Annotated in this window: 51 protein-coding genes (2 of these 51 cut by a window edge); 26 read left to right on the top strand and 25 right to left on the bottom strand. The window is 59.4% G+C overall.

Annotation, left to right across the window (positions count from 1 at the left end; all coding sequences use genetic code 11):
• The 8 genes from J1C59_RS01830 to pilM all read right to left on the bottom strand — a co-directional run.
• Positions 1–103, bottom strand: the beginning of a protein-coding gene (locus J1C59_RS01830) for an SPOR domain-containing protein (protein ID WP_128086473.1). It extends 941 nt beyond the left edge of the window; the window shows 103 of its 1,044 coding nt (coding positions 1–103); its start codon is at positions 101–103; its stop codon lies beyond the left edge, outside the window.
• A gap of 72 nt (positions 104–175) precedes the next feature.
• Positions 176–1,264: a 3-dehydroquinate synthase gene (aroB, locus tag J1C59_RS01825; RefSeq protein ID WP_128086472.1), complete on the bottom strand. Its 1,089-nt coding sequence runs from the start codon at positions 1,262–1,264 to the stop codon at positions 176–178.
• 38 nt (positions 1,265–1,302) lie between these two features.
• Entirely contained in the window at positions 1,303–1,824 is a 522-nt protein-coding gene (gene aroK / locus J1C59_RS01820; RefSeq protein ID WP_003852989.1) for a shikimate kinase AroK, read from the bottom strand.
• A 362-nt stretch (positions 1,825–2,186) separates the two neighbouring features.
• Complete coding sequence (gene hofQ, locus J1C59_RS01815) at positions 2,187–3,458, bottom strand: DNA uptake porin HofQ (RefSeq protein ID WP_128086470.1); 1,272 nt, start codon at positions 3,456–3,458, stop codon at positions 2,187–2,189.
• Positions 3,394–3,780 carry a DNA utilization family protein gene (locus J1C59_RS01810; protein ID WP_140917378.1) on the bottom strand — a complete coding sequence of 129 codons (387 nt, stop codon included), beginning with the start codon at positions 3,778–3,780 and terminating at the stop codon, positions 3,394–3,396. The genes hofQ and J1C59_RS01810 overlap by 65 nt, the downstream gene beginning before the upstream one ends.
• The gene (locus J1C59_RS01805) at positions 3,770–4,258 is read right to left on the bottom strand and encodes a HofO family protein (RefSeq protein WP_128086469.1); all 489 of its coding nucleotides are present in this window, start codon (positions 4,256–4,258) and stop codon (positions 3,770–3,772) included. Before J1C59_RS01805 ends, J1C59_RS01810 begins: the two co-directional genes overlap by 11 nt.
• Positions 4,251–4,796, bottom strand: coding sequence for a PilN domain-containing protein (locus J1C59_RS01800; protein ID WP_140917379.1), 546 nt, complete (start codon positions 4,794–4,796; stop codon positions 4,251–4,253). Before J1C59_RS01800 ends, J1C59_RS01805 begins: the two co-directional genes overlap by 8 nt.
• Positions 4,793–5,596, bottom strand: a complete 804-nt coding sequence (gene pilM, locus J1C59_RS01795) for a type IV pilus biogenesis protein PilM (protein ID WP_140917380.1) — start codon at positions 5,594–5,596, stop codon at positions 4,793–4,795. The genes J1C59_RS01800 and pilM overlap by 4 nt, the downstream gene beginning before the upstream one ends.
• 116 nt (positions 5,597–5,712) lie before the next feature.
• Here pilM and mrcA point away from each other — a divergent pair, with 116 nt between their 5' ends.
• The 4 genes from mrcA to J1C59_RS01775 all read left to right on the top strand — a co-directional run bounded on the left by mrcA (position 5,713) and on the right by J1C59_RS01775 (position 11,248).
• Positions 5,713–8,262, top strand: a complete 2,550-nt coding sequence (gene mrcA, locus J1C59_RS01790) for a peptidoglycan glycosyltransferase/peptidoglycan DD-transpeptidase MrcA (RefSeq protein ID WP_128085762.1) — start codon at positions 5,713–5,715, stop codon at positions 8,260–8,262.
• A gap of 542 nt (positions 8,263–8,804) precedes the next feature.
• Positions 8,805–9,215: a GNAT family N-acetyltransferase gene (locus J1C59_RS01785; RefSeq protein ID WP_128085761.1), complete on the top strand. Its 411-nt coding sequence runs from the start codon at positions 8,805–8,807 to the stop codon at positions 9,213–9,215.
• A gap of 24 nt (positions 9,216–9,239) precedes the next feature.
• Complete coding sequence (locus J1C59_RS01780; RefSeq protein WP_128085760.1) at positions 9,240–9,929, top strand: helix-turn-helix transcriptional regulator; 690 nt, start codon at positions 9,240–9,242, stop codon at positions 9,927–9,929.
• A gap of 20 nt (positions 9,930–9,949) precedes the next feature.
• A complete protein-coding gene (locus tag J1C59_RS01775) occupies positions 9,950–11,248 on the top strand; it encodes a cytosine permease (protein WP_128085759.1) in 1,299 nt (432 codons plus the stop codon).
• Positions 11,249–11,293: 45 nt separating this feature from the next.
• On the opposite strand, the gene nudE is transcribed toward J1C59_RS01775, so the two are convergent.
• The gene (gene nudE / locus J1C59_RS01770; RefSeq protein WP_140917381.1) at positions 11,294–11,857 is read right to left on the bottom strand and encodes an ADP compounds hydrolase NudE; all 564 of its coding nucleotides are present in this window, start codon (positions 11,855–11,857) and stop codon (positions 11,294–11,296) included.
• A gap of 392 nt (positions 11,858–12,249) precedes the next feature.
• On the opposite strand from nudE, the gene J1C59_RS01765 reads away from it, so the two are divergent.
• The 5 genes from J1C59_RS01765 (at position 12,250) to pckA (ending at position 18,407) form a co-directional block, all read left to right on the top strand.
• Entirely contained in the window at positions 12,250–14,385 is a 2,136-nt protein-coding gene (locus J1C59_RS01765; protein WP_128085758.1) for an intracellular growth attenuator family protein, read from the top strand.
• A gap of 57 nt (positions 14,386–14,442) precedes the next feature.
• Positions 14,443–15,090 carry a GMP/IMP nucleotidase gene (yrfG, locus tag J1C59_RS01760; protein WP_128085757.1) on the top strand — a complete coding sequence of 216 codons (648 nt, stop codon included), beginning with the start codon at positions 14,443–14,445 and terminating at the stop codon, positions 15,088–15,090.
• Positions 15,091–15,103: 13 nt separating this feature from the next.
• Positions 15,104–15,505, top strand: coding sequence for a ribosome-associated heat shock protein Hsp15 (gene hslR / locus J1C59_RS01755; protein ID WP_128085756.1), 402 nt, complete (start codon positions 15,104–15,106; stop codon positions 15,503–15,505).
• A 50-nt stretch (positions 15,506–15,555) separates the two neighbouring features.
• Positions 15,556–16,422 (top strand): Hsp33 family molecular chaperone HslO, encoded by an 867-nt coding sequence (gene hslO / locus J1C59_RS01750; protein ID WP_128085755.1) that lies wholly within the window; start codon positions 15,556–15,558, stop codon positions 16,420–16,422.
• Positions 16,423–16,787: 365 nt separating this feature from the next.
• On the top strand, positions 16,788–18,407 hold the full coding sequence (pckA, locus tag J1C59_RS01745) for a phosphoenolpyruvate carboxykinase (ATP) (RefSeq protein ID WP_128085754.1): 1,620 nt from the start codon (positions 16,788–16,790) through the stop codon (positions 18,405–18,407).
• A 39-nt stretch (positions 18,408–18,446) separates the two neighbouring features.
• Here pckA and envZ read toward each other — a convergent pair whose 3' ends face one another.
• Positions 18,447–19,814: a two-component system sensor histidine kinase EnvZ gene (envZ, locus tag J1C59_RS01740; RefSeq protein WP_128085753.1), complete on the bottom strand. Its 1,368-nt coding sequence runs from the start codon at positions 19,812–19,814 to the stop codon at positions 18,447–18,449.
• Positions 19,811–20,530 carry an osmolarity response regulator transcription factor OmpR gene (gene ompR, locus J1C59_RS01735; RefSeq protein WP_003853014.1) on the bottom strand — a complete coding sequence of 240 codons (720 nt, stop codon included), beginning with the start codon at positions 20,528–20,530 and terminating at the stop codon, positions 19,811–19,813. The genes envZ and ompR overlap by 4 nt, the downstream gene beginning before the upstream one ends.
• Positions 20,531–21,066: 536 nt before the next feature.
• Here ompR and yjbE point away from each other — a divergent pair.
• The 4 genes from yjbE (at position 21,067) to J1C59_RS01715 (ending at position 26,216) form a co-directional block, all read left to right on the top strand.
• Positions 21,067–21,315 carry an exopolysaccharide production protein YjbE gene (gene yjbE / locus J1C59_RS01730; protein WP_111140871.1) on the top strand — a complete coding sequence of 83 codons (249 nt, stop codon included), beginning with the start codon at positions 21,067–21,069 and terminating at the stop codon, positions 21,313–21,315.
• Between the two features lie 183 nt (positions 21,316–21,498).
• A complete protein-coding gene (gene greB / locus J1C59_RS01725; RefSeq protein WP_128085752.1) occupies positions 21,499–21,972 on the top strand; it encodes a transcription elongation factor GreB in 474 nt (157 codons plus the stop codon).
• Positions 21,973–22,075: 103 nt separating this feature from the next.
• Positions 22,076–24,403, top strand: coding sequence for a Tex family protein (locus J1C59_RS01720; RefSeq protein WP_128085751.1), 2,328 nt, complete (start codon positions 22,076–22,078; stop codon positions 24,401–24,403).
• A gap of 127 nt (positions 24,404–24,530) precedes the next feature.
• The gene (locus J1C59_RS01715; RefSeq protein WP_128085750.1) at positions 24,531–26,216 is read left to right on the top strand and encodes an alpha-amylase family glycosyl hydrolase; all 1,686 of its coding nucleotides are present in this window, start codon (positions 24,531–24,533) and stop codon (positions 26,214–26,216) included.
• Here J1C59_RS01715 and J1C59_RS01710 read toward each other — a convergent pair whose 3' ends face one another.
• Together J1C59_RS01710 and bioH are read right to left on the bottom strand one after the other, a co-directional pair.
• The gene (locus tag J1C59_RS01710; RefSeq protein ID WP_111140867.1) at positions 26,217–26,486 is read right to left on the bottom strand and encodes a YdgH/BhsA/McbA-like domain containing protein; all 270 of its coding nucleotides are present in this window, start codon (positions 26,484–26,486) and stop codon (positions 26,217–26,219) included. It abuts the gene before it with no gap.
• A gap of 170 nt (positions 26,487–26,656) precedes the next feature.
• The gene (bioH, locus tag J1C59_RS01705; RefSeq protein WP_128085749.1) at positions 26,657–27,433 is read right to left on the bottom strand and encodes a pimeloyl-ACP methyl ester esterase BioH; all 777 of its coding nucleotides are present in this window, start codon (positions 27,431–27,433) and stop codon (positions 26,657–26,659) included.
• A 34-nt stretch (positions 27,434–27,467) separates the two neighbouring features.
• Here bioH and gntX point away from each other — a divergent pair, with 34 nt between their 5' ends.
• Complete coding sequence (gntX, locus tag J1C59_RS01700; protein ID WP_128085748.1) at positions 27,468–28,148, top strand: DNA utilization protein GntX; 681 nt, start codon at positions 27,468–27,470, stop codon at positions 28,146–28,148.
• Positions 28,149–28,206: 58 nt separating this feature from the next.
• Complete coding sequence (gene nfuA / locus J1C59_RS01695) at positions 28,207–28,782, top strand: Fe-S biogenesis protein NfuA (RefSeq protein WP_009087718.1); 576 nt, start codon at positions 28,207–28,209, stop codon at positions 28,780–28,782.
• Between the two features lie 37 nt (positions 28,783–28,819).
• Here nfuA and malQ read toward each other — a convergent pair whose 3' ends face one another.
• The 5 genes from malQ to glpE form a co-directional block, all read right to left on the bottom strand.
• Positions 28,820–30,901: a 4-alpha-glucanotransferase gene (gene malQ / locus J1C59_RS01690; RefSeq protein ID WP_140917382.1), complete on the bottom strand. Its 2,082-nt coding sequence runs from the start codon at positions 30,899–30,901 to the stop codon at positions 28,820–28,822.
• Positions 30,902–30,910: 9 nt separating this feature from the next.
• Complete coding sequence (gene malP / locus J1C59_RS01685; protein ID WP_140917383.1) at positions 30,911–33,316, bottom strand: maltodextrin phosphorylase; 2,406 nt, start codon at positions 33,314–33,316, stop codon at positions 30,911–30,913.
• A gap of 155 nt (positions 33,317–33,471) precedes the next feature.
• Positions 33,472–34,230 carry a DeoR/GlpR family transcriptional regulator gene (locus J1C59_RS01680; protein WP_111140862.1) on the bottom strand — a complete coding sequence of 253 codons (759 nt, stop codon included), beginning with the start codon at positions 34,228–34,230 and terminating at the stop codon, positions 33,472–33,474.
• A gap of 31 nt (positions 34,231–34,261) precedes the next feature.
• Entirely contained in the window at positions 34,262–35,083 is an 822-nt protein-coding gene (gene glpG / locus J1C59_RS01675; protein ID WP_128086740.1) for a rhomboid family intramembrane serine protease GlpG, read from the bottom strand.
• A 29-nt stretch (positions 35,084–35,112) separates the two neighbouring features.
• Positions 35,113–35,439, bottom strand: coding sequence for a thiosulfate sulfurtransferase GlpE (gene glpE, locus J1C59_RS01670; protein ID WP_208721887.1), 327 nt, complete (start codon positions 35,437–35,439; stop codon positions 35,113–35,115).
• 227 nt (positions 35,440–35,666) lie between these two features.
• Between glpE and glpD the strand changes: the two genes are divergently transcribed.
• The 9 genes from glpD (at position 35,667) to mdcH (ending at position 44,490) form a co-directional block, all read left to right on the top strand.
• Positions 35,667–37,172 (top strand): glycerol-3-phosphate dehydrogenase, encoded by a 1,506-nt coding sequence (gene glpD, locus J1C59_RS01665; protein WP_128086737.1) that lies wholly within the window; start codon positions 35,667–35,669, stop codon positions 37,170–37,172.
• Positions 37,173–37,428: 256 nt separating this feature from the next.
• Entirely contained in the window at positions 37,429–39,084 is a 1,656-nt protein-coding gene (gene mdcA, locus J1C59_RS01660; RefSeq protein WP_128086736.1) for a malonate decarboxylase subunit alpha, read from the top strand.
• The gene (locus J1C59_RS01655) at positions 39,084–39,944 is read left to right on the top strand and encodes a triphosphoribosyl-dephospho-CoA synthase (RefSeq protein WP_140917384.1); all 861 of its coding nucleotides are present in this window, start codon (positions 39,084–39,086) and stop codon (positions 39,942–39,944) included. The genes mdcA and J1C59_RS01655 overlap by 1 nt, the downstream gene beginning before the upstream one ends.
• Before the next feature lie 8 nt (positions 39,945–39,952).
• Positions 39,953–40,252, top strand: coding sequence for a malonate decarboxylase acyl carrier protein (gene mdcC / locus J1C59_RS01650; protein WP_128086906.1), 300 nt, complete (start codon positions 39,953–39,955; stop codon positions 40,250–40,252).
• Positions 40,245–41,078, top strand: a complete 834-nt coding sequence (locus J1C59_RS01645; RefSeq protein WP_128086905.1) for a biotin-independent malonate decarboxylase subunit beta — start codon at positions 40,245–40,247, stop codon at positions 41,076–41,078. Before mdcC ends, J1C59_RS01645 begins: the two co-directional genes overlap by 8 nt.
• Positions 41,078–41,878, top strand: coding sequence for a biotin-independent malonate decarboxylase subunit gamma (gene mdcE / locus J1C59_RS01640; protein WP_128086904.1), 801 nt, complete (start codon positions 41,078–41,080; stop codon positions 41,876–41,878). Before J1C59_RS01645 ends, mdcE begins: the two co-directional genes overlap by 1 nt.
• A gap of 134 nt (positions 41,879–42,012) precedes the next feature.
• Positions 42,013–42,972: an AEC family transporter gene (locus tag J1C59_RS01635; RefSeq protein WP_128086903.1), complete on the top strand. Its 960-nt coding sequence runs from the start codon at positions 42,013–42,015 to the stop codon at positions 42,970–42,972.
• Between the two features lies 1 nt (position 42,973).
• Positions 42,974–43,591 (top strand): malonate decarboxylase holo-ACP synthase, encoded by a 618-nt coding sequence (locus J1C59_RS01630; protein WP_140917385.1) that lies wholly within the window; start codon positions 42,974–42,976, stop codon positions 43,589–43,591.
• Positions 43,588–44,490: a malonate decarboxylase subunit epsilon gene (gene mdcH, locus J1C59_RS01625; protein WP_128086860.1), complete on the top strand. Its 903-nt coding sequence runs from the start codon at positions 43,588–43,590 to the stop codon at positions 44,488–44,490. Before J1C59_RS01630 ends, mdcH begins: the two co-directional genes overlap by 4 nt.
• Here mdcH and J1C59_RS01620 read toward each other — a convergent pair.
• The 7 genes from J1C59_RS01620 to asd form a co-directional block, all read right to left on the bottom strand.
• On the bottom strand, positions 44,471–45,406 hold the full coding sequence (locus tag J1C59_RS01620; protein WP_128086861.1) for a LysR family transcriptional regulator: 936 nt from the start codon (positions 45,404–45,406) through the stop codon (positions 44,471–44,473). The two genes, mdcH and J1C59_RS01620, sit on opposite strands and share 20 nt — an antisense overlap.
• Positions 45,407–45,580: 174 nt before the next feature.
• Entirely contained in the window at positions 45,581–48,028 is a 2,448-nt protein-coding gene (glgP, locus tag J1C59_RS01615; protein WP_140917386.1) for a glycogen phosphorylase, read from the bottom strand.
• Positions 48,029–48,046: 18 nt separating this feature from the next.
• On the bottom strand, positions 48,047–49,480 hold the full coding sequence (glgA, locus tag J1C59_RS01610) for a glycogen synthase GlgA (protein WP_128086095.1): 1,434 nt from the start codon (positions 49,478–49,480) through the stop codon (positions 48,047–48,049).
• Positions 49,481–49,543: 63 nt separating this feature from the next.
• On the bottom strand, positions 49,544–50,836 hold the full coding sequence (glgC, locus tag J1C59_RS01605) for a glucose-1-phosphate adenylyltransferase (protein WP_111140383.1): 1,293 nt from the start codon (positions 50,834–50,836) through the stop codon (positions 49,544–49,546).
• 10 nt (positions 50,837–50,846) lie between these two features.
• Positions 50,847–52,829, bottom strand: a complete 1,983-nt coding sequence (gene glgX / locus J1C59_RS01600; protein WP_128086096.1) for a glycogen debranching protein GlgX — start codon at positions 52,827–52,829, stop codon at positions 50,847–50,849.
• Positions 52,826–55,009: a 1,4-alpha-glucan branching enzyme gene (glgB, locus tag J1C59_RS01595; protein ID WP_128086097.1), complete on the bottom strand. Its 2,184-nt coding sequence runs from the start codon at positions 55,007–55,009 to the stop codon at positions 52,826–52,828. The genes glgX and glgB overlap by 4 nt, the downstream gene beginning before the upstream one ends.
• 360 nt (positions 55,010–55,369) lie before the next feature.
• The gene (gene asd / locus J1C59_RS01590) at positions 55,370–56,479 is read right to left on the bottom strand and encodes an aspartate-semialdehyde dehydrogenase (protein WP_128086098.1); all 1,110 of its coding nucleotides are present in this window, start codon (positions 56,477–56,479) and stop codon (positions 55,370–55,372) included.
• A 219-nt stretch (positions 56,480–56,698) separates the two neighbouring features.
• Between asd and J1C59_RS01585 the strand changes: the two genes are divergently transcribed.
• Together J1C59_RS01585 and J1C59_RS01580 are read left to right on the top strand one after the other, a co-directional pair.
• Entirely contained in the window at positions 56,699–57,292 is a 594-nt protein-coding gene (locus tag J1C59_RS01585) for a YhgN family NAAT transporter (protein ID WP_111140387.1), read from the top strand.
• Between the two features lie 226 nt (positions 57,293–57,518).
• Positions 57,519–57,671 carry the start of a hypothetical protein gene (locus J1C59_RS01580; protein ID WP_242281353.1) on the top strand. The gene runs 327 nt beyond the window's last position, so the window shows 153 of its 480 coding nt (coding positions 1–153); its start codon is at positions 57,519–57,521; its stop codon lies beyond the right edge, outside the window.

Below are 57,671 nucleotides of genomic sequence, written 5' to 3'. Positions count from 1 at the left end.
GCGAAACCGGTAGTCTGGCTGCGGTAGACGACTTACGAGGGCGCGAGGGACGGCGGTCGCTGGCGTCAGGTTTTAACTCGTCTTCCGGTTTAAACTCATCCATTTTGCCTCCTCCGTAAAGCGGCATTCCGCACTGCGCACCCTGCGCGCCGCGTCACCACTCAACTGCTTAATCTCAGGGTTGCTGACAATCGTTAATTGCAGCCAGCACCATATCATGTGCCACGCCGCCACGCACTTCAGAGCGGCCAATCGACAGCGGCAGTATCAGCCGCAGTTCGCCCGCCAGAACTTTTTTATCGCGCATCATGTGCGGCAGGTACATCTCCGCACGCATCGCCTGCGGCCCGTGCACCGGTAAACCGGCGCGCCGTAACAGGGCGATAATGCGTTCGGTCTCTTCCGCACTGAACTGCCCCAGACGTTCCGCCGTGCGCGCCGCCATCACCATACCGGCAGCAATCGCTTCGCCATGCAGCCAGTTGCCATAGCCCATATGGGCTTCAATCGCATGACCAAAGGTATGGCCCAGATTGAGCAACGCCCGCTGACCGTTTTCACGCTCATCGGCTGCCACCACTTCCGCTTTCAGCTCACAGCAGCGACGGATGCAGTAGGCCAGCGCCTGGGTATCCAGCGCCAGCAGCGCATCCAGGTTCTGCTCCAGCCACTGGAAAAACGCGCCATCGAGGATGATGCCGTACTTGATCACTTCAGCCAGACCGGACGCCAGTTCGCGTGCAGGCAGCGTCTGCAGACAGGTTGTATCGATCACCACCGACGCGGGCTGATAAAACGCGCCGATCATGTTTTTGCCCAGCGGATGGTTAACGGCCGTTTTGCCGCCAACCGACGAGTCCACCTGCGACAGTAAGGAGGTCGGCACCTGAATAAAGCGGACACCACGCTGATAGCTGGCCGCAGCAAAACCGGTCAGATCGCCAATGACGCCGCCGCCTAAGGCGACAAGCGTCGTATCACGACCGTGCGGTTTTTGCAGAAGTGCGGTAAAGACCTGATCCATCACGGCCAGCGTTTTATACTGCTCGCCGTCGGGTAAGATCACCTGATCCACATTGACCCCTGCCGCTGTCAGCTGCGCTATCAGCGGGTCAAGATAGAGCGGAGCCAGCGTCTGGTTTGTCACCACCATGGCGTTTTCGCCCGCCTTCAGCGGCCAAAAAGAAGCCGGATCGTTAAACAGTCCGGCGGCGATAGTGATGGGGTAACTGCGTTCCCCCAGTGAGACGGTGATCTTCTCCATGATGCCCGATACCTGTTAAAAAGCCTTCGAACGTTGGATCAACTTTTTTCCAACATGTGGATAATCTGATTCGCCACCACTTTTGCACTCTGATCATCGGTGCGGATGGTGACATCGGCGATCTCTTCGTAAAGCGGATTACGTTCACCAGCCAGCGCTTCGAGCACTTCACGCGGCGGCGAATCCACCTGCAGCAACGGACGTTTTTTGTCACGCTGGGTGCGCGCCAGCTGCTTCTCGATGGTGGTTTCAAGATAAACCACAACACCGCGGGCGGAGAGACGATTACGCGTTTCCCGGGATTTGACGGAACCCCCGCCTGTCGCCAGGACGATGCCTTGCTTCTCGGTCAGTTCGTTAATGATTTTTTCTTCGCGATCGCGAAAGCCAGCTTCGCCTTCGACATCAAAAACCCAGCCCACATCCGCTCCGGTGCGTCGCTCAATTTCCTGATCGGAATCGAAGAACTCCATGTTGAGTTGCTGAGCCAACTGACGGCCAATAGTGCTTTTGCCGGCACCCATCGGCCCAACCAGAAAGATATTGCGTTTCTCTGCCATTTTGTCGGTATTACTAAGAATTCGTTAATGATACCCCGCGTTCAGCATTTGCTGGCGGGACAGGAACTGAGACCTCATGAGCGTTAGCAAGAGTCAGATGAAAAATTATCTCAACACTCAAGGCTGTTTGGCAACCGATTATATTGCCTTCAGCACATCCATTTCTGGATTGGCCTGTGTTCGCGAAACTGTAACGCGCCAGCGCTGCGTCTTTACAACGCGGCTTACAGAGGAGTTTACTAATCTGCTTGCCAGGATTTACCGGGCATAGACGGTTACACCGTATTGAAAATCGCTAAACCTTGTAAGCTAATTCCTCTCCGGCGTCAACGCGGATGGCCTTCAGGAACACATTTTCCGTTTTATCCACCCGTAAGCGCTGATTCCCTGACCAATCGTGGCGTAATGAAGATGACCAGCTCTCTTTTTTTGCGCTGTTCCGTCTGCTGGCGAAACAGCCCGCCAATCAGCGGCACCTTTCCCAGCAGCGGCACCTGATTCTGCCCGCGCGAACGCTGCTGCTGAAAGATACCCCCTAACGCCAGTGTTTGCCCGTCGCTGACCGTGACCTGAGTCTCAATTTCCTGTTTATCAATGGATAATATGTCGCTGTCGCCGGTCCGGATGGTGCGACCCGGCATATTCTGACTGATATGGATTTTCAGCTGAATGCGGCCACTGCCGGAGATAACGGGCGTGACCTCCATGCCCAACACCGCCTCTTTAAACTCGATGCTGGTCGCGCCGCTGTTCCCGGCCGAGACGGCATAGGGGATTTCGGTGCCCTGCTTAATCGAGGCGGTCTGCTGATGTGAGGTAAAGAGACGCGGGCTGGCGATGATTTCGATCTGGTTCTCCTGCTCCAGCGCACTGAGTTCCAGATCCAGCAGCGCGCCGCCGATGCGCGACAGCGCGATCCCCACGCTGACGCCCGGTGAACTCACCGCCAGTGGAATAGCGAGCCGGGGATGATGCAGGCTGTCAGTCACCGCTGCCTCATCCGCCTGCAGGCCCCACTTCACCCCCAGCTCCTGCAGATGCTCTTCGCTGATGGTCACAATGTGCGCCGCAAGCTCAATCTGATCCAGCGGCCGATCCAGCGCCCGTATCCAGCGCTCTGTCTCTTTTAATGCGGCCGCCGTATCGCGCAGCAGCAGTGCATTGGTGCGTTTGTCGATCGTCACGCTCCCGCGCGGGCTCATCAATGACTGCCGTTCGCGCAGCAGACTGGCGTGAACCTCGCTGGCACTGGCAGAGTACAACCGCACGCTACGTTGCTGCAGCGGGCGCTGCTGTAATGCCTCCTGCTGCTCGGCCTGACGCGCCAGTTGCTGCGCCTTCTGCCAGCTTGCCGGATAGACCATCAGGACATTGTCCTGTTCGATCAGCGTCAGGTTTGCCATGCGCGCCACCAGATCCAGCGCCTGATGCCAGGGCACCGTATCCAGCCGCAGCGACAGCGTTCCCTCTACCTCCGGCGCAATCATCAGGTTGATCTGCTGATAGTCCGCCAGCGCCTGCAGAATACGTGTGACCGGCGCATGGTCAAACGTCAGGCTGAGCGGCTCCTCATCGGCGGCGTAAACCGGCAGCAGGCTGCTCAGGGCCAGCAGCAGCAGGGCTATCCTTGTCATGCACTCCTCCTTTTAAATAGAGCCGGGTCTGTTGGGCCTCGCAGCTCTGCGGCACCACAAGGGTGATGCTGTGACGGCGAATATCAGCCGGCTGCCAGGGCGCAACGGGAAAGGGTTTGCCGCTGCGGGCCATCACGCTCTCACCCTGCGGGGTCAGCAGCCAGGCGCGATAGTGCGCCTCGCGTCCGACAATCCCCTGCAGCCGCCAGCCGGTCAGCGGTGCGACGGCTGCCCTGCAGATCGACGCCGCGACAGGCCGGAACGGATCCCGCGCCAGCGCGCCGCCAGCGCAGAGCAGCAGAATCAGCAGGCTATGGCGCATCGTCAGGTTCCAGCCAGAGCTGCGCCACCAGAAACGACTGTTGTGCGCGCAGCTGGAAGTGGTGCGGAAAAGGCGCGGCACCGTCGGCAAGCTCAGCGAACAGCGTCTGAAACGCGGGCCACTGCAGATGCAGCGTCAGCGTGCGTGAGGCCGCATCGGGCTGCCACGCCTCAAGCTGATGATGACGCGCCGCCAGAATCGCGTCGATGGCCCTGCCCGGTTCGGGCCTGGCGTGCTGCAGGGCCTGCAGTTGCGCCTGCAACTGCGCACCAGGGGGATGCTGCTGCCACTGCTGCTGGCGCTGCTGCAGGGTGCGGGTTAACTGCGCCAGCGCCTGCTGTTCCGCAATCAGCGCCTGCTGCCGGGGCCGTAACCCTGCGAAGCCGACGATCAGCAGCAGGCCGGCAGCGCCGATCGCGAGCAGCCCGTAGCGTGGAAGAGCGGCCATCTGCCACCAGCGATCCCACCACTCACTCATCGTTCCCCTCCCGCAAACGCAGCCGCAGCGAAAACTGATAGCGGCCATCAGGCTGACGCTTAACGCCGCCCTGCTTCACCTGGTCAAACAGGGCGACGGTTGTTAACCCCTGCCGGAACTGCCGGATCGCCACCATATCCTGCGCCCTCCCCTCCAGGGTCAGATGCTGGTCGCGCTTCTCCAGCCAGGTCAGCCACGCGCTGTCGGGCAACAGCGCGGGTAAAGCCAGCCAGAACCGCTGCCAGGCCGCCAGCTGCGCCCGCGCTCTGCGCTGCTTCGCCTGCTGCTTCTGCACCACCGCGAGCTGCGCCAGTAACGCGTTCTGCTCCGCCAGCTGCTTTGCCAGGTGATCCAGTGCCTGCTGCTGCGCGCCCGCAGCCTGCGCCACACCCTGACGCGCCTGCTCAATACGCCAGACCTGCTGCATGACCGCCAGCAACAGGCTGAGGGTGACCAGCACCAGTACTACGAGGCTCTGTCGCTGCTGCCGCCGCTGACGTCGCTGCCGCCAGGGCAGCAGATTGACCGCCTCGTTCACCGATCCTCTCCGCGCAGCGCCAGTCCGGCAGCCAGCGCAAACGCGCCCGGATTCTCCGGCAGAGGCGGCTGTTGATAGCGGAACAGACTAAAGGGGGAAAACAGGATGGCATCCGCAGGCAGTGGTGCTTCATCGGCTGCGCACCAGGCGACGGCGGGCGCGTCAGGGAAGGCCTGCAGAAGGGCATCGGGCGAGGCGAACTCTGCGCTATCAGCAGCGGTCTGCGCATCGCTCCAGAGCCAGCGCTCATCCTGATGCAGGGCCAGCACCGCGCCCGGCGGCCATGATGCCTGACGCACCAGCCGCCTGAGCGCGTCGGTCGTGAGTTCAAAAACCTGCGGCATTAACCCCGCCTGCAACAGGGGCGCGGTCCACTGATCGATGATCTCCAGTCGTGCCGCCGTCACGCAGAGCTGACCGCCCCGGGCATCCGGGCGATAATCCAGCGCCAGCGCGGCAGGCTCCAGCGGGAAGAGGCGGCGGGCGGCCGCCCGCACGAAGTGTCCCAGTGCCGGCTCCTTCAGGGGCTGCGCAGGCAGCGGGATCTGACGCTGCAGCACCAGCCGGGCGGGCAGTGCGACCCGCAGCGAGTAGCGACGCGGCAACCGCTGACGCCAGGCGCTTAAGGCCGCCACTAATTCAGGTGAAGATTGCAGCACGCCGTTTCTTAACGTATCTTGCGGCAGCCGCTGCTGCCACCAGTGGCGTAGCTGCCAGCCATCACGACGAGGCTGGAGGGCCAGGGCGCAAATCTGCCTATTCTGAATATCCAGCCCAATTTGCCAGGTATGAAAAGCCATCCGCGCGATCTCCTTATCGTCCGGGAAAATGGACATATCAAAGCGTCTGGCTTGCCTTTATACTACCGCGCGGTTGTTTATAAACTGCTCAAACGACAACAGATGGGAAATTCCAGGTGAAGTTCGTAAAGTATTTATTGATCCTTGCAGTGTGTTGCATCCTGTTGGGAGCTGGCTCGATTTATGGTTTATACAAATACATAGAGCCGCAGCTGCCTGACGTCAACACGCTGAAAGATGTGCGTCTGCAGACCCCTATGCAGGTTTACAGCGCCGATGGCGATCTGATCGCCCAGTATGGCGAGATGCGCCGTATTCCTTTGACGCTGCAGCAGGTTCCTCCGGTGATGGTAAAAGCGTTTATCGCCACCGAAGACAGCCGTTTTTATGAGCACCACGGCGTGGATCCGGTGGGGATTTTCCGTGCGGCCAGCATTGCGCTGGTCTCCGGTCATGCCTCCCAGGGTGCCAGTACCATTACGCAGCAGCTGGCCCGTAACTTCTTCCTGAGTCCGGAACGCACCCTGATGCGTAAAATAAAGGAAGCGTTTCTGGCGATCCGCATTGAGCAGCTGCTGAATAAAGATGAGATCCTTGAGCTTTACCTGAACAAGATCTATCTGGGCTACCGGGCTTACGGCATCGGGGCCGCCTCGCAGGTCTATTTTGGTAAGCCGGTTGACCAGCTGTCGCTGAGTGAAATGGCGATGATCGCCGGTCTGCCGAAAGCCCCTTCGACCTTTAACCCGCTTTACTCGCCGAGCCGTGCCCTGTCGCGCCGCAACGTCGTGCTGGCACGTATGCTGGATCAGCATTACATCACCCAGCAGCAGTATGACGAAGCCCGCAACACGCCGCTGGTCGCGAAGTATCACGGACCGGAAATCGCCTTCTCTGCGCCCTATCTCAGCGAGATGGTACGCCAGGAGATGGTGAAGCGTTACGGTGACAATGCCTATACCGACGGCTACAAGGTCTACACCACCGTGACCCGTCGCCTGCAGGAAGCCGCTCAGACATCAGTGCGCAACAACGTCATGGCCTACGATATGCGTCATGGCTATCGCGGTCCGACGCGCGTGCTGTGGAAAGTGGGCGAGCCTGCCTGGGATCAGACAAAGATTGAGAACACGCTGAAGACGCTGCCGGTCTATGGCCCGCTCCATCCGGCCGTGGTCACCGAAGCGCGCAGCGATGAAGCGACGGTGATGCTGAAAGATGGCAGCAACGTGTCGCTGGCGCTAGCCGGGGTTCGCTGGGCGCGTCCTTATAAGTCCGACACCGTGCAGGGGCCAACGCCGAAAAGCGTGACGCAGGTTCTGCAGGCCGGCCAGCAGATTTGGGTACGCAAAGTCGGTGACGACTGGTGGCTCGGCCAGGTGCCGGATGTCAACTCGGCGCTGGTTTCACTCGATCCTGATGATGGTGCAGTGCGCGCGCTGGTGGGCGGTTTTGCCTTTAACCAGAGCATGTTTAACCGTGCAACCCAGGCGCTGCGCCAGGTCGGTTCTAACATCAAGCCGTTCCTCTACACCGCGGCAATGGATCGCGGGTTAACGCTCGCCTCGATTCTTAACGATGTGCCGATCTCCCGCTGGGATGCCGGTGCCGGTGCGGACTGGCGTCCCAAGAACTCACCGCCAACCTATGATGGTCCGATTCGTCTGCGTCAGGGTCTGGGTCAGTCGAAAAACGTGGTGATGGTGCGTGCGATGCGTGCGATGGGCGTGGATTACGCCGCAGAGTATCTGCAGCGCTTTGGTTTCCCGGCGCAGAACATCATTCACACCGAGTCACTGGCGCTGGGCGCCGCCTCGTTCACTCCGTTACAGGTGGTACGCGGCTACTCCGTGATGGCGAACGGTGGCTTCCTGATCGATCCCTACTTCATCACGCGGATCGAGAACGAACAGGGCAACATCGTGTTCGAAGAGAAACCGAAGATCGCCTGTCCACAGTGCAATCTGCCGGTGATCTACGGTGAAACCAAGAAAGCGCTGGCGCTGAACGAAGAGAGCGTTGAAAACGTCGCGGCCTCAGACGCGAACCAGAATCAGGCGGTGCCTCAGCCTGCGCTGGAGCAGGTGCCGGCTCAGGCCCAGCAGGGCGGTCAGGCGTATGCGCCTCACGTTATCAACACCCCGCTCACCTTCCTGATCAAGAGCGCGCTGAACAGTAATATCTTCGGCGAACCGGGCTGGATGGGAACCGGCTGGCGTGCCGGCCGCGACCTTAAGCGTAATGATATCGGCGGTAAAACCGGTACCACCAACAGCTCGAAAGATGCCTGGTTCTCCGGTTACGGCCCGGGTGTGGTGACCTCGGTCTGGATCGGTTTCGACGATGCGCGCCGCGATCTGGGCCGCAGCACGCTCTCCGGTGCCATTCCCGATCAGATTTCGGGCTATGAAGGCGGCGCGAAGAGTGCGCAACCGGCGTGGGATGAGTTTATGAAGAGCGCGCTGGAAGGCGTTCCGGTGCAGCCGTTAACGCCACCGGAAGGCGTGGTGACGGTCACCATCGACCGCAGCACCGGTAAGCTGGCCAACGGTGGCGGTAATACCCGTCAGGAATATTTCATCAATGGCACCCAGCCGACCGAATATTCGGTGCATGATGTGGGCACCACCATCATGGATAATGGCGAGAGTCACGAGCTGTTCTGATGTAACCGCTGACGTGTGAAATAACCCAAGCCGATCGCTGTGACGATCGGCTTTTTTTTGCCTGGCGATTGCCGCGCGCAGCATCAGGAAAAGAGGAGCAAGTTTCCCATCGCTGCCCGCGTTTTTCCTGCCGACGGCGACGCATACCGGATAAGGGCTGGCTTTCTGCTGGCGGGATCGGTGGGGGTTCAGTGACAGGCGTCAGGCAGAAAAAGCAGAGATTCAGCAGCGTCACGCATAAAAAAATGCCGCCCACCTTCGTGACCGGCATTTTTTCAGCCTTATGTTATAAGGCAACGGGCGTCCTGCTTATTCGCGCATCTCACAAGCAAGTCAGGCGCATTTTATTATAGTGCTGAAAATCGCGTTTCCCTGGTGCCAGCGGATAAAACAGATTGCATGGCAACTCAATACGCCGGACCAGCATAATAGTTACCGCTTCGTATAACAGGGGGGATATTGGCTCTTGCGCCTCGCTTTTTATCGTGATAAGAAACCTGTCGAATTGCTCTTATTTAATTATTCGCGGAAACTGTTTATATATGGAAATTAAAATTGGCGATGTGCCTGACCAGAAAAGTGAAGAATATATTATTCAGCAGCTCTGGCAGCATAATAGTGGTTTCGCTGACATCAATATGAAAACATTGAATGTTATTTTGTATGATGATGAAAAAAATATTCAGGGTGGCCTGTTAGCGCATACCTGGTGCGGCACGCTCGATATCCACTATTTCTGGATAGCGGAAGCGCAGCGCATGCATGGCACAGGGCGTCAGATGATGCAGGCAGCGGAAGAGGAAGCGCGCAACCGGCACTGTCATATGGCAGTGGTAGATACACTGAGCTTCCAGGCTCGCGGTTTCTACGAGAAATTAGGTTATCGCGTGTATGGCGAACAGGAAGGCTATGCAGAGCGCTACGCGCGCTACTATCTGGCAAAACGATTATAATCTGAATCATTTCAGCGAGGTGCCATGGATAGCCCCTACCGTAGTATCGATGAATTTATCGCCCCATTCGCCACAACAATGGATCTGTTACCGACCCCGTGGGGATTTAAGGATGCGACTTCACAGCATCTTTATATGAATGAAGCGGCCAGAAAGTACACGGCGACGCCTGAAAATTATCGCTTAGAGGGAAAAAAGGATAATGAATTTCCTACCCCCTGGAGCGATTGTGCCGATCAGTTCTGCGAGCACGACCAGCAGGCTGAAGCGGCTAAAGGCAGTGTCGCCGTGATTGAAACGCATTACTGGTACGGTAATAACTACCTCTCCCCTTTTATCAGCGAAAAATACCCGGTGTTCGACCACAATAAGCAGCTGCTGGGCTGTATCTGGAATGCGCGCCCGGTCGATAATCTCTCCGCGATGCGCTTTATCGATCAAAAGAAGGCGTCCGTGCTGACCACGCGGCTGGCGCATCCGCTGTTTACCTCCGCCGAACTGGATGTCATCTTCCTGCTGCTGCGGCGGTTCAATGCCAAAGAGATTGCGCGTATCTATAACCTCAGCGTCAAAACCATCAGCAACCGCATCACGACGCTTTATCAGAAAGCCGGGGTGCATTCGCTTCAGCAATTTGAGAGCTACTGCTATGCAGAATCGCTGGAAAGTTATCTGCCGGAACGCTTTCTCAGCGCTGGCGTTATTTTTATTTAAACCGGTAAGGAAACCCTGTAGTGAGTAAATTTGACGATTATCCCCTGAGTCGCGTGCCTGAAAACAAACGACTTTCGCTGCTCAGCGTCGCGATTGTGCACATGGGGATGCTGACGGCGCTGGACCAGTTTATGCTCGGTGCGGTGCTGGGCAACGGAATGTCCACGGGGGAAGCCTTTACCGCGATTACCCTGGCGAGTCTGCTGTTCGGTGTGCTGACGTTTGCGCTCGGCTATGCCGGGATGCGCGAAGGCCTGCCCGGCAGCCTGCTGGCGCGCTGGTGCGGTTTTGGCCGTCACGGTTCGGTGCTGATTGGTCTGCTGGTGGCGGTCAGCCTGCTGGGCTGGTTCGGCATTCAGAATGCGGTCTTCGCCCGGTCGCTGAGCTATGCGCTGGACGGTAAACTCAGTTTCGCCGAAGCGGCGGCGCTGTCGGGGGGTGTCCTGACTCTGCTGGTGACCTTTGGCTTCCGGGCGCTGCGGTTTACCGCCCGCATTGCCGTTCCCCTCTTTATTGCGCTGGTGGGCTGGATTTTCTGGCACGCCTTCCACGGTCAGGCTGGCCCTGTTGCTCAACCCGCAGTGGCGGCCGACCCCATTACCGTCAGCGCGGCGATTACCATGGTGATTGGCGGCGCGATCCTGGCCAGCCTGATGACGCCGGATCTGACCCGTTTCTCACGCAACGGCAGGGATGTGTTCGCCATTACGCTGCTGACTATTCTGGCGGGTGAATATGGGATCAATGGCCTGGCGATTCTGGTCGCCAGAGAGCTACAGACCTCCGACATCATCGCCATCATTACGCAGACCACCAGCACCCTGGGGTTGTTCGCGGTGGTCTTTTCTACCCTGCGCGTCAACGATCTGAATCTCTACTCCTCCACGCTGGGCATCACTAATGCCATTGAGGGCGTGACGGGCTACAAGCCGCGCTATCAGGTGATTACGCTGCTGCTGGGGATACTCGGGACACTCTGTTCGATTCTGGGGATCCTCGACCGGTTCGTCGATTTCCTGGAGCTGCTGGGTGTGGTCTTCCCGCCGGTGCTGGGGGTAATGATTATTGATTACTACGTGCTGAAAACCAGCCGCCAGACGCTTGCGCTGGGCCGCGCAGAGAATGCCCTGCCGCCCGTTTCGGCGTCGATCGGCTGGCCGGCGCTGATCGCCAGCCTCGCAGGCGCGGCCACCGGCCTGTTTATCGAGCGCGGCGTACCGGTCTTCAACTCGTTAATCGTCGCCTGCCTGATTTATCTGGTCGCGGCGCCCCTGTTCCGGCGGTTATCGGCGCGGCAGGCAGGCGCGCTGACGGACTGATTCCGTGCTTTCTCTGCTGATTGCGCCGGCTGCCGGCTGGCGCAATCAGTAACTCAGTCGTCCCTGTCTGACCAGCCATTCGCGGGCCATAAACAGCGCACTGACGTTGCGCGCCTCGCGGAAATCGGGCTCTGCCAGCAGAGACAGCATATCGCTCAGCGGCCAGCGGTGAACAATCAGCGGCTCCGGCTCATCCCCTTCCAGCCTCTCAGCATACAGCCCTTCCGCCACCACAATGTTCATTTTGCTGGAGAAATAGGAGGGGGCCAGCGTGAGTTTGCCCAACGTCGTCAGATCGCGCGCGCCAAAACCGACCTCTTCCTTCAGTTCACGCACGGCGGCTTCGTTGACGGTTTCTCCGGCATCGATCAGCCCTTTCGGGAAACCAAGTTCATAGGTTTCCAGTCCGACGGCGTATTCCTGAATCAGGATCAGATGATCGTCGATAATCGGCACAATCATCACGGCTTCCCGTTCTGAGGGCTTCATACGCTCATAAACGCGACGCGCGCCATTACTGAAGGCCAGGTCGACCGATTCAATCGTGAATAACCGCGAACGCGCCACGGCGGTGATATTGAGGATGTCAGGTTTTTTTGGAATTTTCATATCAGCCTCAAAATTATTCTGCGCCTCCTGGCGGGCGTAAATTAGCATACCTAACCACAGGCAATTGTGCGACAGTCAGACAAGGGCGTCATCGTTACATAGATTCTGACGATTGAATAACAGCCTTTAGTTATCAGTTAAGACTAAATTTGCATTAGTCAATATGCTGCGATAAGTTTCAGATAATACCGATATTTAATCCAGTCTGAGCCGGTTACCATTCGGACAAGGCATGGTTTAACAAATGCTAATCAGATATACGCTGGCACTATTTCATCAGATGCCTGACACCTCGGGGTTATATAATCTTCCGCTGTGCCGCGCTGACCGTGCGCATAACCGGGAGCGTAAGTTAAAAGTGAAGGCAGCATTTTGGCTGAGTTGAGCAGAGCATGAGCACAATCTTTACGATCCTGGCCATAGTGCTGACCTGTTCAATCCTGGCAGGTATTGGGTTCTGGTACGCTATGCGGCATCGCCCGCCGTTGGCGAAGCCACTGCCATTTATCAGTCCGCCCTGCCGTAAACTCTCTGCTCAGGAGCGCGAAGCCGTCGACAAGTATGTCGCCGCGCTGGAAAAGCAGTCCCGCACCTCGGTTACCACCGACAAACGCAGGACATCGGAGCGTCTGACGCTGACGGCGCAGAGCAACAATGTCTATCCGGTTACCCGGGCGATTACCCGCTACGGCCTCTCAACTGACGACCCACACAAATGGCGCTACTACCTGGATGAAGTTGAAGTTCATCTGCCGCCGCTGTGGGAGCAGTACATCACCGACGAAAACTACGTCGAGCTGATCCGTACCCAATCCATTCCGCTGGTGATCTCGCTGAACGGCCACTCGCTGGCCGACTACGCCGTGGATCAGCAGTCGCTGCCGACGCTGATGCGTCCGATGTCGACCAACGCCTCAATCCGCAAGGCGGAAACGGAAAACATCGAGCTGCTGAAGGTGCGCAAAGAGACGCCAGAAGAGTACCGGCTGTCGCGTCCCGACGGCACGCGTGAAGCGGTGACGATCTCCCTGGCCTTTTTACTGTTCTTCTTCAGCCTGCTCGTGCCTGCCACCCTGATGATCTGGCTGGTGCTGACCGGAACCGTGATGATTGCGGCCAGCCTGTGGCTGCTCTATCGCGTTCCCGGCGAGCGCGGCCTGCGCGATATCCACTGTCTGCGCGGCGCGCCGAAACGCTGGGGTCTGTTCAGCGAATCAAACCAGGAGCAGAGCAACATCACCCTGGGAATTATCGACCTCGCCTATCCGCCGCACTGGCAGCCTTATGTCGCCCACGATCTCGGTCAGATTACCGACGTGGAGATCTACCTTAATCGTCAGGTGGTGCGTCAGGGCCGCTTCCTGTCGCTGCAGGATGAAGTGAAAAACTTTCCGATCCAGCGCTGGCGGAAAAACGTGGTGCTGGCCTGCGGGTCGCTGATGGTGCTGACGATGCTGGTCACCTGGATCCCGCTCAGCATGCCGGTGAAACTGAGCCTGGCCTGGGCCAGAGGCACTGACAGCCTGGAAGTCAGCAGCGTCGATAAACTCAGCGGTGTGGCCCTGAACATCGGCGACAGCCTGAAAGTCAGCGGCACTGGGATGTGTTCGGTGCCGGATAACTATCAGAGCAACCGCAGCTACGCCTATATGCCGTTTGACTGCTCGGCGGTCTACTGGAACAACGCCACGCCGCTGCCACAGCCTCAGTCGGATATTATCGATAAAGCCTCGGCGCTGCTGGAAACCACCACAAAGCAGCTGCATCCGGAAACCAATACCGACCCCAAACTGAACCCGCAGCTGGCTTCGGCGATTCAGAAGTCCGGCATGATCCTGCTGGATGATTTCTCCGATCTGGTAATGAAGACGCAGGATCTCTGTAATCAGCCGCAGGATTGTATGCGCCTGAAGAATGCGCTGGTGAATCTGGGCAACGCCAAAGACTGGGAAGCGCTGATGCGCCGGGCGGACTCCGGCCAGCTCAACGGCATGAATGTGCTGCTGCGCCCGGTCAGTGCGGAAGCGCTGGAAAATCTGGTGAATACCGCCACCTCGACCTTCTTCTTCCGCGAAACCCGCCGGGCGGCCGAGAATCTTAACAGCCCGCCGCCGGGTGGCTTCCTGATCGTCAGCGACGAGGGACGTCAGCTGGTGAATCAGCCTCAGCCAACCGTGTCGCTGTTCGACCTCGATCCGCCTTCTCAGTGGCGCGAGCTGCAGCGTCTCTCCGCCATGCTGCTGCACACGCCTTTCAGCGCCAGCGGCATCATCACCAGCATCTCAACCGATGCCAACGGCACGCGTCATATCGCGCTGCACAACGAGCCGGATGCCATGGCGCAGTGGCGCTATCTGGGCACCGTTTTGCTGCTGCTGGTGCTGCTGATCTGCGGCGTGTTTAACGGGCTGCTGGCACTGCGCCGTATGCACCGCAACCGCCAGCGCATGATCGATATCCAGCAATATTACGACAAGTGCTTCAACCACAACCTCGGAACTTTACAGGGCGTGCGCTCAATATTCTGAGCCCTGCCCTTCTGTGCTACCCTGTCGCCCGGTTTTTTTTCAGGGTGAGATCCCGCGATGGTTAACTGGTCTGAGATGGATACCGTGCTGCTCGACATGGACGGCACGCTGCTGGATCTGGCGTTTGACCGCCACTTCTGGCTGGAGCATGTGCCCGGAGAGCTGAGCCAGCAGCGTGGCATCCCCCGCGCCGACGCCGACGCGATCATCGCGGAAAAGTATCAGGCCGTCGCCCATACGCTAAACTGGTATTGTCTCGATTACTGGTCAGAGGCGCTGGCGCTCGACATCCGTGCCATGACCTGGGCGATGCGCAGCCGGATCGCGCTGCGTGACGATACGCTGCCTTTTTTGCAGGCGCTGCGTCGCATGGGTAAGCGCACCATCCTGCTGACCAATGCGCATCCCTATAATCTTGACGTCAAACTGGCGCAGACAGGTTTAGCGCCGCACCTTGATTTATTACTTTCCACCCATACCTTTGGGTATCCGAAAGAAGACCAGCGCTTATGGCAGGCGGTACAACAGCACACCGGCTTTTCTGCGCCGCGCACGCTGTTTATCGATGACAGCGAAGTGATTCTGGATGCTGCGACGTTATGGGGCATCGGCGGGTGCTTAGGCGTAAAGAATCCCGATTCGGGGCGTCCTGAGCAAATCTTTCAGCGTCACCGCGCCACCGGCGATTACCGGACGCTGATCTGAGTCAGGAGCAGCAATGAAAGAGAAAAACAGCGAAGAGGTCCGCCTCGACAAATGGCTGTGGGCCGCGCGCTTCTACAAAACCCGGGCGATTGCGCGGGAGATGATTGAAGGCGGCAAAGTGCATTACAACGGTCAGCGCAGCAAACCCAGCAAAGTGGTGGAGCTGAATGCAGAGCTGACGCTGCGTCAGGGCAACGACGAACGCACGGTGATCGTGGCAGAAGTCACCACTCAGCGCCGTCCTGCCAGCGAAGCTCAGCAGCTCTATCGGGAAACCGAGGCCAGTATCGAAAAACGCGAAAAAGTGGCGCAGGCGCGCAAGCTTAATGCGCTGACTATGCCCCACCCCGATCGGCGACCTGATAAAAAAGAGCGTCGCGATTTGATGAAGTTTAAATTATCGGGTGATGAATAACGTCGTCTTTGCTGACGCGCCATCACCCCGTTCCAGTGAGAGAAAAAAATATGTCAGTCCAGGATCAACTGCACCGTTATCTGTTTGAACATGCCGCTGTGCGCGGCGAGCTGGTGAACGTCTCTGACACCTGGCGTGAAACCGTGAAGAACCACGACTATCCGGCACCGGTGAACACCCTGCTGGGTGAGATGCTGGTCGCCACCAGCCTGCTGACCGCCACGCTGAAGTTTGATGGCGAAATCACCGTGCAGCTGCAGGGCGATGGCCCGCTGTCGCTGGCGGTTATCAACGGCAACAACAATCAGGAGCTGCGCGGCGTGGCGCGTCTGAAAGGCGAGATCCCGGCGGACAGCACCCTGAAAAGCATGGTCGGCAACGGCTATCTGGTGATCACCATCACCCCGGAAAAGGGTGAGCGCTATCAGGGCGTGGTTGGTCTGGAGGGGGATACTCTGGCGGCATGCCTGGAAGATTACTTCATGCGCTCTGAGCAGCTGCCGACGCGCCTGTTTATTCGCACCAGCGACAAAGGCGCGGCCGGGATCCTGCTGCAGGTGCTGCCAGCGCAGGATACGGAAAAAGAGGCGTTCGAGCATCTGGCCACGCTGACTGAAACCATTAAAACGGAAGAGCTGATCGACCTGCCTGCCAACGAAACGCTGTGGCGTCTCTACCATCAGGAAGAGGTTACGCTCTACGATCCGCAGCCGGTGATCTACAAATGCACCTGCTCGCGCGAACGCTGTGGTGAGGTGCTGACCACGCTGCCACAGGAAGAGGTAGATGAGATTATTGCGGAAGATGGCAAAATCGAAATGCACTGTGACTACTGCGGTTCAGACTACGTGTTTGATGCGGTCGATATCGCTGCTATCCGCAGCCACTCGCATGAGAACAGTGACCGACTGCACTAATCCTCCGGGCGGCCCCGGCCGCCCCATTTTCCCCGCCCCGCTATCCCCATAATTTTTCAGACAAATTATCTTTTTTTACTTTCATAACATCTTTTAAACGTTCGAAACATGGCCTTAACGCGCCCTGAGTCGCATTTTTAGATCACTGCCCTTTTTCCCGAAACGCAGAAGAGTAAACTGCGCGCGATCGTGCAAACGCCCGGAAGCCCGGGGCCGATGCCTGAACAGCCCGGCTCGCGTTGCAGCGTCCCGCAACGATGCGCCGGGGCGTGTCAGTCATCGGTTGTATCCGATGCAACAGCTGGCGGCACGATCCCAACCTATCTCTGCTGTGCAGAACAGACACCGATTTAAGGAGCAGTAAAATGCGCGTTAACGGCCTGACCTCGCAAGACCTTGCCGCTTTGGGCATCGTGGATACCACGGAAGTGGTTTACAACCCTGATTACGACACGCTCTTTCAGGAAGAGACGCGCCCGGACCTCGAAGGTTTTGCTCGTGGCACCCTGACGCAGAGCGGTGCGATTGCCGTAGATACCGGGATTTTCACCGGGCGATCGCCAAAGGATAAGTACATCGTACGTGATGACACCACGCGCGATACCCTGTGGTGGAACGATCAGGGCACCGGCAAAAACGACAACCAGCCGCTGTCGCAGGAGACCTGGGACGCGCTGAAAAGCTGCGTGACCCGCCAGCTCTCCGGCAAACGCCTGTTTGTGGTGGATGCCTTCTGCGGCGCGAATGCCGATTCGCGTCTGAGCGTGCGCTTTGTCACCGAAGTGGCCTGGCAGGCGCACTTTGTGAAGAACATGTTCATCCAGCCGGACGACGCCGAGCTGGCCGACTTCACGCCCGATTTCGTGGTGATGAACGGCGCCAAATGCACCAACCCTGACTGGCAGGCGCAGGGGCTGCACTCTGAAAACTTCGTCGCCTTTAATCTCACCGAACGCATGCAGCTGATTGGCGGTACGTGGTACGGCGGCGAGATGAAGAAGGGTCTGTTCGCGATCATGAACTACCTGCTGCCGCTGAAGGGCATCGCGTCGATGCACTGCTCGGCCAACGTCGGCAAAGCGGGTGATGTGGCGGTCTTCTTTGGCCTCTCTGGCACCGGCAAAACCACGCTCTCCACCGATCCCGATCGTCAGCTGATTGGCGACGATGAGCACGGCTGGGACGATGATGGCGTGTTTAACTTCGAAGGCGGCTGCTACGCGAAAACCATCAACCTCTCTGAGCAGGCTGAGCCCGAGATCTACCGCGCTATTCGCCGCAACGCGCTGCTGGAAAACGTGGTGGTTCGCGAAGATGGCAGCATTGATTACGCTGACGGCAGCAAGACGGAAAACACCCGCGTTTCCTACCCGATCAATCACATCGACAATATCGTGCAGCCGGTCTCCAAAGCGGGCCACGCGAAGAAAGTCATTTTCCTGACCGCCGATGCGTTTGGCGTGCTGCCGCCGGTTTCACGCCTGACGCCGGAGCAGACGCAGTATCACTTCCTGTCGGGCTTCACCGCTAAACTGGCCGGAACCGAACGGGGCGTCACGGCGCCTACCCCAACCTTCTCCGCCTGTTTCGGCGCGGCTTTCCTGACGCTGCATCCGACGCAGTATGCGGAAGTGCTGGTGAAACGGATGGAGGCGTCCGGTGCGCAGGCTTATCTGGTCAATACCGGCTGGAACGGCAGTGGCAAACGCATCTCCCTGAAGAACACCCGCGCCATTATCAATGCGATCCTGGCGGGTGAACTGGATGATGTGCCGACGGAAACCCTGCCGATCTTCAACCTGCAGATGCCGGTATCGCTGGGTGAACTGGACAGTGACACGCTCGATCCGCGTCGTAGCTGGGAGAGTGAAGAGCAGTGGACCGCTGCCGCCGACGATCTGGCGAAGCGCTTCATTGATAACTTCGCGAAGTACACCGACAACGCCGCAGGCGCTGCGCTGGTGAAAGCCGGCCCGCAACGCTAAAGGAAACGGCGCGGCAGTGTGCCTGCCGCGCCGCTTTTATCAGCCCGAAACGCTGTTGCCGCCATGGTTATGGCTCAGCGCCATACTCTCGATCAGCGGCAGCCAGGCGCGGATACGTAATCCCCCGCGTTCGCTCTCGCCAATCTCCAGCGACCCCTGATGCGCATCGATAATACGCTGCACAATCGCCAGGCCCAGCCCCGTGCCGCTGGTGCTGCGGGCGCTGTCACCCCGCACAAACGGCTGGAACAGATGCGCCAGCTGATCCGGCTTGATGCCCGGGCCGTCATCCTCCACCTGGAACCAGGCGCGATGCAGCTCCCGTCCGCTGCTGACCTTGATCCAGCCATTGCCGTAACGCGCGGCGTTTACTACCAGATTGGCCAGCGCCCGTTTAATCGACAGCGGGTTGATATCCAGCATCAGCTCTTCCGGCATCACCGCATTTTCGATTTCACGCTCGTAGCCACTTTCGGCGGCGACCACTTCGCCCAGCACGCTGTTAAGGTCGGCGCGCTCCGTCTGCATCTCCTGACCGGTACGCAGGTAGTCGATGAACTGCTCGATGATGGCGTTGCACTCTTCGATATCTTTGTTGATCGATTCGGCCAGATAACCATCCTGCTCGCCCATCATCTCGGTGGCCAGACGAATACGGGTCAGCGGCGTGCGCAGGTCGTGACTGACGCCCGCCATTAACAGCGTGCGATCGTCGGCCAGCTGCTTCACCCCGGCCGCCATCTGGTTAAAGGCGCGGGTGACCGACCGCACCTCGGACGCGCCATATTCGCGCAGCGGCGGCGGTATAATCCCGCGCCCGACCTGCAGGGCCGCGTGCTCCAGATCCACCAGGGGTCGGTTCTGGATGCGGATAAACAGCCAGGCCCCGCCGATCGCCAGCAGCATAATCGCCAGGGTGTAGCGGAACAGCGGTGAGAAGTCGCCCTGATGAATCTCCGTCAGCGGCACCCGCACCCAGATATCGGGCGACAGCCAGGTTTTCAGCCAGACCACCGGGGAGTTCTTGTTGACCTCTACCCGCACATCGGTCGGCCCGCCCAGCTGCTGCCCCATCTGTTCGCTCAGGAATTCGTAGTGCTGCGCCCAACGCAAGCCGTTCTCTTCTGCTGCCGCATTGGTAAACAGCGAAATCCCCAGTTCACGGTAGATCTCCCGGCGAAAGGCCGGGGGGACTTCCAGCTGCGTGCCATCTTCCAGCTGCAGCCGGTCGGTCATCAGCATACGGACTTCGTATGCCAGCACCTTGTTGAACTGCTGCAGGCTGGGAAGGATGGCAAAGTTGAGCACCACCAGATAGGTCGTGACCAGGCTGACGAACAGCAGGGTCACGATCAGCAGCAGCGTGCGGGCAAATGAACTGCGTGGCGAGAAGCGCAGCCGCTTCATGCTTTGCTGCCGTCCGGCACAAAGACGTAGCCCAGGCCCCAGACGGTCTGGATATAACGTGGATGCGCAGGATCTTCTTCCACCATGCGACGCAGGCGGGAGATCTGAACGTCGATCGAACGCTCCATGGCGCTGTATTCACGGCCACGCGCCAGGTTCATCAGCTTATCGCGCGACAGTGGCTCACGCGGATGGCTCACCAGCGCTTTCAGCACCGCGAACTCACCGCTGGTCAGCGGCATCGGCTCATCTTCACGGAACATTTCGCGGGTGCCGAGGTTCAGCTTGAACTTACCAAAGGCGATGATCGCCTCTTCCTGTGACGGCGCGCCTGGCAGCTCGTTGGCCTGACGACGCAGCACGGCACGGATGCGCGCCAGCAGCTCACGCGGGTTGAACGGTTTAGGGATGTAGTCATCCGCTCCGATCTCCAGCCCGACGATGCGATCCACCTCTTCACCCTTGGCGGTCACCATAATAATCGGCATCGGGTTGCTCTGACTGCGCAGGCGACGGCAGATAGAGAGCCCATCCTCGCCCGGCAACATCAGGTCGAGCACCATCAGATGGAAGGATTCACGGGTTAACAGACGATCCATCTGCTCGGCATTAGCGACACTGCGCACCTGAAAGCCCTGCTCGGTGAGATAGCGTTCCAGCAGTGCACGCAGACGCATATCATCATCGACGACCAGAATTTTGTAGTTCTCTTGCATTTTCAACTCCCAAAGGCGCTATTGCCTGAGCCAACATTGTTAAAAAAAGATGCCTTATAGTGACAGTCATTAATGGTTTATATTCTAGCCAAAATTGTTACAAAGCATATTAAACAGGAGCTTATATTTATTCTGCGCCTGTTTTCGGTCGGCAGTCGCACTTTTTAACGCCCGTCCGCGACGGTTACGGCAAATCTGAAAAAAGGGCTGAATTTCTCTCAATGGCTGGCGTCAGAAGCGTACCAGCATTTATACAGTGAATAAATTCAGCGCGTTAGCAGATAATTTGACTTATAAGCAAGCCATCACAATGACAACCCTCCAGATAATCCACCTTATCCGCACGCTGACAGCATAATATTCCGGCCAAACCGGTTAATGCATCACGCTCCTCTCGGATTAATTTGAGCCGGGCTTTCAGCAAGGCCAGCTGAAATTAAAGTCCATTAAATCAATAAGTAAAGCCAACTTTTCGCCCTCCGGATTTTGAACCAGACTGCTCAGGCACCATTCGATGTCTCAACGGGGATTACACAATGAAAAAAACAATTTTACTGCTCAGCGCGCTGGCTTTCAGCAGCATCAGCCCGGTCTATGCCGCAACAGCAACCGGTGAAGCGGCCGGTGCGGCAGCCACGACCACCGCAAAAGGTAACTCCGACGCCATCGGCGTGGGTGCTGTCGCGGCCCTGCTGGGCGTAGCGCTGGCCACCATGGGCGGCGGCGGTGGTGACGGTCACGGTACCGGCACCTCAACCACCACGGCGACCCACGCCGGAAAATAAGTTCGCGACCTGTCAGTCCGGCTTCAGAACACGGTTTTTATTTTGATAGCACGCTCCAACCCTTTCGCCGCCGGGGAAGTCAACGTGGGTTTTTAGCCTTTAAAAACCCTTTCCCCGACTCTTTTTTGCCGCCGCCTGTTTGCCTTACACTGAGCCTCTTTCGATCTCTCTGGCCGGTATAGCATGAAAACCCGACTGATTACCCGCGAAGGCTTCGACAAACTCAAAGCGGAACTCGACTACCTGTGGCGTGAAGAGCGTCCGGAAGTGACCAAAAAAGTGACCTGGGCTGCCAGCCTGGGCGACCGCAGTGAAAATGCGGACTACCAGTACAATAAAAAACGGCTGCGCGAAATCGACCGGCGCGTCCGCTATCTGACCAAAAGTCTTGAGCAGCTGCGTATCGTTGACTACTCACCACAGCAGGATGGCAAGGTCTTCTTCGGCGCCTGGGTGGAAATAGAAAACGATGAGGGCGACCTCAAACGCTTCCGCATCGTGGGCTACGATGAGATTTTTGGCCGCAAGGATTACATCTCTATCGACTCGCCGATGGCGCGGGCGCTGCTGAAAAAAGAGGTCGGCGATGCCGCCACGGTCGAGACGCCGGCAGGCCCGGCGCGCTGGTATGTCAACGCCATTGACTACCCGCAATAACGATTCAGATTATCGCTGAAAGCCGCCCGCGTCTCTGGCATTTTTGACCATCAATCCGTATAACTGTCGGCTATTTCTCAACCCGGAAAGCAAGACAGTCCTGATGATGAAAGTTCTGAGCCAGATAATTGCCAGCGAGCTTCAGGCGCGTCCCGATCAAGTTGACGCCGCCGTTCGCCTGCTGGATGAAGGGAACACCGTGCCGTTTATCGCACGCTATCGTAAAGAGGTGACGGGCGGGCTGGATGATACCCAGCTTCGCCAGCTTGAGACCCGCCTCAGCTATCTGCGTGAACTCGAAGAGCGGCGTCAGTCGATTCTGAAGTCGATCGGGGATCAGGGCAAACTGACTGATGACCTCGCCCGCGCCATCAACACCACCCTCAGCAAAACCGAGCTTGAAGACCTCTACCTGCCCTATAAACAGAAACGCCGCACGCGCGGACAGATCGCGATCGAAGCCGGTCTGGAACCGCTGGCAGAGACGCTGTGGCAGGATCCGTCCCATCTCCCTGAGCAGCTCGCTGAACAGTATGTCGATGCCGACAAAGGCGTCGCCGACGTTCGTGCCGCGCTGGATGGTGCCCGCTATATCCTGATGGAGCGTTTCGCTGAAGATGCCGCGCTGCTGGCGAAGGTGCGTAACTACCTGTGGAAAAATGCCCACCTGGTGTCGCGCGTGGTCGAAGGCCAGCAGGAAGCGGGCGCGAAGTTCCGCGACTACTTCGATCACCACGAAGCCCTGAGTAGCGTGCCGTCGCACCGGGCGCTGGCGATGCTGCGTGGCCGCAACGAAGGCGTGCTGCAGCTGTCGCTGAATGCCGATCCGCAGTTCGATGAAGCGCCGCGCGAAAGCTACGGCGAAACCCTGATTGCTGAACACCTGAATCTGCGCCTGAACAACGCACCGGCCGACAGCTGGCGCAAGGCGGTCGTAAGCTGGACGTGGCGCATCAAGGTGATGCTGCATCTGGAAACCGAGCTGATGGGCACGGTGCGCGAACGCGCAGAAGATGAAGCGATCAACGTCTTTGCCCGCAACCTGCACGACCTGCTGATGGCGGCCCCTGCCGGGATGCGCGCCACCATGGGGCTGGACCCCGGCCTGCGCACCGGCGTAAAAGTCGCGGTGGTGGATGCGACCGGCAAGCTGGTGGCGACCGATACCGTCTATCCGCACACCGGTCAGGCCGCCAAAGCCGCCGCCGCGGTTGCCGCGCTCTGCATGAAGCATCAGGTGGAGCTGGTGGCGATCGGCAACGGCACCGCCTCACGCGAAACCGAACGCTTCTTCCTGGAGCTGCAGCAGCAGTTCCCGCAGGTCACCGCGCAGAAGGTGATTGTCAGCGAAGCCGGCGCCTCGGTCTACTCCGCCTCGGAGCTGGCAGCGCTGGAGTTCCCGGATCTCGATGTGTCGCTGCGCGGCGCGGTGTCGATTGCCCGACGCCTGCAGGACCCGCTGGCCGAGCTGGTCAAAATCGACCCGAAATCGATCGGTGTCGGCCAGTATCAGCATGACGTCAGCCAGAGCCAGCTGGCGAAGAAACTTGATGCGGTGGTGGAAGATTGCGTGAACGCCGTCGGCGTCGATCTCAACACCGCCTCGGTGCCGCTGCTGACCCGCGTGGCGGGCCTGACGCGCATGATGGCGCAGAATATTGTCGGCTGGCGTGATGAGCATGGCCGCTTCCAGAACCGCCAGCAGCTACTGAAAGTGAGCCGTCTGGGGCCCAAAGCCTTTGAGCAGTGTGCGGGCTTCCTGCGCATCAATCATGGCGATAACCCGCTGGATGCTTCAACTGTTCACCCGGAAGCCTATCCGGTGGTGGAGCGCATTCTGGCCGCGACCGAGCAGGCGCTGAGTGACCTGATGGGTAACGCGGGCAGCCTGCGTAACCTCAGTCCCCGCGACTTCATCGATGAGCGCTTTGGTCTGCCGACCGTGACCGACATCATGAAAGAGCTGGAGAAACCGGGCCGCGATCCGCGTCCTGAGTTTAAAACCGCGCAGTTCGCGGAGGGCGTGGAAACGCTGAACGACCTGACCCCAGGCCTGATCCTCGAAGGTGCCGTCACCAACGTCACCAACTTCGGTGCCTTTGTGGATATCGGCGTGCATCAGGATGGCCTCGTCCACATCTCCTCGCTTTCTGATCGCTTCGTGGAAGATCCCCATCAGGTGGTGAAGGCGGGCGATATCGTCAAAGTGAAAGTGATGGAGGTCGATCTCCAGCGCAAGCGTATTGCCCTGACCATGCGTCTCGATGAGCAGCCGGGTGAAGGCAATGCACGCGGCGGAGCGCGAAGCACCGCGCCGCGCGACGAGAAACGGCAGGCCAGCCCGAAAGGGCGTCCGCGTCCGGCTGCCGCCACCGCCGGTAACAGTGCGATGGGCGATGCACTGGCCGCCGCGTTCGGGAAAAAACGCTAAGCTTTTCAGGGGCCATCTTCTGGCCCCTTTTTCACGCCGCGCCGTCCGGTTGAAAATCCCCGCCATAACGCTACGCTAAAAAGACGCCTGTCATAAAAACAACACCTGCTGTGGCACCCAATTCACGATGGAAAAAATCACCGATCTTATCGATAAGATTTATGCTGGTACGTTTCCGGAAGCGACCCTGACGCGCCTGCTGGCTGACATCGCCGCCGCCCGTGACACGATCAAGCTGCCACGGAAGGCACACTGGGATGAACAGGATGTGGTGCTGATCACCTACGCCGATCAGTTCCGTGAGGCCGGTAAACCGACGCTCAGCACCTTTTCCCGCTTCTATCAGCAGCATCTGCAAGCCATTTTTCCACTGGTTCACCTGCTGCCCTTCTATCCCTGGTCCTCGGATGATGGCTTTTCGGTGATGGATTACCATCAGGTCAATCCGCAGTATGGTGACTGGCAGGATATCGCACGCCTGCATCAGGAAACGCGGCTGATGTTCGACTTTGTCTGCAACCATATGTCGGCCGGCAGCGCCTGGTTCAGCCACTTTCTGGCACAGGATCCCGGCTGGGACGACTTCTTTATCAGCATGCCGCCCGCGACCGATCTCAGTGCGGTAACCCGTCCGCGCACCTCGCCGCTGCTGACCCCGTTTACCCTGGCGGATGGCGAGACCCGCTTTATCTGGACCACCTTCAGCGCCGACCAGATCGACCTTAACTTCGCCAGCCCTGAGGTGCTGCGGCGCATGGTGAATGTCCTGCTCGACTATCTTATCCGCGGCGCCGACTATGTGCGGCTGGATGCGGTCGGCTATATGTGGAAAACCCCCGGCACGCGCTGCATCCATCTGGAAAAGACCCATCAGCTGGTGAAGCTCTTCCGTGCGATTGCCGATCAGGTTGCGCCGGGCACGGTGATTATCACCGAAACCAACGTGCCGCATCAGGACAACATCAGCTATCTGGGCAACGGCCACGATGAAGCGCAGATGGTCTATCAGTTTTCGCTGCCGCCGCTGGTGCTGCACGCCATCCACACCGGGTCGGCGCGTGCGCTGCGGCAGTGGGCCGGCACGCTGGATCTCAGCAACCGCGACACCACCTTCTTCAACTTTCTGGCGTCACACGATGGCATCGGACTCAATCCGGCGCGCGGCATCCTCTCTGAAGTGGAGATTGTGGCGCTGGTGCGCGATCTGGCGCTGGAGGGCGCGCTGGTCTCCTACAAAAACAACCCCGACGGCACCACCAGCCCCTATGAAATCAACGTCACCTTCCTGGATGCGTTAAACCGGGAAAGCGACGACGACGCCACGCGGCTGAAACGCTTTCTGCTGGCGCATGCGATTCTGCTGGTCTTTCCCGGCGTGCCTGCCATTTACGTCCAGAGCATTCTGGGCGGCCGTAACGATTATGCTGGCGTGCGGGCCGCCGGGCACAACCGGGCGATCAACCGTCAGAAGTATGAACTGCCGCAGATTGAAGCGGCGCTGGCGGGCGATGCGTGGCTGCGTCAGCAGATCTATACCCGGCTCGGCCAGCTGATACAGCTGCGCAGACGACAGCCCGCCTTTCATCCGGACAATGCGATGACGATCTATGAGAGCGAGAACGCCGTGCTGGTGCTGCGCCGTCATCAGCCGGATCGCGGCGAGGGGTTACTCTGCGTGTTTAATCTCAGTGGACGACCGCTGGAGACGCGGTTACCGGTGGCGCATACGCTGCAGGATGTGGTGAGCGGAGAGAAGGTTGATGGCACCCAGCCGGTTAAGCTGGATGCCTGGCAGTTCATGTGGCTGCGATAATTACTTGTAAACTTCAGCGGTGGCGCTGAACTTACCGTGTTCGCGACCGGCGATCACGCGGTAATATTTGCCGCCTTTTTCGTCAGCAAGTTTAGACAGCACTTTTTTGGCATCCATTGGTGAAGTGGTTTCAGCCGTGGTGTTCACGGTACCAATCTTCTCCAGTTTCATTGTCTTAACTTCTTCGTTAGTGACTTCCTTTGCTGCCATTGCAGAAAATGAAATCGCGCCCATCATCATTGAAGCCACAACCCATTTCAAAACCTTCATTATGTTTACCCTCATTCATGATCCATTGTGAGATGTAAGCAGCCGCTAAACGCGTAAGGCAGTATGGAACAGCATAGTCATTTCCGTGACTAATCACATAAAATTGCAGCGGCCTTGCTCACACAGAGAAGTATTACCGCTGTCGGTGATTTTGCCAATATAAAGCGCGATTATCCCGGCAAATTATTGATAAAATTAACAATATGCTGACAAAAGGTCTCAGAATGGGAAATAAAAGGCGCATGTGCTGCCTTTTCGATCACCACGGAAGGCGATGCCGGTAACCGCTCATCCAGCTCTGCCGCAATCCGGCGCGGCACCAGTCCGTCCAGCGCGCCATAGAGCCGCAGAAACGGCAGCGTGATCTGCGGCAGCGCGTCGCGCAGATCGACCTCGCGCAGAATCTCCAGCCCGGCATCCAGCACCGCCACCTCCGGCATCGGCTGCGACAGCACCACCTCTTTCAGCTGCCGCGCATCGGCGCGCGCCGTTTCGGTGCCCAGCGTCTGCAGCGCCAGGAAACGCTCCACCGTGCGCTGGAAATCGCTGCTGAGCATCTGCTGAAAGTTCTGCAGCGTCTCCGGTTTAATGCCGGGCCACTCCGCTGTGGCGGTAAAACAGGGCGAGGAGGCCACGGTGATCAGGGCCGCCAGCCGGTCAGGGGCGGTCAGCGCCAGCTCCGTTGCCACCAGCCCGCCCAGCGACCAGCCCATCACGACCGCCTGCGGCGGCAGCAGCGGCAGCAGCTGCGCGGCCATCTGTTTCAGCGTTAATGCGCCCGCGTTCTGACTGCGGCCATAGCCTGGCAGATCGACCAGATGCAGGCGACAGTGCGGGCTGAGTCGCGGAATGATGGTTTGCCAGACTTCAGCATTCAGTCCCCATCCGTGCAGCAGCACAAGATCGCGTTTTCCTTCCCCGCAGGTGTGCCAGTAAAGCGACGTCATCAGTTACTATCCCGAAAATGATAAGGAGGTCGCTATGCTAGCAATGCCCGCCCTGTGTTGGCTATGCCGGATGCCACTGCGCATCGCCCGGCATGGCCTCTGCAGCCTCTGCCTGCGCGGATTACCGTCGCTTCCCCTGCTCTGCCCGCGCTGTGGTTTACCGGCAGGATCCGTTACGCGCCCCTGCGGTCGCTGCCAGCAAAAGCCGCCCGCCTGGCAGGCGCTGGTCTGCGTGAATGACTACCGTCCGCCGTTCAGCCAGTGGGTTAACCAGCTGAAGTTTTCGCACATAACCGCACTCAGGGTGATGCTGGCCCGGCTGCTTTTGTTAAGCTGGCAGACTGTTTACCGGCGCGGCGGCGTGCCGCGTCCCGATCTGCTGCTGCCGGTGCCGCTGCATCACCGGCGACGCTGGCGGCGCGGCTATAACCAGACGGGCCTGCTGGCCGCCCCGCTGGCGCACTGGCTGGGGTGTGAATGGCGTGAAGGCATATCCCGTCCACGCCGGGGCGCCGTACAGCATCAGCTCAGCGCCCGCCAGCGCCGCACCAACTTACGCGGGGCTTTCCGCCTTGAAATGGCGGTTCAGGGCCGCCATATCGCCCTGCTGGATGACGTGATTACCACCGGCAGTACCCTGGAGGAAATCAGCCGTCTGTTACTGGCGCAGGGCGCGGCCAGCGTGCAGGTCTGGTGCCTGTGCCGTACCTTGTAGAGCGTCTGTGATGGGCGTATTATAACCAACTAAATTAGTCAACTATTGAGCAATCGACATGATCCGAATTACTGACTCTGCCCAGGAACATTTTTCTAAACTGCTATCCAAACAAGAAGATGGCACCCAGATTCGCGTATTCGTGATTAACCCGGGTACGCCAACGGCTGAATGTGGCGTCTCTTACTGTCCGCCCGATGCCGTTGAAGCCACCGACACCGAACTGAAGTTTGAAAAGCTGTCAGCCTACGTTGATGAACTGAGCAAGCCCTATCTGGAAGATGCTGAGATCGACTTCGTGACCGACAACCTCGGTTCGCAGCTGACGCTCAAAGCGCCGAATGCCAAAATGCGCAAAGTCTCGGATGATGCGCCCATGGTTGAGCGGGTAGAGTATCTGCTGCAGGCGCAGATTAACCCGCAGCTGGCCGGCCACGGCGGTCGCGTGTCGCTGATGGAGATCACCGACGACGGTTACGCCATCCTGCAGTTTGGCGGCGGCTGTAACGGCTGTTCAATGATCGACGTGACGCTGAAAGATGGTATCGAGAAAGAGCTGCTGGCCGCTTTCCCGGAACTGAAAGGCGTGCGCGACATCACCGAGCATCAGCGCGGCGAACACTCCTTCTACTGATAAACAGCGCGCGGCAGCCTCACTGCCGCGCGCTTTTTTACGGCTGTTTCTGGCCTGACTGACGCTGCCCGCTGACCACCTTCAGTAGCGCGTTCACTTCCTTGTCCGCAAAGATCTCCTCCAGCGTTTTGCTCAGCTTGCGTCGCCAGTTAGGGTACTGATCTACCGTGCCCGGCACGTTGACCGGCGTGGTCATGCCGAGCCAGTCCTCCGGCTGCAGGCCCAGCAGCGCACTGTCGGTATCCGCCAGGAAGCGGTGTATCGCCCGGTTCAGCGCAGGCGTCATCGCGAGCTTCTCCGCCTTTTTCTGGCTGCGGGCCGGTAAGGAACCCGCCTGATGCAGCGCATCCAGCAGCGCCTGCTTCTGTGCGGCACGCTGCTCGTGCAGCGCCTTCACCGCATCACCCGTATAGAGGCCCAGCTTCTCGCCCAGCGTCAGGTCACCCTGCTCCCAGAAGCCGGTCAGCGTAGGCAGGTCGTGCGTGCTGGCGCTGGCGATCGACTGGCGCGGATAGTCCTGAGGCGCGCGATAGCGCTCATCTTTCTCCTGCTCAAACCAGAGCACCTTCCAGGAAAAGACGCCGCTTTTGCGCAGCAGGCTGACGATCTCCTGCGGCACGGTACCCAGGTCCTCACCAATCACCATGCAGCGCAGCCGGTGGCTCTCCAGCGCCAGGATGCTCAGCAGGTCGTTCACCGGGTAGGCCACATAGGCCCCTTTATCGGCGGTTTCTCCGGCGGGCACCCACCACAGACGCAGCAGGGACATCACATGGTCGATGCGCAGCGCGCCGCAGTCGCGCATATTGGCGCGCAGCATGTCGATAAAGGGCTGATAACCGCGCGCCTGCATCACATGCGGATCCATCGGCGGCAGTCCCCAGTTCTGGCCCAGCGGGCCGAGGCGATCCGGCGGCGCACCGACGGAGGCCTTCAGGCGATAAAGCTCCGGATCGTGCCAGGTTTCCGCGCTGCCTTCCGCCACGCCCACGGCCAGATCCCGGTAGAGGCCGACGCTCATCCCCAGCGCCTGACTGTGCGCCCAGCAGCCAGAGAACTGCTGCTGCGCCAGCCATTGCAGCCACTGCCAGAACGCAATCTCCTCTTCGTGCTCTTCACACCACTGCTGCACCTCCGGCGACTGGCTGTTGCGCCACGCCTCCGGCCACGCAGGCCAGCCGCCCTGCTGGCGCTTGTCGGCCTGTCGTGCCAGCTGGATGCCGTCATAGGCCGCCTGATAGCGCAGGCTGTCGCCGCCCTCGCGGACAAACTCAGCCCAGGCCAGATGCGCGTCGCTCTGGCTGTCCCGCGCGCGGAAGTGCGTCCAGGCGTGGCGCAGCGCCGCGAGTTTCAGCGCCATGACCGCCTCATAATCGACGTGTTCCGCCTCACGCGCCCGCGTCAGCGCCTTCTGCGTGCTGGCGCTTTTCCACCACTTCTGCGCCGCCGCACTTTCCCGGAAATCGCTTACCTGATTGACGTCGATATAGATGACGTTCAGCCAGCGGCGCGACGACGGGCTGTAGGGGCTGGCGAAACCGGGGCTGGCGGGATAGAGCGCATGCAGTGGATTAAGCCCGACGAAATCGCCGCCGCGCGCAGCCAGCTGCACCAGCAGCCGATCGAGATCGCCGAAGTCGCCGATCCCCCAGTTCTGCGCTGAACGCACGGTATAGAGCTGCACCAGCGCGCCCCAGCGTTTCTCACCCGCCTCCAGCGCCGGAGGCAGGTAGCAGCGGCGTGGCGCGACGACGATCCGCGTCTGCCAGCTTTTCTTCCCTTTGGTGAGCGTCAGCTGGTGATACCCCTGCGTCAGCGGGCCAGGCAGCGTAAAAGGCTCACCTGCGGTGAGTTCACCGCTGTGCTGTTTGCCCTTTTCCGTCTGCAGCTGCCAGTGATAGACGCCGCTGCCCTCGGGTGTCAGCTGGCGTTTGCCGCTGCCGCTGAAGACCGCAACCGGCGGCAGCGGCGATTTTTTTGCCTTCTGCGGATTGCTCATTACCGCCAGCAGCGCGCGCTTGGTTTCATCGCTGATCCCGGCTTTTTTGCCGTTAACATCGATGTACTCCAGTGAGATACCCGCGGCACGGGCGGACTGATCGAGTGAATCTTGTTTCATTGCTGCTCCTTAGCGCGGTGCCTGCCAGATACGTTGCTGATAGTCACGAATGGATCGGTCCGAACTGAACATGCCGGTTCGGGCCGTGTTTAGAATTGCGGCGCGGGTCCAGCCTTCCGGGTCGCGCCACAGCGCTTCGACCCGCTGCTGCGCCTCGATATAGGCCTGAAAATCGGCCAGCACCAGCCAGGGATCGCCCTGCTTAGTCAGGCTATCCAGCATCAGATCAAACGCGTGCCTGTCGCCGTCGCTGAACTTGCCCTTCTCCAGCGCTTTCAGCAGCTCGTCCAGCGCCGGGTTCTGCTTACGCACTTTTTTCGGGTTGTAGCCTTTCGCCCTGAGCGCTTTCACCTCATCCACGGTGTGCCCGAAGATGAAAATGTTCTCCTCTCCCACCTGTTCGGCAATCTCGACGTTCGCCCCATCCAGCGTGCCGATGGTCAGCGCGCCGTTCAGCGCCAGCTTCATGTTGCCGGTGCCGGAGGCTTCATAACCGGCGGTGGAGATCTGCTCTGAAAGGTCGGCCGCCGGGATCATCTGTTCGGCCACCGTGATGCGGTAGTCGGGGATAAAGACCACCCTGAGCCGATCGCCGACGCGCGGGTCGTTATTCACCACCTCCGCGACCCGGTTAATGGCGTAGATGATGTTTTTCGCCAGGTAGTAGCCCGGCGCGGCTTTGGCCCCGAACAGAAACACCCTGGGCGTTATGGTCTGGTCGTCGGGCTGCCGGATGAGCTTCTGATAGCAGTAGAGGATGTGCAGCAGGCTGAGGTGCTGCCGTTTGTACTCGTGCAGGCGCTTGATCTGCACATCAAACAGCGCCGCCGGATTGACGATAATGCCGGTGTGTCGGGCGATGTAGCGGGTAAGCTGCGCTTTGTTCTGCTGCTTGATGCTGCGATAGCGCTGCCGGAATGCCGGATCGTCGGCATAGCTCTCCAGGCCGATCAGCGCTTCAAGATTACTGGCCCACTCCGTTTTCAGCGTCTCATCAATCAGCCCGGCCAGCGCCGGATTACACTGCTTCAGCCAGCGGCGCGGCGTGATGCCGTTGGTGACGTTGTGGAACTTCTGCGGCCAGAGCTGGTGGTACTCAGGAAAGAGATCGCTGACCACCAGCCGCGAGTGCAGCGCCGCCACGCCGTTGACCGCAAACCCGCTGACCACGCAGAGGTTGGCCATCCGCACCTGACCTTCTGCAACGACCGCCAGCTTGTGCCACATCGCTTTGTCATCCGGCCATCGCTGCTTCACCTGCTTTTTCAGCCGCCGGTTGATCTCTTTGATAATCACCATATGGCGCGGCAGCAGCGTGCGCATCAGCTTCTCATCCCAGCGCTCCAGCGCCTCCGGCATCAGTGTGTGGTTGGTGTAAGCAAACACCCGGCTGGTGATCTGCCAGGCCTCATCCCAGCTCAGCTGGTGCTCATCCAGTAGCAGGCGCAGCATCTCCGGGATAGCAATGGTCGGATGCGTGTCGTTGAGCTGGATCACCTCAAAGTCCGGCAGGCTGTGAATGCTGCGCCCCGCCAGATGGTGACGCCGCAGGATATCCGCCACCGCACAGGCGCACTGGAAATATTGCTGCATCAGACGCAGCCGCTTGCCCGCCTGATGATTGTCATTGGGATAGAGCACTTTGGTCAGCTTTGTCGCCTCAATACCGGGCTGCTCGGCCTGCAGAAAGTGGCCGTCGTTGAACGCCGTGAGATCAAACGGCTGCGCGCTGACGGCCTGCCAGAGGCGCAGCGGCAGCGTTACGCCATTGCGGTAGCCGGTAACCGGCAAATCCCAGGCCTCGCCGCGCAGCGTAAAATCGGGATACCAGCGAACGGTGCCATCCTCCTGCTTTTCGATCCGGCCCCCCATCGCGACCTCAACATCCAGCGCCGCGTTGTGGCGAAACCAGGGATAGCGTTCGCGCTGCCAGTCATCGGGCGCCTCCTTCTGGTGGCCCTCGTCGAAAGACTGCCGGAACAGGCCGTACTGGTAGTTAAGGCCGTGACCGGTCGCCGGCTGGCCCACCGTGGCCATCGAATCGAGATAGCAGGCGGCCAGCCGCCCCAGTCCGCCGTTGCCCAGCGCCGGATCGACCTCCTGCTCCAGCAGCTCAGACAGGTCGAGCTGCTGCTCAGCCAGCGCGGCGCTGACCTCGTTATACCAGCCAAGATTCAGCAGATTGTTGCCGGTCAGACGGCCAATCAGGAACTCCATCGACAGATAATTGACGTGCCGCTGCCCCTCAGCCGGGCGCGGCGCGGGTTGCGCGGCCAGCAGCTCCGCCAGCGCCGCGCTGACCGCCTGCCACGCCTGATGCGGCGTCATCTGTTGAGCAGAACGGAGGGTTAACTGTTGCCACTGGCGGGTCAGCGCGGCATTGAAACGGGCTTTATTGAATTTTTGCTGCGGCATATCACTCCCTTCTGTTAAGCATGAGGTGAAGCAAAAAGAGAAAGCGCACAGGCTGGCATTCGGCTGCCAGCAACCGATTAAGTAAAGACGCGAGTGAGGAAAAAAGCGACAGCAATCAAAGAAAAACGCCAGCCGGGCGGCTGGCGTGGCAGGAATCAGCAGAGCTCGAGATGGACCTCATGCTGCTCAATCACTTTCATGACGCTGGCGGGCGGCATCTTATCGGTGTAGAGGTAGTCCAGCAGGCTCATGTTGCCGAGGTTCACCATCGCGTTGCGGCCAAACTTCGAGTGGTCCACCACCAGCATCACGCAGCGTGAGTTTTCGATGATGGCGCGTTTGGTGCGCACTTCGTGGTAGTCGAACTCCAGCAGGGAACCATCCATGTCGATGCCGCTGATCCCCAGAATGCCGTAATCGAGCCGGAACTGAGAGATGAAGTCGAGCGTCGCTTCCCCCATCACCGCCCCGTCGCGGGTCCGCACCTCACCGCCCGCGATGATGACCCGGAAATCAGGTTTGCCCATCAGCAGCATCGCCACGTTGAGGTTGTTGGTGACCACACGCAGATCGCTGTGGTTCAGCAGCGCATGGGCCACCGCTTCCGGCGTGGTGCCGATGTCGATAAACAGCGTCGCTCCATCCGGGATCTGGCTGGCCACGCGCTCGGCGATGCGCGCTTTCTCCGCTGACCACATCATTTTACGATCGTGCCAGGCGGTATTCTCAGAGCTGGAAGGAAGCGCCGCGCCGCCGTGATGGCGCTGAATTTTGTTCTGATCGGCCAGATCGTTAAGATCGCGACGAATGGTCTGCGGACTGACCTCAAAATGGTCCACCAGCTCCTCAGTACTGACATATCCCTGACGACGGACTAAATCGATAATCGCGTCATGACGTTGCGTCTGCTTCACGTTCCTCTCCTGTTAACCTGCATATTTCCGTCTAGCGACGCGTGACGTGACGCGTGTCGGCCAGCGCCATCGCCAGCCCGACCAGCAGCCCGGCTACATGGGCCGCGTTGGCAATCGCCAGACCAAAGACGCCGAACCAGCCAATCACCAGCCAGACCAGCGCAAAACCGATCAGCCCCCGTTCAAGATAGACGCCACTGTCGGGATCGCGCTCGCCGCGCAGCCAGCAGTATCCCATCAGCGCATACACCACGCCCGACAGGCCGCCAAACCAGATGCCGCTGAACTTCGCCTGCAGCCAGCCACTGAGCAGGGCCGAAATCAGCATAATCACGAACAGTTTGCCGCTGCCCAGCCGCTTCTCCACGGCCCCGCCCAGATACCACCACCACATCAGATTAAACAGGATGTGCAGCAGTGAAAAGTGCAGCAGCGCATGGCTGAACCAGCGCCAGACCTGAAAATGCTGGCCGGCATCCGGCCAGGAGAGCCAGGCCATCACGGTTTGATCGCCCATCACCTGCATCAGAATAAATACGGCGATGCAGAGCACCATCACGCTCATCGTCAGCGGCCCCGCACGCTCGCGGATGTTTGCCCAGATGTTGCTGCGCTCATAGCGCAGGCCGCTGTCCGTTTTGCCGCTGTGCCAGCTGGCCGCCTGATAGCGCGGGTGGTTGGGATCGTGCAGAAACTGCTGAAGTTCGTTTTCGACCACGGCAATCCTGCTTTCATCATCCAGCATAATGACGTAGTGGTTGTCATGTTCGATCCGCAGCGTGACGCCGCGCGTCGCCATATAGTCCACAAACGCCTGCGCCATGCGCGGCTGGTTAAACTGGGTAATGCGCATCAGTAACGCTCCATGTGACGAGCCGCCGTCTATTCACTGCCGAGGGCGACCTGCTGGGGAAAAGCAGCACGCCAGGCATCGAAGCCGCCATCGATGCTGTACGCTGCGCTGAAGCCCTGGCCCAGCAGATACTGTGCTGCGCTTTTGCTGCTGTTGCCGTGATAGCACATCACCAGCACCGGCAGGCTCTGGTCGGCACCACTGATAAAGTCGCTGAGGTTGGTGTTGGTCAGATGCAGCGCGCCGGCCGCATGCCCCAGGGCGTAACTCTGCGGATCGCGGATATCCACCAGCAGCGCACCCTGCGCCAGACGCGCCTGCGCCTGCTGCACATCAATACATTCGAACGTTTCCATGGGATCTCTCATAACAGCATCACGATAGCGCGTAGTGTAACCCGATAATCCACGCCGATAACCTGACAATCGTTACGGGTATCGGTTTTTTTGGTGGGCAGAATGTTAGCTATATCACGCAAAATTGTTTTTAGCGGGTTAAATGCTGGCGTAAATGTTGGTTTGTGATTATGATTATGCTCGAAAACGAACATTAGTGAACTATTCCGAACATCGGAGGAGATGACGTGGAAACCAAAGACCTGATCGTGATCGGCGGCGGCATCAACGGTGCCGGCATTGCAGCAGACGCTGCAGGACGCGGACTGTCGGTGTTAATGCTGGAGGCGCGGGATCTGGCTTGCGCGACCTCCTCTGCCAGTTCAAAACTGATTCACGGCGGCTTGCGCTACCTTGAACATTACGAATTCCGCCTGGTCAGCGAAGCGCTGGCTGAGCGTGAAGTGCTGCTGAAAATGGCCCCGCATCTGGCGTTCCCGATGCGCTTCCGTCTGCCGCACCGTCCGCATCTGCGTCCGGCGTGGATGATCCGTACCGGCCTGTTTATGTATGACCATCTCGGCAAGCGCACCAGTCTGCCGGGTAGTAAGAGCTTGCGCTTTGGCGCAGATTCGGCCCTGAAGCCGGAGATTACGCGCGGATTCGAATATTCTGACTGCTGGGTGGACGACGCCCGCATGGTCGTGCTGAATGCACAGGAAGTGGTGAAGCGCGGCGGCGAAGTGCGTACCCGTACCCGCGTGACCCGCGCCTGGCGCGAAGGCGGCCTGTGGAAGGTGGAAGCGGAAGATGTCGACAGCGGCAAAATCCACACCTGGCAGGCAAAAGGCCTGGTCAATGCGGCTGGCCCGTGGGTCAAGCAGCTGTTCGACGATGGCCTGCAACTGAAATCGCCGTACGGCATCCGCCTGATCAAAGGCAGCCATATCGTGGTGCCGCGCGTGCACACCGAGAAGCAGGCCTACATTCTGCAGAACGAAGATAATCGCATCGTGTTTGTGATTCCGTGGATGGATGAGTTCTCCATCATCGGCACCACCGACGTGGAGTACAAAGGCGATCCGAAAAACGTCCATATCGATGACAGCGAAACCGAGTACCTGCTGAAAGTGTTCAACGGACACTTTAAAAAGCAGCTGACCGCCGACGATATCGTTTGGTCTTACTCCGGTGTGCGTCCGCTGTGTGATGACGAATCGGATTCCCCGCAGACGATCACCCGCGATTACACCCTGGACGTGCGCGACGACAACGGTCAGGCTCCGCTGCTGTCGGTGTTCGGCGGCAAGCTGACCACTTACCGTAAGCTGGCAGAACATGCGCTGGAGAAACTGGCGAAGTACTACCCGAACGCCGGTCCGGCCTGGACGAAGAACTGCGTACTGCCGGGCGGCAATATCAACGGCACCAGCGACGACTACGCGGCCAGCCTGCGTCGCCGCTATCCGTTTATCAGCGAAAACATGGCGCGTCACTTCTCGCGCACCTACGGCAGCAATACCGAAACCCTGCTGGCGGGCGCGAAGAGCCTGAACGATCTGGGCGAGAACTTCGGCCATGAGTTCTACGAAGCGGAGTTGCGCTACCTGGTGCAGCATGAGTGGGTGCGTGAACTGGATGATGCGATCTGGCGTCGTACCAAACAGGGCATGTGGCTGACCAAAGAGCAGCAGGCCCGCGTCGCCGAATGGCTGGCAGCGAAAGCGAAACCGGTTCTGTCGCTGGCTTCATAAGCAGATTCCCCCTTCATCATGAAGCAGGCTCCGGCCTGCTTTTTTTATGCCTGTCCGCCGGGGTCACATTCAGATCCGGCGTAGACATGAGCGTCATCGTTAACGGCTTAGACGCAGTACGTCGCTCTCCCTCCCCCGCGCATCATTACTTTAAACCTAACGTTCCGCCTTTTTGCTTAATTGAACAGGGTGGGCATAAAGCACAGACTTTATTCAGCAAAAACGTAACCAGATCGATTCCAATCAGGAGGTTGAAATGAACACAGGCCAAACGCCTGCCCGGGAGTGGAACACACGCCGCAGTGAGAAAGCGCGTCGTATGGCCTCCTTTCCCCTTGATGGCAAAGTCATTCCTGTGGAAAGAGCCACAGAAGCGCTGGAACAGTTAATCGCCCCCGGCGACCGGGTGGTTCTGGAAGGGAACAACCAGAAACAGGCGGACTTCCTGTCCCGCACCCTGGCGCAGGTGAACCCGGCGAAGATCCACGACCTGCACATGATTATGCCCAGCGTCGGCCGCAGCGAACATCTCGACATTTTTGAAAAAGGCATCGCCCGCAAACTCGACTTCTCCTTTTCCGGTCCGCAGAGCCTGCGCATGTCGCAGCTGCTGGAGGATGGCCAGCTGGAAATCGGTGCTATCCACACCTACATCGAACTCTACGCCCGCCTCTATGTTGATCTCAGCCCGAATGTGGCGCTGATTGCCGGTTACAAAGCCGACCGCAAAGGCAACCTCTATACCGGTCCGGGTACTGAAGATACCCCGGCGCTGGTGGAAGCCGCAGCGTTTCGCGACGGGATCGTTATCGCTCAGGTGAATGAACTGGTCGACGATGAAACCGACCTGCCGCGCGTCGATATTCCCGGCTCGTGGATCGACTACGTTGTGGTCGCCGACAAACCCTTCTTTATCGAGCCGCTGTTTACCCGCGATCCGCGCCTGATTAAACAGGAACATATCCTGATGGCAATGATGGCGATCAAGGGCATCTACGCCGAGCATCAGGTGCAGTCGCTCAACCACGGCATCGGCTTTAACACCGCCGCGATTGAGCTGCTGCTGCCCACCTACGGCGAACAGCTGGGTCTGAAAGGCAAAATCTGTAAGCACTGGGCGCTGAACCCGCACCCGACGCTGATCCCGGCGATTGAGAGCGGCTGGGTGGAGAGCGTGCACTGCTTTGGCGGCGAGCTGGGGATGGAAGAGTATATCCGCGCCCGCCCCGACATCTTCTTTACCGGCAGCGATGGCTCGATGCGATCTAACCGCGCCTTCTGTCAGCTGGCGGGCCAGTACGCGGTCGATATGTTTATCGGCGCGACCCTGCAGGTGGACGGACTGGCGAACTCCTCGACCGTGACCCGTGGCCGGCTGTCCGGCTTCGGTGGCGCACCGAACATGGGTCATGACCCGCACGGCCGCCGTCACGCCTCTCCCGCCTGGCTGAATATGATCACCGAGCCGGATCCGATGCAGCGCGGTAAGAAACTGGTGGTGCAGATGGTGGAGACCTTCCAGGCCGGGGCCAAACCGACCTTTGTGGAAAAACTCGATGCGGTCGATGTCGCCAAATCCGCCGGTATGCCGCTGGCACCGGTCATGATCTACGGCGATGACGTCACCCATGTCCTGACCGAAGAGGGCATCGCCTATCTCTACCGGGCGGAGAGCCTGGAAGAGCGTCGCGCCATGGTTGCCGCCGTCGCGGGTATTACCGATATCGGTCTGGGCGTCGATGCCGCCCGCGTCACCGCGCTGCGTAAAAGCGGCAAAGTGGTCTACCCGGAAGATATGGGTATCCGCCGCTCCGACGCGACCCGCTCCCTGCTGGCGGCCGGCAGCGTCGCCGACCTGGTTGAATGGTCAGGCGGCCTGTACAACCCACCCGCTAAATTCCGGAGCTGGTAATGAAACTGCTGTCACCGACCCAGAGCGAGGCGCAGGCCAGCCAGCTGGCCACGATTGCGCGTGATTGTCTGATCGATGAAGCCCGTCTGAGCCCTAAGCCGGGTCTGGTCGACAGTCGGGGAAACGGCGCGCATCAGGATCTGACGCTGGCGCTGATGGAGCGTTCCGCTCACAGCCTGGAGCCCGCCTTTCTGGCGCTGGCCCGTCACAGCTGGCTGCGCCCCGCCGATATCGCCCTGCGCGAAACGGTGGGCCGCCTGGGCCGCGACGGCGAACAGCAGATGATGGCGGCGACCGGCGGCGTGAACACCCATCGCGGCGCAATCTGGGCGCTGGGCCTGCTGGTCAGTGCCGCAGCGATGCTGGGTGGCACCGGCCGGGCGGCTCAGCTGACCCGCACCGCGGCCGCGCTCGCCAGCCTGCCGGATAGTGGCGCGCCAAAACAGTTCAGCAAAGGGCTGAAAGCGACCCACCGCTATCGGGTGCCTGGCGCACGCGAAGAGGCACAGCAGGCGTTTCCGCACATCATGAAACTGGCGCTGCCGCAGCTGATGGCCAGCCGGGCGGTGGGTGCCAGCGAAAGCGAAGCCCGGCTGGATGCGCTGATGGCGATCATGACCTCGCTCAGCGACACCTGTGTGCTGTCGCGTGCCGGCATGACCGGGCTCAACGCGATGCAACAGGGCGCGCGCGCCGTTCTGCTGGCGGGCGGCTGCCACACCGCAGAGGGCGCACAGGCGCTGGCGCGGCTCGACCGCCGGATGCTGGCGCTCAACGCCTCACCGGGCGGGGCTGCTGATCTGCTGGCCGCGACGCTGTTTATCGATCGGGTCTGTTCGCCTGAACACTCATATTTTTAGAGGCCATTATGGAACACATCACATTATCTCTACCTGCTAACCGCCTGCTCAGTGGCAGAGCGCTGGCCGGGGCCGTTGGTTCCGGTGATATGGAAGTGCTGTACACCGCAACCCCAGGCCAGACGCTGAGTATTGCTATCACCACCTCACTGGATAACAGCGACGCCCGCTGGAAGGCGCTGTTTGATCGCCTGAATCTGATCAGCGGCCTGCCCGCTGGCGAGCTGATTATCCACGATTTCGGCGCGACGCCCGGCGTGGCGCGCATCCGTATTGAACAGGTTTTTGAAGGGGTGAGCCATGCGTAACGATGCCAGCTTTATTGAACTACGGGCCCGTGAACGCGCCCATGCGCTGCTCGATGCGGGCAGCTACCGTGAACTGCTCGATCCCTTCGAAGGCATCATGTCGCCGTGGCTCGCCCCGCAGGGTGTGGTTCCGCAGTCGGATGACGGCATGGTGGTGGCGCGCGGCACGCTGAACGGTCAGCCAGCGGTGGTGATTGCCATCGAAGGCACCTTCCAGGGCGGCAGCATGGGCGAAGTCTCCGGCGCGAAGATGGCCGCAGCGCTGGAGCTGGCGGCGGAAGATAACCGCAACGGCATTCCGACCCAGGCGGTGCTCTGCCTGGAAACCGGCGGCGTGCGCCTGCAGGAGGCCAACCTGGGCCTGGCGGCGATTGCTGATATCCATGCGGCGATTGTCGATCTGCGCCGCTATACCCCGGTGATCGGCATCATCAGCGGCACCGTGGGCTGCTTTGGCGGCATGTCTATCGCCGCCGCGCTCTGCAGCTACCTGATTGTGACGCGTGAAGCCCGTCTGGGGCTGAACGGCCCGCAGGTCATCGAGCAGGAGGCGGGCATTGAAGAGTATGACTCACGCGATCGGCCGTTTATCTGGAGCATGACCGGCGGCGAGATCCGCTACGCCAGCGGCCTGGTCGATGCGCTGGTCGATGACGGTATCAACGCCGTGAAAACGGCCATGCAGGAGTTTATCGACAGAGGCGTCCCGGCGCAGCATCGCAGCGACAACTATGACGATTTCCTGTCACGTCTGACGCAGTTCGACACCCGCCAGCAGGCGGATACCGCGCAGATCAAACAGCTTTTTGCCCGGGAGGAGAAATAATGACGCAGACACGCAGCCGCGGTGCCACCTGGCTGGAAAAACTGGCACCCCATGCGCAGCGCCTGAGCGGCCTGTGCGCCTCTGTTCAGGTGGCTGACGGCCAGCTCAACGGTGAAATCGTTCGCTTTGTCGCGGTGGTGCCCGATGCGCATAACCACTATCCGCGCGCCGCACAGGGCGAAGTCGGCCTGCTGGAGGGCTGGACGCTGGCGAAGGTGGTAAATGAAACGCGTGAAGCGGACAAACACTGCGCCGTGAAGCGCCCGATTGTGGCGGTGATTGATGTGCCGAGTCAGGCCTATGGCCGCCGCGAAGAGGCGTTCGGGATCCACCAGGCGCTGGCGGGTGCGACGGGTGCCTATGCCGGTGCGCGCCTGGACGGTCATCCGGTTATCGGCCTGATTGTCGGCAAGGCGATGTCCGGCGCGTTTCTGGCGCACGGTTATCAGGCTAACCGCCTGATTGCGCTCAACGATCAGGGCGTTCTGGTGCACGCCATGGGCAAAGCGTCAGCGGCCCGCATTACGCTGCGGTCCGTGGAGGCGCTGGAAAAACTGGCCGCCACCATTCCGCCGATGGCGTATGACGTCGATAACTTCGCCACCCTGGGCCTGCTCGCCGATCTGCTGAACGTGGCCGATCCCGATGCGCCGTCCGATGCGGATGTCGCGATGGTCGAAATCGCCCTGCAGAAGGCCATCAGCGATGCCCGTCAGGATCCGAGCCTGAAGAGCCGCCTGGGGGCGGCCAACCGTCACAGCTCTTCCCTAGTACGCGAGCGCATGCGCGCGACCTGGTAAAAAACATAAAAAATAAACCTGCCTAAACCGGTCTGATGGGGCGCATCAACGCGTGCGCCCCGGCGCAGTGGCCGTGTTCAGAATTATAAACATCGCTGTTTTTAAAGAATTTTTCTCTTAATAACAGGTGATTTATGATCTATACAATTGTTCATGCCCTTGCGCCAATCTTCGTCATTATGCTGCTCGGTTTCTGGGCGGGTAAGGCCGGAATGGTCAACAACAAAGATGTCTCGCTGCTCAATATTTTTGTGATGGATTTTGCGCTGCCCGCCGCGCTGTTCAGCGCCACGGTTCAGACGCCGTGGTCGGGCATCGTTGCGCAGTCGCCGCTGATTGTGGTTCTGACCGGCGCAATGTGGATTGTCTATGCGGCCCTCTATTTCCTGGCGACCGGCGTCTTTAAAAAATCGCCGCAGGATGCCGCGGTGCTGACCCTGACGGTCGCCCTGCCGAACTACGCCGCACTGGGCCTGCCGATTCTGGGCAGCGTGCTGGGCGAAGGCTCTGCAACCTCCCTGTCGGTGGCGGTCTCGATTGCCTGCGGATCGGTGCTGATGACGCCTTTCTGTCTGCTGATCCTGGAGCGGGAAAAAGCGCGCAGCGCCGGTGAAAATGTGGGCTCGACGCTGACCATGCTGCCGGTGCTGATGTGGCGCTCGATTAAGAAACCGATCGTCTGGGGCCCGCTGCTGGGCGTGGTGCTGAGCGCATTCGGTATCAGAATGCCGGAGCTGGTGATCGCCGCGATTAAACCGCTGGGTCTGTCGGCCACCGCCGCCGCCCTGTTCCTGACCGGCGTTATCCTCTCGGCCCGTAAGCTGAAATTCAATGCTGTGGTAGGGATCGGTACCGTTGCCAAGCTGCTGATCCAGCCTTTTGTGGCCTGGGGTCTGGTGCTGGTCATGGGCCTTCACGGTTCGGTGGCGATCACCGCGATCCTGATGATTGCGCTGTCGGCCGGTTTCTTCGGTGTGGTATTTGGCAATCGCTTTGGCGTACAGTCACCCGATGCGGAAGCGGTGCTGCTGCTCAGTTCGCTTCTCTCCGTTTTATCGTTACCGCTGTTCATTACGCTGACATCAGGAATGTAATATGTGCGATCCCCGCCCCCACGATCTGCTCTGGCTGCGAACCCGCCGTGCGTTAGCCACGCTTCAGGAGAACTGGGTCAGCCAGCACTGGCATCCCGACCTGCCTGTGGTGGTGCGGCGCGATCAACGGGCGTCCGGCTTAATCCCGATTGGCGTGCGCGGCGAGCGTCGTGAGCAGCGCGCCGCTGGCTGGATCTCGCCAGCCGATATCAGCCGGGTGGTGACGCCGGAGAGCCTAGCTGAACGGGTGTGCCTGCTCGCGTCGCCTTTCGCCGCCTGTGCACCGGTCAGCGCGGCGATTCTGCTCAGCGAAACCCGCTGGCCGTGGCGCTGGGGCATCACCGGCAGCACCGGATATGCGCTGGCGACGCAGCGCCCCACGCTGCACGCCGCCAGCGATCTGGATGTCGTGATCCGCGCCCCGCAGCCGCTGCCCCGTGAGGCGCTGCAGCAGTGGCAGGCGCTGACCGCGACGCTGGCGTGCCGGACCGACACCCAGGTGGAAACGCCGTCTGGCGCGTTTGCCCTGGATGAGTGGCTGCGTGAAGGCCGGGTGCTGCTGAAAACCGATACCGGCCCGCGGCTGACCGCCGCCCCCTGGAGCAGAGAGGAACAATGAAAATACTCTTTACCTTTCCCGGTCAGGGCACCCAGCGTGCCGGTATGCTGCAGCATCTGCCCGACGGCGATGCACTGTTAAGTCAGGCGCGGGCGGTGCTGGGCGAGGAGGCCGACCGGCTCGACAGCGCAGAGGCGCTGCGCCACACCCGCGCGGTCCAGCTCTCACTGCTGATTTGCGGTGTCGCCTGGGCGCGTGAGCTCATTCGCCAGGGCGTGGTGCCCGATATCGTCAGCGGCCTGTCGATCGGTGCGTTTCCTGCGGCCGTGATCGCGGGGGCGCTGGATTTTGCGGATGCCCTGCAGCTGGTTGCACGCCGTGGCGATCTGATGGAGCAGGCCTATCCGCAGGGGTATGGCCTGACTGCAATTACCGGCCTGACCCTGAACCGTCTGGAGCCGCTGCTGGCGGGCAGCAACACCTATCTCGCCAACCTCAACGCCGAAACGCAGATGGTGATTGCCGGACGCGATGAGGATATGGCGAGGGTCGCGCAGAAAGCCCTGGAGGCCGGAGCCAACAAGGCGATTAAGCTCGCGGTGAGCGTGCCGTCGCACTGCGCCCTGCTGGACGAACCTGCCGCCGAACTGGCGCGCGCCTTTGAGTCCGTAACGCTCTCCCGGCCCCGCTATGCCTACCTCAGCGGCTCAACCGGGCGGGTTATCCACGATCCCGCCAGGATAGCCGACGATCTCGCCTTTAATATGGCGCGCACGGTGCAGTGGCACGATGCGATGGTGGCCGCCAGCCAGCGCGATGCCCGGCTGGCGATTGAGATGCCGCCCGGCAACGTCCTGACCGGTCTGACGCTGCAGGCGGGCTGGCAGGGTGACGCGATCTGTCTGGAGCGCAACAGCATCGAGGTTGCGCGGCATCTGGCTAAACGGCTGGATCGCTGAGGGTGCGGGCGTACATCCGTCCCTCTGCCGCCAGCGCCAGTAAATCCTGATCGCGTTCGCGCCGGTGGGCGTAGACGATCGCGATCTGCTGACACATCTGATAAGGCCCGGCGAGCGTCAGCAGCTGAATATTGTTTTCATAGACTTTTTTCATTCGGCCGGGGATCAGCGCCAGCCCGATGCCCGCCTGCACCAGGCTAATCATCGAGAAGATGTCATTGACCCGGGTCACCATCCGCGGTTCGAATCCGGCGATCTGAAACGCCTCCTGCGAACCGGTGTAGGTCGCAAAGCCCTCCGCCAGTGAGACAAAATCGCGATCGGCATAGTCACGGAGATCGACCGGCCCGGTGCCGTCCCGCGCCTCGCCAGCTGGGGCGGCCAGGAAGATCCGATCTTCAAACAGCGGGATCACATCGAAATGGGTGTCATTCAGTTCGCCCTCATCGGTGGCGATCAGGATCGCATCCAGCACATCATCTTCCAGCATATCCAGCAGCATCTGATTGGAACCCATCGTCAGATCAAGCTCCAGCGTGGGCCGCCGCAGCTTCATCCCCATGATCAGCCGCGGAATGGTCTCCAGCGTCAGCGAGTAGAGCGTGCCCAGCCGCAGGCGTCCGCCGCCGATGCCCGCTACCTTACGCGCCTCTTCGATGCCCTTTCCCATCAGCGTGGTCACATCGCGACAGTACTCCAGCAGCGTCCACGCGGCGGGCAGCGGCACCAGGTTACGGCCCTTGTGAATAAAGAGCGGGCAGTCGATCCCCTCCTCCAGCGTGTGCAGCGCGCGGTGTACGCTGACGCTGCTCAGATCGAGCGCCTCCGCCGTTCGCGCGATATTGCCCTTACTCATAAACATCATGAAAACGCTGAGCTTACGGAAGGTAATTTCCTGGTTGATGTTGTCACTCATTCGCTGGGGTTCCCTGCTGGCGCATCTGGTTTGTGCCCATAGTAGCGATTCTCTGTCGGGGTGTAATGATCTGGCTCGCACATGCGGAACGGGAGGCGGTTGGAAAAAGGGGAAGCGGTGAGAAGAAGAGAGCGTGCGGCCGGTTTCCTGGCCGCACGGATGTAAACGCCTTGCTTACAGCCTGACCGGCGAAATATTCCAGATCTCGTCGGCGTACTCCTGAATGGTACGATCTGACGAGAAGTAGCCCATCCCGGCGATATTTCTGGCGGCGCGACGCTGCCACTCATCCGGCTTACGGTAGAGCGCATCCACCTTATCCTGGGTGTCCACGTAGCTGCGATAATCCGCCAGTAACTGATAGTGATCGCCGAAGTTGACCAGCGAATCGAACAGATTGCGGTAGCGACCCGGCTCCTGCGGACTGAAGACGCCCGAGGCGATCTGGGTCAGCACCTGATGCAGCTCCTCGTCGCCTTCGTAGTAGTCACGCGGGTTATAGCCCTTTTTACGCAGGGCTTCGACCTGCGGCGTGGTGTTCCCGAAGATAAAGATGTTCTCTTCGCCGACGTGATCCAGCATCTCAACGTTCGCCCCATCCAGGGTGCCGATGGTCAGGGCGCCGTTCAGCGCAAACTTCATGTTACTGGTGCCGGACGCTTCCGTTCCCGCCGTCGAGATCTGCTCGGAGAGGTCGGCCGCCGGAATGATGATCTGCGCCAGGCTGACGCTGTAGTTCGGGATGAAGACGACCTTCAGCTTGTTCTTCACCTGCGGATCGTTGTTGATCACGTTGGCGACATCGTTGATCAGATGAATGATTTGTTTGGCGACGTAGTAGGCCGACGCCGCTTTTCCGGCAAAGATGTTGACGCGCGGCACCCAGTCGGCCTGCGGATCGGCCTTGATACGGTTGTATCGCGTGATCACATGCAGGACGTTGAGCAGCTGACGTTTGTACTCGTGAATACGCTTGATCTGTACATCGAACAGCGCATTCGGATCGAGCACCACATCCAGATTCTTCGCCACCCAGTCGGCCAGCCGGCGCTTGTTCTGATGCTTGGCGACCGCCACCTTTTCGATAAAGGCCGGGTAGTCGATCTGCGCTTTCAGCTCGCCGAGCTGGCTGAGATCGGTACGCCAGTTGCGGCCAATCTCGTCGTCCAGCACCTCAGAGAGCGCCGGGTTCGCCAGCGCCAGCCAGCGACGTGGCGTCACGCCGTTGGTCTTGTTGCAGAAGCGACCGGGAAACAGACGGGAGAAATCGGCAAACAGCGACTGCACCATCAGATTCGAGTGCAGCTCAGAGACACCGTTGACCTTGTGGCTGACGACCACCGCCAGCCAGGCCATGCGCACCCGGCGGCCATCGTTCTCGTCGATGATCGAAATGCGCGACAGCAGATCGATGTCGTCGGGATAGTGATCCTGCACGGTCTTCAGGAAGAAGTCGTTGATCTCAAAAATGATGCTGAGGTGGCGCGGCAGGATCTTGCCGATCATGTCCACCGGCCAGGTCTCCAGCGCTTCGCTCATCAGCGTGTGGTTGGTATAGGAGAAGACCTGACAGCAGACGTCGAAAGCGCTGTCCCAGCTGAACTTATGTTCGTCGATCAGCAGGCGCATCAGTTCAGGGATCGCCAGCACCGGATGCGTGTCATTCAGGTGAATGGCAATTTTATCCGCCAGGTTGTCCCAGGTCTGGTGCATCCGCCAGTGGCGATTCAGGATATCCTGCACCGTGGCGGACACCAGGAAATACTCCTGACGCAGACGCAGCTCACGTCCGGAGTAGGTCGAGTCATCCGGGTAGAGTACCCGTGAGACGTTTTCGGAGTGGTTTTTATCTTCCACCGCCGCGAAGTAGTCACCCTGGTTGAATTTACCAAGATTGATCTCGTTACTGGCCTGCGCGCCCCACAGCCGGAGGGTGTTGGTGGCGTCGGTGTCAAAGCCGGGGATGATCTGGTCATAGGCCATCGCCAGAATCTCTTCGGTCTCCAGCCAGCGCACCTTGGTGCCCTCGTGCTGGACGCGACCGCCGAAACGGACTTTGTAACGGGTGTTGAAACGCTGGAATTCCCACGGATTACCATATTCCAGCCAGTAATCCGGCGACTCTTTCTGCTCACCTTCCACGATGTTCTGTTTGAACATGCCGTAATCATAACGGATGCCGTAACCCCGGCCCGGCATGCCCAGCGTCGCCAGCGAGTCGAGGAAACAGGCCGCCAGACGGCCCAGACCGCCGTTGCCCAGCCCCGGATCGTTCTCCTCTTCCATCAGCTCAGCCAGATCCAGACCCATCTCATCCAGCGCCTGGTTGAGATCGTCATAGATCCCCATCGCCAGCAGCGCATTGCCCAGCGTGCGGCCCATCAGGAACTCCATCGACAGGTAATAGACCTGGCGAACATCCTGAGAGAGCTGCGCACGGCTGGAGCGCAGCCAGCGCTCGACCATCCGGTCACGCACCGCCAGCAGCGAGGCGTTGAGCCACTCATGTTTATTGGCGATAGAGGGATCTTTGCCGATGGTAAACATCAGCTTGTAGGCAATCGAATGCTTTAAGGCATCAACCGTCAACGTTGGTGAGGCGTAAGTGAAAGGTGCGTTCATATCCAGTTTCCCAATCCGTTACATCAAACGTTGGTAAAGATCACGGTAGGCTTGTGCCGCCACCTGCCAGCTAAAGTCCATGCCCATCGCCTGACGCTGAACGTAACGCCACAGAGACGGACGGGACCACAACACAAACGCGCGCCGGATAGCCCGCAGCAGCGACCAGGCGTTGGCATCTTCAAAACTGAATCCGCTGGCGATACCGTCGGCCAGGTTCTCTAACGAACTGTCGTTGACGGTATCGGCCAGGCCACCCGTACGGCGCACTAAAGGCAACGTACCATATTTCAGGCCATAAAGTTGTGTCAGACCACAGGGCTCGAAGCGACTCGGCACCACGATCACATCTGCGCCCCCGACAATGCGGTGAGAGAATGCCTCGTGATAGCCAATCTGCACGCCGACGCTGCCCGGATGCTCTGCCGCGGCGGCCAGGAAGCCCTGCTGCAGTTCGGCATCGCCCTGTCCCAGCAGCACCAGCTGGCCACCCTGCGCCAGCAGGCCAGGCAGCGCCTCCAGCACCAGGTCCAGCCCTTTCTGTTTGGTCAGACGGCTGATAACGCAGAACACCGGCGCTTTGTCATCGACCTTGAGGCCCATCGCTACCTGCAGCTGACGTTTGTTCTCAGCCTTCGCTTCCAGCGTGTCGCGGTTGTAGCGCGCGCTGAGCAGCAGGTCATGTGCCGGGTCCCAGATAGAGGGATCGACCCCGTTGAGGATCCCGCTCAGGCGCCCTTCCCGCATCCGCTGCGCCAGCAGGGTCTCCATGCCGTAGCCATACTCTGCCGAGGTAATCTCATGGGCATAGGTCGGGCTGACCGCTGTGACGTGGTCGGCGTAGAACAGTCCCGCTTTCAGGAAGGAGATCTGGCCGTAAAACTCCAGCCCGTGCATGTTAAAGAACGACCACGGCAGGCCAATCTGGTCCATGTGGTGCGCCGAGAACAGCCCCTGATAGGCCAGGTTATGCACGGTAAAGACCGATTTGGCCGGACGGCCGCGCGCTTCCAGATAGGCGCAGGTCAGGCCGGCATGCCAGTCGTGAGCATGCACGATATCGGGACGCCACATGGAATCCATGCCGCACGCCAGTTCACAGCCGACCCAGCCCAGCAGCGCAAAGCGCAGGTAGTTGTCGACATAGGCAAACTGCGACTCGTCATGATAAGGACTGCCGGGACGGTCGTAGAGGCCAGGCGCATCAATTAAATAGATGCCCACACCATTAAATTCACCAAAAAGCAGGCGCATATGACCGGCAAATGTCTCTCGCTCTGTCACTACCTGGAGATCAGGTATGCCTTTGCGCAATGCGGGAAAAGCGGGCAACAGCACCCGCGTATCCGTACCGCCCGCAATCTGCGCCTGAGGTAATGCCCCGACTACATCAGCCAGTCCGCCCGTTTTCAGCAGCGGGAAAAGTTCTGAACAGACATGTAAAACCTGCATCCTCGACCTCATTAAGTTATCCGGCACGCTCCGCGTGCCGATTGCGTAAGTTCCGCTTATCGCTTACAGCCCCGCTTTGGCCAGTCTGGCCAGCATGGCGCGGGTTACCAGCACGATTCCTTCATCCGAACGGTGAAACCGACGACTGTCTTCATCGGGGTTTTCGCCAATCACCATGCCTTCCGGTAACTCGCAGGCGCGATCGATCACGCAGCGACGCAGACGACATGAACGGCCGACAACCACATCAGGCAGCAGGACGGTTGAATCAATATTGCAAAAAGAGTTCACGCGAACCCGGGGGAACAGGACGGAATTGACCACCACCGACCCGGAGATGATGCAGCCACCCGATACCAGCGAGTTCATGGTCATTCCGTGACTGCCGGAACGATCCTGAACAAATTTGGCGGGCGGCAGCGGCTCCATATGGGTCCGGATGGGCCAGGTGACGTCATACATATCGAGCTCAGGCATCACGGAGGCCAGGTCGAGATTGGCGCGCCAGTAGGCTTCCAGCGTGCCGACATCGCGCCAGTAAGGCGGCGCGTTGTCGTCGTTCTGCACGCAGGAGAGCGCAAAGGAGTGCGCATAACCTTCGCCGCTGGCCACGATTTTCGGCAGGATATCTTTGCCGAAGTCGTGGTTGGAGCCTGGCGTCTGCAGATCCTCTTCCAGCAGCTCATAGAGGTAATCCGCGTTAAACACGTAGATCCCCATGCTGGCGAGCGACTGTGTGTCATCACCCGGCATAGTGGGCGGCTTCGCGGGTTTTTCCACGAAGTCGATCACCATGTTCTCTTCATCCACGGCCATCACGCCAAAGGCGGTGGCTTCATGCACCGGCACGGGCAGACAGGCGATGGTACATTTCGCCTCGTTCACCACGTGGTCCAGCAGCATGCGGGAGTAATCCATCTTATAAATGTGGTCCCCGGCGAGGATCACGATGTACTGCGCCTGATAGCGGCGAATCACATCAAGGTTTTGCGTCACCGCATCCGCCGTGCCGCGATACCACTGTTCGGTCGAAAAGCGCTGCTGCGCTGGCAGCAAATCGACAAACTCATTCATCTCTTCGTTGAAGATCGACCAGCCACGCTGGATATGCTGAGTCAGGGTGTGAGACTGATACTGCGTAATCACGCCAATTCGTCGGATACCGGAGTTGACGCAGTTGGAGAGGGCAAAGTCGATAATGCGGAACTTGCCGCCGAAATGCACCGCCGGTTTGGCACGCTTGGCCGTTAAATCGACCAGTCGTGTGCCGCGTCCGCCGGCGAGGATCAGAGCAACCGTCTGTGTAGGGAGCTGGCGGGCCAGCATCAGGTGATCTGTTCTATCTAACTTAACCATGTCTGACTCCTTATGATTGCTTTTGGAACACGCACACGCCGTGTGCGGGACCATGCCAGACAGTTAGCAGGATGGGGTTGTCGTCCCCGGCGAAAGGAGGAAGGGCACGCCATTCTCCGTCTGGTAACACGATGTCATTCACCTTATCCGTGGCGTTTATTGTTATTAACCAGCGGCCGGACAGCAGGATCTGCAATCTGTGCATCCCCTGCGCCCATTCATCGTGTTGCAGTGGCTGGCCACCGGCATTGAGCCACTGCACATTGCCGTCACCGTCCTGCCACCAGCGGTCTGCGGTCAGCGCCGGAATGCGCTGACGCAGACGAATCAGTGCGGCGGTAAATCCGACTAATCCCTTCTCATCCGCCCGCCAGTCAAGCCAGCTCAGGGCGTTGTCCTGACAGTAGGCGTTGTTATTGCCACGCTGCGTATGGCCACGTTCGTCGCCCGCCAGCAGCATGGGTGTGCCCTGCGACAGCAGCAGCGTGGTCAGCAAGGCCCGCACGCTGCGGCGACGCCGCTCAACCACGTCATAAGTGACGTTCAGCCCCTCTTTGCCGTGGTTGTGGCTGTAGTTATCGCCGTGACCGTCGCGGTTATCTTCCCCGTTGGCTTCGTTGTGTTTGCGTTCGAAGCTCACCACATCCCACAGCGTAAAGCCGTCATGGGCGGTAATCAGGTTAACCGTCGCGTGCGGCGCCCGGTCATCGTGCTGGTAAAGATCGCTTGAGGCAGCAAAGCGGCGGGCAAACTCGCCGTTACTTAATGCGCCGTGCAACCAGTAACGACGTGCGGTGTCACGAAACTGATCGTTCCATTCGGCAAACGGCGGCGGAAAACGGCCTACCTGATAGCCGTCAGGGCCGATATCCCAGGGTTCAGCTATCAGCTTGACCTGAGAGAGCAGCGGACAGGCGCGGATCGCGGCAAAAAAGGGCGCATCGCGCTGGTAATCGGGTGTGCGGCCCAGTACCGGTGCCAGGTCGAAGCGGAAACCGTCAACATGGCAGACCCTTACCCAGTAGCGCAGCGCCTCCAGCGTCCACGCCATCACCTGCGGATGGTGGATGTTCAGCGTGTTGCCGCAGCCGGTCCAGTTCTGATACCCCCCCTGCTCGTCCAGCCAGTAGTAGCTGGCGTTATCAATGCCCCGCAGGGAAAGGGTCGGGCCAATCTCATCCAGTTCGGCGGTGTGGTTAAACACCACATCCAGCACCACCTCAATGCCCGCAGCGTGCAGGTTTTTCACCGCCTGCTGGAACTCCTGCAACGGCGTCACCCCCGGCTGACCGGAGCCGTAACGGGGGTCAACCGCCCAGAGCGCAAAGGGGTTATATCCCCAGTAGTTGCTGAGACCGAGCTGCAGCAGCCGCGGTTCGCTGGCGAAATGCGCCACCGGCAGCAGCTCCAGGGTGGTAATCCCGAGCTGACGCAGGTAATCCACCATAACAGGATGACCCAGCGCCGCGTAAGTCCCGCGCAGCGTTTCCGGAATTTCCGGATGCAGCAGCGTCAGACCGCGAACGTGGGCCTCGTAGATAACCGTGCTGCCCCACGGGATGCGGGGGGCGACATCGTCCTGCCAGTCGAAATCTTCCGCAACCACCCGTGACTTCGGCGCGATCGCCGCGTTGTCATGGGGATCGGGCTGCGTTTCCCCGCCATAAAACAGCGGATCGTCCGGTACATCACCCTCTACCGCACGGGCGCAGGGGTCGACCAGCAGCTTCGCCGGATTAAAACGGTGCCCCTGCGCCGGTGCCCAGGGGCCATGCACCCGGTAGCCGTAGCGCTGTCCGGGTCTGAGTGCCGGAATGTATCCATGCCAGATATCCCCACTGCGGCCAGGCAGGTCAAAGCGCACCTCTGTGCCCTCTTCATCAAACAGGCAGAGCTCTACGCGCCCGGCATGCTGGGAAAAGAGAGTGAAGTTAACGCCTTTGCCATCGTAACTGGCACCCAGCGGTTCGGGATCGCCGGCAGTGATGATCATTCCGCCTCCCGCACCAGCCAGACCGTTGCCAGCGGTGGCAGATTGAGGCTCAGCGACTGCGGTCGCCCGTGGCTGTGCTGCTCATCGGTATGCACCCGGTGAATGCGCACATCGCTGCCGTGATACTCATGCTGATCGGTGTTCAGCACTTCACGCCAGTAGCCAGGCTGGTTCACGCCGAAGCGATAGCCCGGACGCGGCACTGGCGTAAAGTTACTGATCACAATGATTTCGTTACCTTCACGGTCACGGCGCACAAAGGCGAAGACCGAGTGCTCCGCATCATCCACGACCAGCCACTCAAAGCCTGCCGGATCGAAGTCGAGCTGATGCAGCGGCGTGTAGTGCTGATAGGTGTGGTTGAGGTCGCGCACCAGACGCTGAACACCGTGATGCCAGTTGTCATCGCCTTCCAGCAGATGCCAGTCCAGGCTGACGTCATGGTTCCATTCGCGGCCCTGCGCAAATTCGTTGCCCATAAACAGCAGTTTCTTGCCGGGGAAGCCCCACATCCAGCCGTAATAGGCGCGCAGGTTGGCGAACTTCTGCCAGGCGTCGCCCGGCATCCGATCGAGAATCGAACGCTTGCCGTGCACCACTTCGTCATGCGACAGCGGCAGCACAAAGTTTTCGGTGTAGTTGTACATCATGCCGAAGCTCATCAGGTTGTGATGATGCTTGCGGTAGATGGGATCGACCTGCATGTAGTCGAGGGTGTCGTGCATCCAGCCCAGGTTCCATTTGAACCAGAAGCCCAGCCCGCCGCCTTCGGTGGGACGCGTCACGCCAGGGTAGTCGGTTGACTCCTCCGCCATCGTGACCGAACCGGGTGCCACGGTGCCGAGCGTGCGGTTGGTGTAGCGCAGGAATTCGATCGCTTCGAGATTCTCGCGGCCACCATACTGGTTCGGCACCCATTCGCCTTCGTTGCGGCTGTAGTCGCGATAGATCATCGACGCCACCGCATCCACGCGCAGGCCATCGATCCCAAAGCGTTCTGTCCAGTAGAGCGCATTGCCTGACAGGTAGTTGCTCACTTCCCGGCGGCCAAAGTTGTAGATCAGGGTATTCCAGTCCTGATGGAACCCTTCGCGCGGATCGCTGTGCTCATAGAGCTGGGTGCCATCAAACCGCGCCAGACCGAAATCGTCGCTGGGGAAATGGCCAGGTACCCAGTCGAGCAGCACGTTCAGGCCCGCTTCATGGGCGGCGTCAATAAAGGCGCGGAACTCATCACGGGTCCCAAAACGGCGGGTCGGCGCATACATCCCCAGCGGCTGATAGCCCCAGCTGCCGTCAAACGGATGTTCGTTGATGGGCAGCAGTTCGATATGAGTAAAGCCCATCTCTTTAACGTAGGGCACCAGCTGTTCAGCCAGCTCTTTGTAGCTCAGCCAGAAGTTGTTGTCGGTGTGACGACGCCAGGAGCCGAGGTGCACTTCATAGATGGAAATGGGCGCATCGAAGCCGTTGGCGGCTTTGCGCTCCTCTTTCATCTCAACCGGCTCGGGCAGGCCGCAGATCATCGACGCGCTCTGCGGACGCATCTGCGCTTCGAACGCATAGGGGTCCGCTTTGATGCGCAGTTCACCGTTGGCGTCGATAATTTCATATTTGTAGAGCTGGCCGTTGACCGCGCCCGGCACAAACAGCTCCCAGATCCCCAGCTCCTGACGCAGACGCATCGGATGGCGGCGGCCGTCCCAGAAGTTGAAGTCACCGACCACCGAGACGCGACGGGCGTTAGGCGCCCAGACGCAGAAGCGGGTACCGAAGACGCCATCAATGACATCACCGTGCGCGCCCAGCGTCTCATAAGGACGCAGGTGTGTTCCTTCTGCCAGCAGCCACAGATCCATCTCCTGCAGCAGCGGGCCGAAGCGATAGGCGTCGTCCACCAGGTTCTGCTGGCCGTGCCAGTTCACCGCCAGCTGATAGCGGAACGGATTTTTACGGCGTGGAATGACGCCACTGAAGAAGCCGCGTGCATCTTCACACACCAGCTGAGCCAGTTTGCGCCCGGTAGAGGTTTCGATGACCCATACTTCAAGCGCTTCGGGGAGCAGTGCCCTGACTTCAAGGCCCTGCGGCGTTCGGTGCATCCCTAGTAACGAAAAAGGGTCGGCATAATTGCCCGCAAACAGGGCATTGATCGCCTCGCGATCGGGAAGCTCTGACATGACTTTCTTCCTGTGATAATTGGCAGCCGAAATGAACGCAACATAGCCTGTGGCGCTTCATCTGCGCTGCTCTTCATTGAGCCATACGTACGACGGCAAAAGGAGTCAGGCCATTCCATGGAAAAAGGTGTTTTGCCGTGTACCACAACCATTTAGTCCGAAAAGCAAAAGCGTTACCTGTGGCACATCATGGTTAAATCATAGCTTGGTCCCGGCAGTTGCCATGGACTTAAGCAAAATATTCTTTGCCGATCGGCAAAAAACGGAAGCCGATCACTGAGTAAGCGAAACGGCAGGCTATTTCGCATACGGCAAAAACAAAAAAGGCCGGATAAATCCGGCCCTTGAAGAAGTTTTCACTCAGTCGATTAACAACCGCAGCATGCGACGTAACGGTTCGGCTGCGCCCCACAACAGCTGATCGCCCACCGTGAAGGCGGAGAGATATTCCGGCCCCATATTCAGTTTGCGCAAGCGGCCTACCGGGGTGGTCAGCGTACCGGTGACGGCGGCGGGTGTCAGCTCACGCATGGTCAGCTCACGGTCGTTCGGCACCACTTTAACCCACGCATTGTGCGAGGCCAGCAGCTGTTCAATGTCGGCCAGCGGCAGGTCGCGTTTCAGCTTCAGCGTAAAGGCCTGGCTGTGGCAGCGCAGCGCACCGACGCGCACGCATAATCCGTCAACCGGGATGATGTCGGTGGTGGCGAGGATCTTGTTGGTCTCCGCCTGGCCTTTCCACTCTTCGCGGCTCTGGCCGTTCTCCAGCTGCTTGTCGATCCACGGGATCAGGCTGCCAGCCAGCGGCACGCCGAAGTTATCGGTCGGCAGCGTGCCGGAACGGGTGAAGTCGGTGACGCTACGCTCGATATCAAGAATGGCAGAAGCCGGATTCTGCAGTGCAGGCGCAACGTGATCGTGCAGCATGCCCATCTGGGTCAGCAGTTCGCGCATGTGGCGCGCGCCGCCGCCAGAAGCGGCCTGATAGGTGGCGACCGACGCCCACTCCACCAGGTTCTGTGCAAACAGGCCACCCAGCGACATCAGCATCAGGCTGACGGTACAGTTCCCGCCGACAAAGGTTTTGATGCCCTGGTCGATGCCCTGGCGGATCACGGCATGGTTGACCGGGTCCAGGATGATGATGGCGTCTTCTTTCATGCGCAGCGTGGAGGCCGCATCAATCCAGTAGCCCTGCCAGCCGCTGTCGCGCAGTTTTGGGTAAACGTCACTGGTGTAGTCGCCGCCCTGGCAGGTAATGATGATATCCAGCGCACGCAGTGCCTCGATATCAAATGCATCCTGCAGGGTGCCCTGCTGCTTACCGGCAAAGGCGGGAGCCGCCTGACCGTGCTGCGACGTCGAGAAGAAGACCGGATTGATTGCATCAAAATCGCGCTCTTCGCTCATGCGGGACATCAGCACAGAGCCGACCATACCGCGCCAACCAACAAAACCTACATTCTTCATGTCGTGTCCGTCTCAGGCAGTTTTACACCTGCTTTTCATTTCAGAGGAGAGAGCGGCATGCTATTTTCACGCCGCTCTGCGTAATAATAAGAGTTACCTGTCTCTGCTCACTCTACAAAATGCAGGGCGGGTAGCAAGTGAATTAATTCGATTACGCTAACTTTTTCAGCAGTGTAACTAATAACCCCGCTTTTTCGCGAACAACTGGGTGCCAGACCGATGACTGAAATGATTTCAGCGACAATATTATTGTTGTTAATTATGGATCCGCTGGGCAATCTGCCGATTTTTATGTCGGTTTTAAAGCATCTGGAGCCGAAACGGCGGCGAGTGGTGCTGATCCGCGAAATGCTGATCGCCCTGATTATCATGCTGCTGTTCCTGTTTACCGGCGAACGCATCCTGGCGTTTCTGAATCTTCGCACCGAAACGGTGTCGATTTCCGGCGGCATCATCCTGTTTCTGATCGCCATCAAGATGATTTTCCCGTCGGCTGAAAGCAGCAGTTCAGGCTTACCGGCCGGTGAAGAGCCGTTCCTGGTGCCGCTGGCCATTCCGCTGGTTGCCGGGCCGTCGCTGCTGGCAACGCTGATGCTGCTGTCGCATCAGTATCCGAATCAGATGTCGCATCTGGTGGGTGCGCTGCTGATCGCCTGGGGCGTAACGGTCGCTATTCTGCTGATGTCAGGTCTGTTCCTGCGTCTGCTGGGCGATAAGGGTGTGAATGCGCTGGAGCGGCTGATGGGCTTGATACTGATTATGCTGGCAACCCAGATGTTCCTGGACGGCATCCGGGCTTATCTGAAGTTATAAGCGCACCTTTGGCCTTTTGAACTGACAAGCATGCAGCCGCATCAATTCAGCCTGTTTATCACAAAGTTACGACATTGAAATGAACAATAATATTAATATAATGCTGTAAAAAAAGGAGATTTCTAGGGCGGGTAGTATCGAAAATTATGCCGGGACAGGTGTCTTTATTATCGTTGAGCGGCTTTATAGCAGGGATGCACCGAACTGGCACGGTGTTGGCGCCTCCATGATGCAGATTCACAAAATGGTTTACCAACTTTATCATAAACAAGATGTTTATCTGGAAGGCGCAAAGATCGAACCCGACAGCGCGACGGTCTGGCAGCGTTTAAAAATCCTGTTTGGCGCGGATTTGGTACAGAAAAATACAGCCGATAGC

Origin of the sequence: Pantoea deleyi (assembly GCF_022647325.1) — a bacterium.
Taxonomy (GTDB): Bacteria; Pseudomonadota; Gammaproteobacteria; order Enterobacterales; family Enterobacteriaceae; genus Pantoea; species Pantoea deleyi.
The sequence above is the reverse complement of the archived record's forward strand: the minus strand, read 5'-3'. Positions and strand labels throughout refer to the sequence as shown.

Bases quoted from the DNA above. Each gene is read 5' to 3' on its own strand.
- mdcH (WP_128086860.1), top strand. From the start codon at position 43,588: ATGAAAATACTCTTTACCTTTCCCGGTCAGGGCACCCAGCGTGCCGGT.
- glpE (WP_208721887.1), bottom strand. From the start codon at position 35,439: ATGGAAACGTTCGAATGTATTGATGTGCAGCAGGCGCAGGCGCGTCTG.
- pckA (WP_128085754.1), top strand. From the start codon at position 16,788: ATGCGCGTTAACGGCCTGACCTCGCAAGACCTTGCCGCTTTGGGCATC.
- hslO (WP_128085755.1), top strand. From the start codon at position 15,556: ATGTCAGTCCAGGATCAACTGCACCGTTATCTGTTTGAACATGCCGCT.
- J1C59_RS01765 (WP_128085758.1), top strand. From the start codon at position 12,250: ATGAGCACAATCTTTACGATCCTGGCCATAGTGCTGACCTGTTCAATC.
- malQ (WP_140917382.1), bottom strand. From the start codon at position 30,901: ATGAAACAAGATTCACTCGATCAGTCCGCCCGTGCCGCGGGTATCTCA.
- glpG (WP_128086740.1), bottom strand. From the start codon at position 35,083: ATGCGCATTACCCAGTTTAACCAGCCGCGCATGGCGCAGGCGTTTGTG.
- J1C59_RS01710 (WP_111140867.1), bottom strand. From the start codon at position 26,486: ATGAAGGTTTTGAAATGGGTTGTGGCTTCAATGATGATGGGCGCGATT.
- J1C59_RS01635 (WP_128086903.1), top strand. From the start codon at position 42,013: ATGATCTATACAATTGTTCATGCCCTTGCGCCAATCTTCGTCATTATG.
- hslR (WP_128085756.1), top strand. From the start codon at position 15,104: ATGAAAGAGAAAAACAGCGAAGAGGTCCGCCTCGACAAATGGCTGTGG.
- J1C59_RS01620 (WP_128086861.1), bottom strand. From the start codon at position 45,406: ATGAGTGACAACATCAACCAGGAAATTACCTTCCGTAAGCTCAGCGTT.
- J1C59_RS01585 (WP_111140387.1), top strand. From the start codon at position 56,699: ATGACTGAAATGATTTCAGCGACAATATTATTGTTGTTAATTATGGAT.
- ompR (WP_003853014.1), bottom strand. From the start codon at position 20,530: ATGCAAGAGAACTACAAAATTCTGGTCGTCGATGATGATATGCGTCTG.
- J1C59_RS01715 (WP_128085750.1), top strand. From the start codon at position 24,531: ATGGAAAAAATCACCGATCTTATCGATAAGATTTATGCTGGTACGTTT.
- mdcA (WP_128086736.1), top strand. From the start codon at position 37,429: ATGAACACAGGCCAAACGCCTGCCCGGGAGTGGAACACACGCCGCAGT.
- glgX (WP_128086096.1), bottom strand. From the start codon at position 52,829: ATGATCATCACTGCCGGCGATCCCGAACCGCTGGGTGCCAGTTACGAT.
- malP (WP_140917383.1), bottom strand. From the start codon at position 33,316: ATGCCGCAGCAAAAATTCAATAAAGCCCGTTTCAATGCCGCGCTGACC.
- aroB (WP_128086472.1), bottom strand. From the start codon at position 1,264: ATGGAGAAGATCACCGTCTCACTGGGGGAACGCAGTTACCCCATCACT.
- J1C59_RS01720 (WP_128085751.1), top strand. From the start codon at position 22,076: ATGATGAAAGTTCTGAGCCAGATAATTGCCAGCGAGCTTCAGGCGCGT.
- hofQ (WP_128086470.1), bottom strand. From the start codon at position 3,458: ATGACAAGGATAGCCCTGCTGCTGCTGGCCCTGAGCAGCCTGCTGCCG.
- bioH (WP_128085749.1), bottom strand. From the start codon at position 27,433: ATGACGTCGCTTTACTGGCACACCTGCGGGGAAGGAAAACGCGATCTT.
- glgP (WP_140917386.1), bottom strand. From the start codon at position 48,028: ATGAACGCACCTTTCACTTACGCCTCACCAACGTTGACGGTTGATGCC.
- J1C59_RS01645 (WP_128086905.1), top strand. From the start codon at position 40,245: ATGCGTAACGATGCCAGCTTTATTGAACTACGGGCCCGTGAACGCGCC.
- J1C59_RS01655 (WP_140917384.1), top strand. From the start codon at position 39,084: ATGAAACTGCTGTCACCGACCCAGAGCGAGGCGCAGGCCAGCCAGCTG.
- glgA (WP_128086095.1), bottom strand. From the start codon at position 49,480: ATGCAGGTTTTACATGTCTGTTCAGAACTTTTCCCGCTGCTGAAAACG.
- asd (WP_128086098.1), bottom strand. From the start codon at position 56,479: ATGAAGAATGTAGGTTTTGTTGGTTGGCGCGGTATGGTCGGCTCTGTG.
- mdcE (WP_128086904.1), top strand. From the start codon at position 41,078: ATGACGCAGACACGCAGCCGCGGTGCCACCTGGCTGGAAAAACTGGCA.
- greB (WP_128085752.1), top strand. From the start codon at position 21,499: ATGAAAACCCGACTGATTACCCGCGAAGGCTTCGACAAACTCAAAGCG.
- J1C59_RS01630 (WP_140917385.1), top strand. From the start codon at position 42,974: ATGTGCGATCCCCGCCCCCACGATCTGCTCTGGCTGCGAACCCGCCGT.
- yrfG (WP_128085757.1), top strand. From the start codon at position 14,443: ATGGTTAACTGGTCTGAGATGGATACCGTGCTGCTCGACATGGACGGC.
- J1C59_RS01780 (WP_128085760.1), top strand. From the start codon at position 9,240: ATGGATAGCCCCTACCGTAGTATCGATGAATTTATCGCCCCATTCGCC.
- yjbE (WP_111140871.1), top strand. From the start codon at position 21,067: ATGAAAAAAACAATTTTACTGCTCAGCGCGCTGGCTTTCAGCAGCATC.
- J1C59_RS01810 (WP_140917378.1), bottom strand. From the start codon at position 3,780: ATGCGCCATAGCCTGCTGATTCTGCTGCTCTGCGCTGGCGGCGCGCTG.
- gntX (WP_128085748.1), top strand. From the start codon at position 27,468: ATGCTAGCAATGCCCGCCCTGTGTTGGCTATGCCGGATGCCACTGCGC.
- J1C59_RS01785 (WP_128085761.1), top strand. From the start codon at position 8,805: ATGGAAATTAAAATTGGCGATGTGCCTGACCAGAAAAGTGAAGAATAT.
- mdcC (WP_128086906.1), top strand. From the start codon at position 39,953: ATGGAACACATCACATTATCTCTACCTGCTAACCGCCTGCTCAGTGGC.
- pilM (WP_140917380.1), bottom strand. From the start codon at position 5,596: ATGGCTTTTCATACCTGGCAAATTGGGCTGGATATTCAGAATAGGCAG.
- aroK (WP_003852989.1), bottom strand. From the start codon at position 1,824: ATGGCAGAGAAACGCAATATCTTTCTGGTTGGGCCGATGGGTGCCGGC.
- nudE (WP_140917381.1), bottom strand. From the start codon at position 11,857: ATGAAAATTCCAAAAAAACCTGACATCCTCAATATCACCGCCGTGGCG.
- nfuA (WP_009087718.1), top strand. From the start codon at position 28,207: ATGATCCGAATTACTGACTCTGCCCAGGAACATTTTTCTAAACTGCTA.
- envZ (WP_128085753.1), bottom strand. From the start codon at position 19,814: ATGAAGCGGCTGCGCTTCTCGCCACGCAGTTCATTTGCCCGCACGCTG.
- glgB (WP_128086097.1), bottom strand. From the start codon at position 55,009: ATGTCAGAGCTTCCCGATCGCGAGGCGATCAATGCCCTGTTTGCGGGC.
- J1C59_RS01805 (WP_128086469.1), bottom strand. From the start codon at position 4,258: ATGAGTGAGTGGTGGGATCGCTGGTGGCAGATGGCCGCTCTTCCACGC.
- glgC (WP_111140383.1), bottom strand. From the start codon at position 50,836: ATGGTTAAGTTAGATAGAACAGATCACCTGATGCTGGCCCGCCAGCTC.